This is a genomic window from Micromonospora echinospora, from assembly GCF_900091495.1.
In the GTDB taxonomy this organism is placed as follows: domain Bacteria; phylum Actinomycetota; class Actinomycetes; order Mycobacteriales; family Micromonosporaceae; genus Micromonospora; species Micromonospora echinospora.
The window spans coordinates 3,589,054-3,644,005 of the sequence record NZ_LT607413.1 but is presented as its reverse complement, the minus strand read 5'-3'; the positions used below and the strand labels follow the sequence as shown (position 1 = coordinate 3,644,005).

57 protein-coding genes (2 of these 57 running past the window's edge) are annotated in these 54,952 nt (G+C 72.9%); 25 read left to right on the top strand and 32 right to left on the bottom strand.

The features are described 5' to 3' along the window. The 3 genes from GA0070618_RS16580 to GA0070618_RS16570 all read left to right on the top strand — a co-directional run. Positions 1-288, top strand: partial view of a hypothetical protein gene (locus GA0070618_RS16580; protein WP_088982453.1) — the 3' portion only. It extends 939 nt beyond the left edge of the window; only the last 288 of its 1,227 coding nucleotides appear in the window; the start codon falls outside the window, past its left edge; the stop codon is at positions 286-288. Next, entirely contained in the window at positions 258-968 is a 711-nt protein-coding gene (locus GA0070618_RS16575) for a response regulator transcription factor (protein ID WP_088982452.1), read from the top strand. Before GA0070618_RS16580 ends, GA0070618_RS16575 begins: the two co-directional genes overlap by 31 nt. An 81-nt stretch (positions 969-1,049) precedes the next feature. Beyond that, complete coding sequence (locus GA0070618_RS16570) at positions 1,050-1,778, top strand: hypothetical protein (protein WP_231931760.1); 729 nt, start codon at positions 1,050-1,052, stop codon at positions 1,776-1,778. Positions 1,779-1,788: 10 nt separating this feature from the next. Here GA0070618_RS16570 and GA0070618_RS16565 read toward each other — a convergent pair whose 3' ends face one another. The 9 genes from GA0070618_RS16565 to GA0070618_RS16525 form a co-directional block, all read right to left on the bottom strand. Continuing rightward, on the bottom strand, positions 1,789-2,541 hold the full coding sequence (locus tag GA0070618_RS16565; RefSeq protein WP_088982451.1) for a lysophospholipid acyltransferase family protein: 753 nt from the start codon (positions 2,539-2,541) through the stop codon (positions 1,789-1,791). Between the two features lie 60 nt (positions 2,542-2,601). Continuing rightward, complete coding sequence (locus tag GA0070618_RS16560) at positions 2,602-4,659, bottom strand: amylo-alpha-1,6-glucosidase (protein ID WP_088982450.1); 2,058 nt, start codon at positions 4,657-4,659, stop codon at positions 2,602-2,604. Beyond that, complete coding sequence (locus tag GA0070618_RS16555; RefSeq protein ID WP_088982449.1) at positions 4,659-5,030, bottom strand: SCP2 sterol-binding domain-containing protein; 372 nt, start codon at positions 5,028-5,030, stop codon at positions 4,659-4,661. The genes GA0070618_RS16560 and GA0070618_RS16555 overlap by 1 nt, the downstream gene beginning before the upstream one ends. Positions 5,031-5,241: 211 nt before the next feature. Beyond that, a complete protein-coding gene (locus GA0070618_RS16550) occupies positions 5,242-5,658 on the bottom strand; it encodes a CBS domain-containing protein (protein ID WP_088982448.1) in 417 nt (138 codons plus the stop codon). Positions 5,659-5,748: 90 nt separating this feature from the next. Further along, complete coding sequence (locus GA0070618_RS16545) at positions 5,749-6,189, bottom strand: PPOX class F420-dependent oxidoreductase (RefSeq protein WP_088982447.1); 441 nt, start codon at positions 6,187-6,189, stop codon at positions 5,749-5,751. A 280-nt stretch (positions 6,190-6,469) separates the two neighbouring features. Then, positions 6,470-7,495, bottom strand: a complete 1,026-nt coding sequence (locus GA0070618_RS16540; RefSeq protein WP_088982446.1) for an aspartate-semialdehyde dehydrogenase — start codon at positions 7,493-7,495, stop codon at positions 6,470-6,472. 73 nt (positions 7,496-7,568) lie between these two features. Next, on the bottom strand, positions 7,569-8,915 hold the full coding sequence (locus GA0070618_RS16535; protein WP_088982445.1) for a M16 family metallopeptidase: 1,347 nt from the start codon (positions 8,913-8,915) through the stop codon (positions 7,569-7,571). 49 nt (positions 8,916-8,964) lie between these two features. Then, a complete protein-coding gene (locus tag GA0070618_RS16530; RefSeq protein ID WP_088982444.1) occupies positions 8,965-10,257 on the bottom strand; it encodes a M16 family metallopeptidase in 1,293 nt (430 codons plus the stop codon). Between the two features lie 175 nt (positions 10,258-10,432). After that, positions 10,433-10,651, bottom strand: coding sequence for a hypothetical protein (locus tag GA0070618_RS16525; RefSeq protein ID WP_088982443.1), 219 nt, complete (start codon positions 10,649-10,651; stop codon positions 10,433-10,435). 591 nt (positions 10,652-11,242) lie between these two features. Here GA0070618_RS16525 and GA0070618_RS16520 point away from each other — a divergent pair. From GA0070618_RS16520 to GA0070618_RS16510, 3 genes are all read left to right on the top strand, one after another. Next, positions 11,243-12,355, top strand: a complete 1,113-nt coding sequence (locus GA0070618_RS16520; protein WP_088982442.1) for a 3-deoxy-7-phosphoheptulonate synthase — start codon at positions 11,243-11,245, stop codon at positions 12,353-12,355. 384 nt (positions 12,356-12,739) lie between these two features. Further along, entirely contained in the window at positions 12,740-12,922 is a 183-nt protein-coding gene (locus GA0070618_RS16515; RefSeq protein WP_088985577.1) for a hypothetical protein, read from the top strand. A 38-nt stretch (positions 12,923-12,960) separates the two neighbouring features. Next, positions 12,961-13,155, top strand: a complete 195-nt coding sequence (locus tag GA0070618_RS16510) for a hypothetical protein (protein WP_088982441.1) — start codon at positions 12,961-12,963, stop codon at positions 13,153-13,155. Positions 13,156-13,241: 86 nt separating this feature from the next. On the opposite strand, the gene GA0070618_RS16505 is transcribed toward GA0070618_RS16510, so the two are convergent. The 3 genes from GA0070618_RS16505 to GA0070618_RS16495 all read right to left on the bottom strand — a co-directional run bounded on the left by GA0070618_RS16505 (position 13,242) and on the right by GA0070618_RS16495 (position 14,523). After that, a complete protein-coding gene (locus tag GA0070618_RS16505; RefSeq protein WP_088985576.1) occupies positions 13,242-13,781 on the bottom strand; it encodes a DUF1360 domain-containing protein in 540 nt (179 codons plus the stop codon). 65 nt (positions 13,782-13,846) lie between these two features. Then, complete coding sequence (locus GA0070618_RS16500; RefSeq protein WP_170107874.1) at positions 13,847-14,182, bottom strand: SRPBCC family protein; 336 nt, start codon at positions 14,180-14,182, stop codon at positions 13,847-13,849. Continuing rightward, positions 14,182-14,523, bottom strand: a complete 342-nt coding sequence (locus tag GA0070618_RS16495) for a DUF6158 family protein (protein ID WP_088982439.1) — start codon at positions 14,521-14,523, stop codon at positions 14,182-14,184. The genes GA0070618_RS16500 and GA0070618_RS16495 overlap by 1 nt, the downstream gene beginning before the upstream one ends. Before the next feature lie 132 nt (positions 14,524-14,655). Here GA0070618_RS16495 and GA0070618_RS16490 point away from each other — a divergent pair, with 132 nt between their 5' ends. From GA0070618_RS16490 to GA0070618_RS16480, 3 genes are all read left to right on the top strand, one after another. After that, positions 14,656-15,147, top strand: coding sequence for a hypothetical protein (locus GA0070618_RS16490; RefSeq protein ID WP_088982438.1), 492 nt, complete (start codon positions 14,656-14,658; stop codon positions 15,145-15,147). Positions 15,148-15,172: 25 nt separating this feature from the next. After that, positions 15,173-15,496 (top strand): DUF3817 domain-containing protein, encoded by a 324-nt coding sequence (locus GA0070618_RS16485; protein ID WP_088982437.1) that lies wholly within the window; start codon positions 15,173-15,175, stop codon positions 15,494-15,496. Between the two features lie 112 nt (positions 15,497-15,608). Next, positions 15,609-16,580, top strand: a complete 972-nt coding sequence (locus tag GA0070618_RS16480) for a C40 family peptidase (protein WP_231931759.1) — start codon at positions 15,609-15,611, stop codon at positions 16,578-16,580. An 86-nt stretch (positions 16,581-16,666) separates the two neighbouring features. Here the strand turns inward: GA0070618_RS16480 and GA0070618_RS16475 are convergent, their stop codons facing one another. The 4 genes from GA0070618_RS16475 to GA0070618_RS16460 all read right to left on the bottom strand — a co-directional run bounded on the left by GA0070618_RS16475 (position 16,667) and on the right by GA0070618_RS16460 (position 21,099). Beyond that, complete coding sequence (locus tag GA0070618_RS16475) at positions 16,667-17,656, bottom strand: sigma-70 family RNA polymerase sigma factor (protein ID WP_172900391.1); 990 nt, start codon at positions 17,654-17,656, stop codon at positions 16,667-16,669. Positions 17,657-18,117: 461 nt separating this feature from the next. Continuing rightward, positions 18,118-19,053, bottom strand: coding sequence for an N-acetylmuramic acid 6-phosphate etherase (murQ, locus tag GA0070618_RS16470; protein ID WP_088982434.1), 936 nt, complete (start codon positions 19,051-19,053; stop codon positions 18,118-18,120). Further along, on the bottom strand, positions 19,050-19,919 hold the full coding sequence (locus GA0070618_RS16465) for a MurR/RpiR family transcriptional regulator (RefSeq protein WP_088985575.1): 870 nt from the start codon (positions 19,917-19,919) through the stop codon (positions 19,050-19,052). The genes murQ and GA0070618_RS16465 overlap by 4 nt, the downstream gene beginning before the upstream one ends. 172 nt (positions 19,920-20,091) lie before the next feature. Then, positions 20,092-21,099 carry an NAD-dependent epimerase/dehydratase family protein gene (locus GA0070618_RS16460; RefSeq protein WP_088982433.1) on the bottom strand — a complete coding sequence of 336 codons (1,008 nt, stop codon included), beginning with the start codon at positions 21,097-21,099 and terminating at the stop codon, positions 20,092-20,094. A 252-nt stretch (positions 21,100-21,351) separates the two neighbouring features. Between GA0070618_RS16460 and GA0070618_RS16455 the strand changes: the two genes are divergently transcribed. After that, a complete protein-coding gene (locus GA0070618_RS16455) occupies positions 21,352-22,029 on the top strand; it encodes an SDR family oxidoreductase (protein WP_088982432.1) in 678 nt (225 codons plus the stop codon). A 16-nt stretch (positions 22,030-22,045) separates the two neighbouring features. Here GA0070618_RS16455 and GA0070618_RS16450 read toward each other — a convergent pair whose 3' ends face one another. Further along, positions 22,046-22,771, bottom strand: a complete 726-nt coding sequence (locus GA0070618_RS16450; RefSeq protein WP_088982431.1) for a dTMP kinase — start codon at positions 22,769-22,771, stop codon at positions 22,046-22,048. 151 nt (positions 22,772-22,922) lie between these two features. Here GA0070618_RS16450 and GA0070618_RS16445 point away from each other — a divergent pair, with 151 nt between their 5' ends. The 5 genes from GA0070618_RS16445 (at position 22,923) to GA0070618_RS16430 (ending at position 25,346) form a co-directional block, all read left to right on the top strand. Continuing rightward, positions 22,923-23,504: a nucleotidyltransferase gene (locus tag GA0070618_RS16445; protein ID WP_088982430.1), complete on the top strand. Its 582-nt coding sequence runs from the start codon at positions 22,923-22,925 to the stop codon at positions 23,502-23,504. Continuing rightward, a complete protein-coding gene (locus tag GA0070618_RS16440; RefSeq protein WP_088982429.1) occupies positions 23,501-23,776 on the top strand; it encodes a hypothetical protein in 276 nt (91 codons plus the stop codon). The genes GA0070618_RS16445 and GA0070618_RS16440 overlap by 4 nt, the downstream gene beginning before the upstream one ends. Positions 23,777-23,789: 13 nt before the next feature. Continuing rightward, positions 23,790-24,512: a metallophosphoesterase family protein gene (locus GA0070618_RS16435; RefSeq protein ID WP_088982428.1), complete on the top strand. Its 723-nt coding sequence runs from the start codon at positions 23,790-23,792 to the stop codon at positions 24,510-24,512. A gap of 41 nt (positions 24,513-24,553) precedes the next feature. Beyond that, a complete protein-coding gene (locus GA0070618_RS34040) occupies positions 24,554-24,697 on the top strand; it encodes a GPGG-motif small membrane protein (protein ID WP_170107875.1) in 144 nt (47 codons plus the stop codon). 160 nt (positions 24,698-24,857) lie between these two features. Then, entirely contained in the window at positions 24,858-25,346 is a 489-nt protein-coding gene (locus GA0070618_RS16430; protein ID WP_088982427.1) for a TspO/MBR family protein, read from the top strand. Between the two features lie 212 nt (positions 25,347-25,558). On the opposite strand, the gene GA0070618_RS16425 is transcribed toward GA0070618_RS16430, so the two are convergent. Continuing rightward, on the bottom strand, positions 25,559-26,335 hold the full coding sequence (locus GA0070618_RS16425) for a M23 family metallopeptidase (RefSeq protein WP_088982426.1): 777 nt from the start codon (positions 26,333-26,335) through the stop codon (positions 25,559-25,561). A 259-nt stretch (positions 26,336-26,594) separates the two neighbouring features. On the opposite strand from GA0070618_RS16425, the gene GA0070618_RS16420 reads away from it, so the two are divergent. From GA0070618_RS16420 to GA0070618_RS16400, 5 genes are all read left to right on the top strand, one after another. Next, complete coding sequence (locus GA0070618_RS16420; RefSeq protein WP_088982425.1) at positions 26,595-27,941, top strand: ABC transporter substrate-binding protein; 1,347 nt, start codon at positions 26,595-26,597, stop codon at positions 27,939-27,941. A 72-nt stretch (positions 27,942-28,013) separates the two neighbouring features. Continuing rightward, positions 28,014-29,066: a carbohydrate ABC transporter permease gene (locus GA0070618_RS16415; RefSeq protein WP_088985574.1), complete on the top strand. Its 1,053-nt coding sequence runs from the start codon at positions 28,014-28,016 to the stop codon at positions 29,064-29,066. A gap of 1 nt (position 29,067) precedes the next feature. Further along, positions 29,068-30,036 carry a carbohydrate ABC transporter permease gene (locus GA0070618_RS16410; RefSeq protein WP_088982424.1) on the top strand — a complete coding sequence of 323 codons (969 nt, stop codon included), beginning with the start codon at positions 29,068-29,070 and terminating at the stop codon, positions 30,034-30,036. A gap of 64 nt (positions 30,037-30,100) precedes the next feature. Continuing rightward, positions 30,101-31,126 carry a LacI family DNA-binding transcriptional regulator gene (locus tag GA0070618_RS16405; protein WP_088982423.1) on the top strand — a complete coding sequence of 342 codons (1,026 nt, stop codon included), beginning with the start codon at positions 30,101-30,103 and terminating at the stop codon, positions 31,124-31,126. Positions 31,127-31,204: 78 nt separating this feature from the next. After that, the gene (locus tag GA0070618_RS16400; RefSeq protein WP_088982422.1) at positions 31,205-32,860 is read left to right on the top strand and encodes a glycoside hydrolase family 13 protein; all 1,656 of its coding nucleotides are present in this window, start codon (positions 31,205-31,207) and stop codon (positions 32,858-32,860) included. Positions 32,861-32,978: 118 nt separating this feature from the next. Here GA0070618_RS16400 and GA0070618_RS16395 read toward each other — a convergent pair whose 3' ends face one another. The 4 genes from GA0070618_RS16395 to xylA are packed head-to-tail and all read right to left on the bottom strand — an operon-like array spanning position 32,979 to position 38,327. Further along, positions 32,979-34,382, bottom strand: coding sequence for an MFS transporter (locus GA0070618_RS16395; RefSeq protein ID WP_088982421.1), 1,404 nt, complete (start codon positions 34,380-34,382; stop codon positions 32,979-32,981). Between the two features lie 54 nt (positions 34,383-34,436). Beyond that, positions 34,437-35,636 (bottom strand): DUF5925 domain-containing protein, encoded by a 1,200-nt coding sequence (locus GA0070618_RS16390; RefSeq protein WP_088982420.1) that lies wholly within the window; start codon positions 35,634-35,636, stop codon positions 34,437-34,439. 40 nt (positions 35,637-35,676) lie between these two features. Further along, positions 35,677-37,128 (bottom strand): xylulokinase, encoded by a 1,452-nt coding sequence (gene xylB / locus GA0070618_RS16385; protein ID WP_088982419.1) that lies wholly within the window; start codon positions 37,126-37,128, stop codon positions 35,677-35,679. A gap of 11 nt (positions 37,129-37,139) precedes the next feature. Next, entirely contained in the window at positions 37,140-38,327 is a 1,188-nt protein-coding gene (xylA, locus tag GA0070618_RS16380; protein ID WP_088982418.1) for a xylose isomerase, read from the bottom strand. A gap of 79 nt (positions 38,328-38,406) precedes the next feature. Here xylA and GA0070618_RS16375 point away from each other — a divergent pair, with 79 nt between their 5' ends. From GA0070618_RS16375 to GA0070618_RS16365, 3 genes are all read left to right on the top strand, one after another. Next, positions 38,407-39,645, top strand: coding sequence for an ROK family transcriptional regulator (locus GA0070618_RS16375; RefSeq protein ID WP_088982417.1), 1,239 nt, complete (start codon positions 38,407-38,409; stop codon positions 39,643-39,645). 127 nt (positions 39,646-39,772) lie between these two features. After that, the gene (locus GA0070618_RS16370; RefSeq protein WP_172900299.1) at positions 39,773-41,449 is read left to right on the top strand and encodes a PP2C family protein-serine/threonine phosphatase; all 1,677 of its coding nucleotides are present in this window, start codon (positions 39,773-39,775) and stop codon (positions 41,447-41,449) included. Then, complete coding sequence (locus GA0070618_RS16365) at positions 41,446-42,447, top strand: cobalamin B12-binding domain-containing protein (RefSeq protein WP_088982416.1); 1,002 nt, start codon at positions 41,446-41,448, stop codon at positions 42,445-42,447. The genes GA0070618_RS16370 and GA0070618_RS16365 overlap by 4 nt, the downstream gene beginning before the upstream one ends. A gap of 73 nt (positions 42,448-42,520) precedes the next feature. Here GA0070618_RS16365 and GA0070618_RS16360 read toward each other — a convergent pair whose 3' ends face one another. Beyond that, positions 42,521-43,111, bottom strand: coding sequence for a MarR family winged helix-turn-helix transcriptional regulator (locus GA0070618_RS16360; RefSeq protein WP_088982415.1), 591 nt, complete (start codon positions 43,109-43,111; stop codon positions 42,521-42,523). 96 nt (positions 43,112-43,207) lie between these two features. Here GA0070618_RS16360 and GA0070618_RS16355 point away from each other — a divergent pair, with 96 nt between their 5' ends. After that, positions 43,208-44,338 carry a PP2C family protein-serine/threonine phosphatase gene (locus GA0070618_RS16355; protein WP_088982414.1) on the top strand — a complete coding sequence of 377 codons (1,131 nt, stop codon included), beginning with the start codon at positions 43,208-43,210 and terminating at the stop codon, positions 44,336-44,338. 84 nt (positions 44,339-44,422) lie between these two features. On the opposite strand, the gene GA0070618_RS16350 is transcribed toward GA0070618_RS16355, so the two are convergent. The 9 genes from GA0070618_RS16350 to GA0070618_RS16310 form a co-directional block, all read right to left on the bottom strand. Continuing rightward, on the bottom strand, positions 44,423-45,904 hold the full coding sequence (locus tag GA0070618_RS16350) for a sugar transferase (RefSeq protein ID WP_414467585.1): 1,482 nt from the start codon (positions 45,902-45,904) through the stop codon (positions 44,423-44,425). Between the two features lie 203 nt (positions 45,905-46,107). Continuing rightward, complete coding sequence (locus GA0070618_RS16345) at positions 46,108-47,841, bottom strand: substrate-binding domain-containing protein (RefSeq protein WP_088982412.1); 1,734 nt, start codon at positions 47,839-47,841, stop codon at positions 46,108-46,110. A 145-nt stretch (positions 47,842-47,986) separates the two neighbouring features. Next, on the bottom strand, positions 47,987-49,024 hold the full coding sequence (locus GA0070618_RS16340) for a lactonase family protein (protein ID WP_088982411.1): 1,038 nt from the start codon (positions 49,022-49,024) through the stop codon (positions 47,987-47,989). Between the two features lie 107 nt (positions 49,025-49,131). Beyond that, a complete protein-coding gene (locus tag GA0070618_RS16335) occupies positions 49,132-49,728 on the bottom strand; it encodes a GTP-binding protein (RefSeq protein WP_088982410.1) in 597 nt (198 codons plus the stop codon). Beyond that, on the bottom strand, positions 49,709-50,098 hold the full coding sequence (locus tag GA0070618_RS16330) for a DUF742 domain-containing protein (protein WP_088982409.1): 390 nt from the start codon (positions 50,096-50,098) through the stop codon (positions 49,709-49,711). Before GA0070618_RS16330 ends, GA0070618_RS16335 begins: the two co-directional genes overlap by 20 nt. Further along, positions 50,088-50,510 (bottom strand): roadblock/LC7 domain-containing protein, encoded by a 423-nt coding sequence (locus GA0070618_RS16325; RefSeq protein WP_088982408.1) that lies wholly within the window; start codon positions 50,508-50,510, stop codon positions 50,088-50,090. Before GA0070618_RS16325 ends, GA0070618_RS16330 begins: the two co-directional genes overlap by 11 nt. Further along, positions 50,510-52,930, bottom strand: coding sequence for a sensor histidine kinase (locus tag GA0070618_RS16320; RefSeq protein ID WP_088985572.1), 2,421 nt, complete (start codon positions 52,928-52,930; stop codon positions 50,510-50,512). The genes GA0070618_RS16325 and GA0070618_RS16320 overlap by 1 nt, the downstream gene beginning before the upstream one ends. Positions 52,931-53,179: 249 nt before the next feature. Next, positions 53,180-54,196 carry a cupin-like domain-containing protein gene (locus tag GA0070618_RS16315; protein WP_088982407.1) on the bottom strand — a complete coding sequence of 339 codons (1,017 nt, stop codon included), beginning with the start codon at positions 54,194-54,196 and terminating at the stop codon, positions 53,180-53,182. Beyond that, positions 54,193-54,474, bottom strand: coding sequence for a hypothetical protein (locus GA0070618_RS16310; protein ID WP_088982406.1), 282 nt, complete (start codon positions 54,472-54,474; stop codon positions 54,193-54,195). The genes GA0070618_RS16315 and GA0070618_RS16310 overlap by 4 nt, the downstream gene beginning before the upstream one ends. A 207-nt stretch (positions 54,475-54,681) precedes the next feature. Between GA0070618_RS16310 and GA0070618_RS16305 the strand changes: the two genes are divergently transcribed. After that, on the top strand, positions 54,682-54,952 hold the 5' end (the start) of the coding sequence (locus GA0070618_RS16305; protein ID WP_143740359.1) for a hypothetical protein. The gene runs 2,891 nt beyond the window's last position; only the first 271 of its 3,162 coding nucleotides appear in the window; its start codon is at positions 54,682-54,684; the stop codon falls past the right edge of the window.

Genomic DNA, 54,952 nt, shown 5'->3' with positions numbered 1-54,952 from the left:
CGGCGGGGGGTCGTGGTGGACCTGGTCGTCGTGGGCTCCCCGCCGCCGTTGCCGGTCCCGGTGCGCCGCCGGCTGGTCGAGCCGCTCGCCGCCGGCCTGGCCGGTGCCCGGGAGCGGGCCCGGCTCACCGTCGTGGCCGGACCGGACAGCGTGGAGATCGGCTTGATCGCACCGGCACGGGGCATCCTGGAGGACGTCACGTCCGCCTGGACGGACGACACGGTCGGGTACGAACACGAACGCGACGGGGAGGTCGGATGGACACGGACCCGGTGGCCGGCCCGGTGAACAGGCCGGTGCGCGTGGCGATCGTCGACGACCACCCCGTGGTGGTCGAGGGGATCCGGTCGTGGCTCGCCGTCGAGCCACGACTCACCGTGGTGGCCACCGGGGACGATCCCGACGCCGTGCTGCGCGACGCCCCGGACGCCGACGTGGTCCTGCTCGACCTGCGGCTGCACGGCCGGATGGCGGTGGACGGCGTCGCCGGGCTGAGCGCGGCGGGACGGCGGGTGGTGGTCTACTCCGAGCACACCGACCCGGCGACGATCCTCGCCGTGCTGGACGCCGGGGCGGTGGCGTTCCTCGCCAAACACGAGGGACGGGAGCACTGCGTGGCCACGTTGCTGGCGGCGGCGGACGACCGGCCGTACGTGCCGCCGGCGCTGGCCGGCGCGATGGTCGGCGACGCCCGCCCGGACCGGCCGGCCCTGTCCGACAAGGAACGGGAGGCGCTGCTGCTCTGGTTCCAGTCGATGTCGAAGGCGTCGGTGGCCCGCCGGATGCGGATCAGCGAACACACCGTCAAGCAGTACGTCGACCGGGCACGGATCAAGTACACCCGGGCCGGACGCCCGGCCGCCACCAAGTCGGCGCTGCTCGCTCGGGCCATAGAGGACGGCCTGATCCGTCCGGAGGAGATCGGCGTCTACCGGTCGTACGCGTCGTCCGACCGGCCGACCCCCTAACGGGTGTCATGACACCGGTCCGCCCGGCCGGGAAGGCTCGACGGCAGACCGCGCGCATGCCGTCGCCGCCGGGAGGCCGAGATGACATCCGACGACGCTTCCCCGTTCTTCATCGCACCGCACCGGTTCGACGCCGACGGGACAGCCGACCAACCGGTGCTGGACCGGCACCACGAACCGGTCCCCGAGCCGGGTGAGCGGGTGCTCGCACGGCACCGGCTGACCGTCGCGGGCCATCTGCTCGGCCCGGCCCTCGACCGGCGGCAGTGGTCGCTCGCTCCGACCGCCACGGTGACCGTCACCGACCGGCGGATCGTGCACGTCTGCGGTGACCTGGCCCTCGCCCCGGTCGACGCGGGCCCCCGGCACCGGCGGCGGACGGCCCGCCCGGCCAGCGGGCAGATCCGCTGGCAGTGGCCGTCCCGGCTGGAGTTGCGCCCGACCGCCCCGGACGGCACCGCCGACCTGCTGGTCGTCTGCGACGCGCTGCGGACCATCGCGCAGCCCGCGCTCGCCCTCGGCGGCCCGGCCCGGGAGATCGCCACGCTGGCCCGGCTGCTCCGGCGGGCGGTGGCCGCGTTCCGGCTGGCCAACCCGACACTGGTGGAACTGTCGGCGGCCGAGCGGGACGTCCTGCTGCGCCGGGCCGGCACCGGCTCGGTGGTACGCGGCACGCGGGTCACCCTGCCCGGGTCGCTGCCGGTCGAGTTCCTCAGCCGGGACGACTACTACCACCCCGGGTCGGCCCGGCTCCGCCGGTCCCGTCCCGCAGGGCGGCCGGCGGCGGGGTACCGGGGGCCCGCCTGTTGAACGGTGGAGGTCAGGCGGTCGGGGCGGGGCGCGGTGACTTGCCGTCCAGGATGTCGGCCTCCTCCGGGGTGGGCGCGGTGCCGCCGAGGTGCGCCGGCAGCCACCAGGCGTCGTCCGGGCCGGACGGTTGCTCCGGGTACTCCCGCTGGGCCCGGTCGACCAGGGCGACGAGCCGGGCCTTCAGTTCGGCGTTCATCTTCCCCGCGTACTGGTAGGCGGCCGGGTCGATCGGCTCGCCGATCAGGATGGTGATCGGCACGTGCCGGCGGGTGAGCGTGCGCGGGCGGCCCTTGGTCCAGAGCCGCTGCCCGCCCCAGAGCGCGACCGGCAGGACGGGCACCCCGGCGTCCTTGGCCATCCGGACGGTGCCGGTCTTCAGGCTCTTCACGGTGAACGAGCGGCTGATCGTCGCTTCGGGGAAGACGCCGACCACCTCGCCGCGCCGCAGCGCGTCGACGGCCTGGTTGTACGAGCCGGTCCCGGCGTCCCGGTTCACCGAGATGTGCCGCATGCCCCGCATCAGCGGGCCGGAGACCTTGTGCGTGAAGACCGACTCCTTGGCCATGAAACGGACCAGCCGCTTCGACTCCTGCGCGCCGAGGCCGCAGAAGATGAAGTCGAGGTAGCTGACGTGGTTGGCGGCCAGCACCGCCCCGCCGGCACGTGGCACGTGGTGCACGCCCTCCATGGTGATGCGCAGGTCGAGGACCCGGAACATCGTCTTGGCGGCGGCGATCACGGGCGGGTACACGAGTTCCGGCATGTCGTGACATTACCCTGCCGGCCGTGTGCCGAAGCCCGCCCGGACCGCGCTCGCCCCGGCTCACTCCGGGTGGTGCTCCACCCTCAGCCGGCCCCGGGCGAAGGCGTCCACCTTGCCCCACCGACCGGGAATGTCCAGTACCTCGATGCGGCCCATGCCGACCGGCAGCCGGGGATCCACCGCGAGGTGCCCCTCGTGCGGCTCGATGCCGAGCATGGTGCGGATCAGCAGCAACGGGGTCCCCGTCGACCAGGCCTGCGGGGAGCACGCCGTCGGGTACTCCACCGGGAACTTCGTCAGGTCCCGGTGGTAGCCGCCGAACGCCTCCGGCAGTCGCCCGTCGAAGTAGCCGGACGCGGCGATGATGCCGTCGGCGACCTGGGCCGCCTCCTCGGCGAAGCCGTACCGGCGCAGGCCCCAGGCGATAAACGAGTTGTCGAACGGCCAGATCGTGCCGTTGTGGTAGCCGATCGGGTTGTACCGGGCCTCCCCCTCGGCGAGGGTGCGCACGCCCCAGCCGGAGAAGAGCCGGGGGCCGACCAGGTGCTCCGCGACCTTCGCGGCGCGGTCGGTGTCGACGATGCCGCTCCACAGCAGGTGCCCGATGTTGGAGCTGAGCGTGTCGACCTGCCGACCCTCGACGTCCAGGGCGATGGCGTAGTACTCGCCGTCCTCGACCCACCACTCGCGGTTGAAGCGTTCCTTCAGGTCGGCGGCTTCCCGCTCCAGCTGGTCGGCGTACCCGGGATCGTTCCAGAACTCCCGCGCCAGCCGGGCGGCACGCATCTTCGCGTCGTACGCGTAGCCCTGCACCTCGCAGGTCGCCCGGGGGAAGCCGGGCAGCCGGCCGTCGCGGTAGGAGATGGAGTCCCAGGAGTCCTTCCAGCACTGGTTCTCCAGGCCTGTGTCGGTGTTGCGGCGTTCGTACCAGATGTAGCCGTTGCCGACCAGGTCGGCGTAGTCGTCGATCCAGCGCAGCGCGGCGCGGCTCTCCCGCTCCAGTTCCCGGACCAGGTCGGCGTCCCCGGTCCACTGCTCGTACTCGTCGAGCAGCACCACGAACAGCGGGGTGGCGTCCACCGAGCCGTAGTAGGGCGAGTGCGGCTGCTCCTCGAACGCGGCCGTCTCGCCGTACCGCATCTCGTGCATGATCCGACCGGGGTCCTCGTCCCGGAAGTCGTCGAACCGGCTGCCCTGCAACGTGGCGAGGACCCGCAGCGTGGTCCGGGACAGCTCCGGGGTGAAGGGCAACGTCTGGAGGCAGGTCAGGATGCTGTCCCGGCCGAACATGGTCATGAACCAGGGCAGACCGGCGGCGGGGAGCGCCCCGGGAACGGAGGTCGGCACGAACCGCAACGCCGCCAGGTCGACGAGGCTCCGCTGGTACGTCCGGGCGAGCGTCTCCCACTCGCAGTTCACCTTGGGTGCCCGGGCGATCCACTCCTGGAGGTCGTGCTGGAGCGCGAGCCGGTCGTCGCCGTGTGCCCGCGCGCCGAACCGTATGTCCCGGCCGCCCGGACCCAGGATGCGCGTGTGCACCTCGATCCGGGTGTGCCACTGCTCGTTGGGTTCCAACCGCACCGAGTACGTCAGACCCCGCGCGTCGAACCGGGCGGTCTCGGACGACGTGATCGCCGTCTCCCGGTTGAAGTTGCCGCGCCGGTAGCCCAGCCGGAGCTGGTCGGGCTGCACGTCGGTGTAGAGTTCGCCCTTCTTGTTCAGGATCTCGTCCTTGACCTGGAACAGGTCGGCGAAGTCCGAGGCCGCCTCGATGCGGATCTCCAGTTCCACCGGCTGCTCGTCGTGGTTGAGGACGGTCAGTTCCTCACGGAAGCTGCCGCCGACCGCCCGCTCCCGGATGATCGACAGCTTCGCGTCGGTGTAGTGGGTGGCCGTCCCCGGCACCAGGAAGAACCGGGCCTCGTAGTACTGGAGGTCGTCGTAGGAGAGCGCGTTGAGCCGTTCCCCGTTGAGCGTCAGGACCCAGGTGGAGAGGTAACGCGTGTCACTGAAGAAGAGACCGGTCGGCTCGGTCGGCGTCGCCTCGATGTCGCCGGTGTCCTCGCAGACCACGAAGGTGTTTCCGTCGAGGATCCGGATCATGTTGCTCTGTCCCATCAGGACGCCTCCCTCGCGCCGACCCGCTGCGGCCCCCGGCTGCCCGGCGGGCTCGGAAAGATCCGCTCCACCTGCACCAGCAGCCGGCGGTCACCGGAGACGGTCAGGTCGCCGCGCAACAGCGCCGCGATCCCGTCCTCCCGCCCGGTGACGATCTGCTCGAACAGGAGCGGGCTGGTCCCGATGACCGTGTCCGCCTCCCGGTCCTCCTGGTCGACCCGCAGCCGCCCCCGCTCGATGGCGAGCAGCCAGTGCGTCGTCCGTGCTCCTTCGCTCAGGTCGAAACGGACCGTCCCGGACGCCTTCTCCAGCAGCGGCTCGAATCCCCGCCGATCCAGGTCCTCGAAGAATCGAGTGATCGCGTCCGCCATCGGCGTCTCCTCCCCGTCGTTCCCGTCCGGTCTCGGGCGGCGACGCTCCGCCGCCCGAGCAGGGTCCCCACCGGGAAGCGGGGCAATCTCACCCGGATCAGGTGAACGTCGTGCCGGACGGCACCGCCGGGTCCACGCGGTCCCGGCACGCGAACGTGCCGGTCCCCTCACCGGGAACCGGCACGCCGTGGCACGCGACCGCCGTCGGCGGTCAGTTGTTCGGGTCGTCCGCGCTGATGTTGGCCAGTACGGACTGCGGCTCGCGCTCGACCGCGAGGTCACCGATGGAGACCAGGCCGATCAGCCGCCCGCCGTCCATCACCGGCAGCCGACGTACGGCGTACGTCCGCATCAGGTCGGCGGCGGCCACCGCGTCGTCGTACTGGCTGACCGTGACCAGGTCGGTGCTGGTGATCTGGCGCAGCGTGGTGCGGTCCGGGTCCCGCTGTGCGGCCACCCCGCGTACCGTGATGTCCCGGTCTGTAACGATGCCGACCACGTCGTCGCCGTCGGTCACCACCACGTCCCCGATGGCGCTGTCCCGCATCTCCTGGGCCGCCGCGGTGAGCGTGTCGTTCGCGTCCATGGTCACCAGACGGGTCGTCATGAATTCTCCGACGGTAGTCATGGTGCTCCCCTCTCGGTGTCGGCCCGCCGTCTACCCGCCCCGCCCCGCGGGTAACACCGGCCGGTTCCCCGGCTTCCCCGGTCGCTGCGGTCAGTCCCCGGCGGGGATGCCGACGACCCGCTCGACGCGCAGCCGCAGCACCATCCGGCCCTGCTGCACCATCGCCCGCCGGTAGTCGTCCCAGTCCGGGTGTTCGCCGCGCACCGCGCGGTAGAGCCCGACCAGTTCCTCGACCACCTCGTCGTACGGATCGGTGGCCACCGGCGTCAACTCGCCCCGGACCTGGGCCGCCGTGTACGTCCACCCGTCTCCGCTGCTGACGTGGAAGCTGGCCCGGGGGTCGCGACGCAGGTTCGCCGTCTTGGCCCGGGTGCCGGTCACCGAGACGCGGATCAGCCGCTCCGCCCGGTCGAAGCTGTAGACCACGGTGGACTGCTGGGGACTACCGTCCCGCCGGATCGTGGCCAGCACCCCCAGCGAGTGGGCGGCGATGGTGTCGATCAGCTTGTCCTCGCGTTCGGCGTCCGTCACGGATTCCTCCAAAATCGGGTCGGCCCGTCTGCCGTCTAGATCCCGCCTTTGCCGGTAGCAGGGGTCCCCTGTTACCGCTTTTTGCGTAGGAGGGGACCCCTGCAACCGACGAGGCGTGGTCACCGCACCCCATCCAACACGATCGACCTCGTGTGCCGCCGGAGTTGGACCGTGCCGGGTACGCGCGTGGCCACCCACCGACGACGGTGGGTGGCCACGTGAGAGGCGGACCGGTGCGCGCCGGTCGGCCCGACCGGCGGGACGGGTGACGGCGGACGGGTCAGTGGCTTTCGGCGGCGATCAGCTCGGCGATCTGGACCGTGTTCAGTGCCGCGCCCTTGCGCAGGTTGTCGTTCGAGCAGAAGAACGACAGCCCGTGCTCGACGGTCTCGTCGGCCCGGATCCGGCCCACGTACGTCGGGTCCTGACCGGCGGCCCGCAGCGGGGTCGGCACGTCGGCGAGCGCCACCCCCGGGGCATCGGCGAGCAGCTCACGGGCCCGCTGCGGGGTGATCGGCCGGGCGAAGCGCGCGTGGACCTGCAACGAGTGGCCGGTGAAGACGGGCACCCGGACGCAGGTGCCGGCGACCTTCAGACCCGGGATCTCAAGGATCTTGCGGCTCTCGTTGCGCAGCTTCTGCTCCTCGTCGGTTTCGCCGGACCCGTCGTCGACGAGCGACCCGGCGAGCGGGAGCACGTTGAAGGCGATCGTGTCGGCGAAGACGCGCGGCGCGGGGAAGTCCACGGCGCTGCCGTCGTAGGCCAGCCCGGTCGCCTCGCCGGCCACCTTGCGGACCTGCTCGTCCAGCTCTGCCACGCCGGCCAGGCCCGCGCCGGAGACCGCCTGGTAGGTGGCGACGACCAGGCTGACCAGTTCGGCCTCGGCGTGCAGCGGACGCAGCACCGGCATCGCGGCCATCGTGGTGCAGTTGGGGTTGGCGATGATGCCCTTCGGGCGGACGGCGGCGGCGTGCGGGTTGACCTCGGCCACGACCAGCGGGACGTCCGGGTCCATCCGGTACGCCGAGGAGTTGTCGATCACCACGGCACCGGCCTCGGCGACCCGGGGGGCGAGTTCCTTCGAGGTGCCCTTGCCGGCCGAGAAGAGCGCGACGTCCAGTCCCCGGTAGTCGGCGGTGGTCGCGTCCTCCACGGTGATCTCGCCGTCGCCCCACGGCAGGGTCCGCCCCGCCGACCGGGCCGAGGCGAAGAGCCGCAGCTCGTCCACCGGGAAACGCCGCTCCGCCAACACCTGCCGCATGACGCCACCGACCTGGCCGGTGGCCCCCACAATGCCGATCCTCATGTCCGCGAGGCTACCCAGGCCGGGGCCCGGACCGGGAACGCTTTCCCACCGCCCGGACCCCGGACGACGCACGTCACACCGTGGCGTCCACCACCTCGCCGAGACCGGTGGCCACCAGCTCGTCCCGGATGACCGCCGCGTCGCCCTCGACGACGAGGGTCAACGCCTCCGGGCGCAGGTGCGCGGCGGCCGCCGCGGAGACCTGCTCGACGTCGGCGGAGAGCAACGACTCCCGCAGCCGGGCGTGGTAGTCGTCGGGAAGCCCGTGCACCACCAGGGTGGTCAGCGCCGAGGCGATCGCCCGGGGGGACTGCAACTCGACCGAGAGCTGCCCGGCCCGCCAGGAGCGCGCCACCGCCAGCTCCTCCTCGGTCACCCCGGTCACCTGGGTACGGGCGATCTCCCCCACCGCCTCGACCAGCGCCGGGGCGGTGACCGCGGTCTGCACCCCGGAGGCGACCGCGAACCGGCCGAACCGGCGGGACGCGCCGAAGTCGCCCCGGATGCCGTACGTGTAGCCGTGCACCTCGCGGATCAGGTGGTTGAGCCGGGAGGTGAAGGCCCCGCCGAGGACCGTCCCGGCGAGGCTGGTCGGCACGTGGTCCGGATGTGCCCGGTGCGGGGCGGGATGGCCGAGGCGCAGCGTCGACTGCACCGACCCGGGGCGGTCGACGAGCAGGATCCGCCGCCCCTCGCGCAGCGTCACCGGGACCGGTCCCTCCTGCAGGGCCGGGCCGCCGCCGGCACCGGCGAAGGCCGCCGCGCCGAGCGCGTCCAGGTCGATCCGCTCCAGGTCACCGGCGACGACCAGGGTGCCCGGCCGGAGGAACCACTCGGAGTGGAAGACCCGGACGTCGTCGACCTCCAGCCCGGCCACCGAGTCCGGGTCGCCGTACATCGGGCGGCCGTGCCGGACGTCCGCGCCGTACAGGTCGGCGCGGAGCACCGCGTCCGCGCGCGGGCCCGGGTTCGCCCAGTCCATCCGCAGCGCGGTGGCCTCGTCGTCGCGGACCCGCAGGATGTCGGCCGGGTCGAGGCGCGGCGTACGGACCGCCTCGGCGAGCAGCTCCACGGCGGCGCTCAGCCGGTCCACCGGCACCTGCACGCTGACCTGGAAGGAGTCCCAGTCCAGCCCGGTCACCAGCTCGGTGCCGAGCGCCTCGATGGCCAGCGCGTACGCGGTCGCGTCCCGCTGCGCCGTACCCTCCTCGACCGCCTTCGCGATGACCCCGCCGAGCCCTTCCCGGCCGAGCGGTTCCCGCCCGGCCCCGGCGTCGAGCAGCAGCAGCGCCACCGCCAGGTTCTGTCCGGGCAGGTGGGCGGCGACGACCTCGCCGCCGGCCACCGTCCGGCGGGTCACCGTCGGGAACCGGTACGGGCGGGCTACGCCCGGACCGGGACGTTCGGCGATCAGGCTCATCGGGGCTTCCTTCCGTTCACGACTGCGGGCCCGTGGGTGGCGGCGGCGCTCACGCGTCCTCCTTGGGCAGGTAGCGCAGGACCGCCCGGTCCCGTGGGGCGAGCACCTCGGCGGCGACCTCGGCGATCTGCTCCGCGGTGACCGCGAGCCAGGCCGGCAGCCGTTCGGCGGCACGCGCCGGGTCGCCGAACTGGGTGGCGTACCGGCTGAGCGTGTCGGCGCGGCCGTCCACGGTGGACATCTGCCGCCACCAGGCGGTGGTGAGCAGCGCCCGGGCCCGGTCCAGCTCGGTGGCGGTGACCGGCACGCTGGCCAGCTCGTCGACCACCTCGGCCAGGCCGGCCTCCAGCCGTTCGGCGGTCACGCCGGGGCGGGCGGTGGCGGTGGCGATCAACGGGGCCGGAGCGTGGGCCAGGTCCACCCCGTACGCGCCCACCAGGTCGGGCTGGGCGATCCGCTCCCCGTCGGCGAGCCGCTGGTAGAGGCGGCTGCCCCGGCCGCTGCCGAGCACGGTGGCGAGGACGGTCACCACGTCGTACCCGGGGCTACCGAAGGGGTGGGTGCGGTGGGCGAGGTACACGCGGGGGGCGGGCACGTCGGCGGTGACCACCTCCCGGACCGGCTCCCCGGCGGCGGCGACGGTGTGACCGTCCGGCGCGGCGGGGATGTCGGCGCGCGGCGGGATCGCCCCGAAGTACCGCTCGGCCAGCGCGACGACCTCCTCGGCGCGGGCGTCGCCGACCACCGTGAGCACCGCGTTGTTCGGCGCGTAGTAGGTGCGGTGGAAGTCCTGGAAGGTGGCCAGGTCGGCGGCGTTCAGGTCGGCCATCGACCCGATCGTGGCGTGGTGGTACGGATGCCCCGGCGGATAGAGCATCGGCAACAGCCGCAGCCATGCGTCGCCGTACGGGACGTTCTCGTAGCGCTGCCGACGCTCGTTCTTGACCACCTCGCGCTGGTTGTCCAGCGTCTCCTGGGTCAGCGCCGGCACCAGGCCGCCCATCCGGTCGGCCTCCAGCCAGAACGCCAGTTCCAGATGTTCGGCGGGGACGGTCTCGAAATAGTTGGTCCGGTCCGGGTTGGTGGTGGCGTTGAGCGAACCACCGGCACCCTGGACAAGCTTCATGTGCTCGGTCTTGGCGACGTTCACCGACCCCTCGAACATCAGGTGCTCGAAGAGGTGGGCGAAACCGGTCTGGCCCGCCGGCTCGTGCCGGGAGCCGACGTCGTACCAGAGGTTCACCGCGACCGCCGGGGCGGTGCGGTCCTCGCTCACCACCACACGCAGGCCGTTGTCCAGTCGGGTCGTCTCGATCGGCCAGGGGTAACCGCTGTCGGGCATGGCACGACGCTATCCGATCGCCCCTGCCCGGGAGTGCCGACCGGCTCCGGGCGGGCCGGCGGTTCGCCCCGGACACCACGACCCCCGTGTCGTCGTACGCCGGTACCCCCGTGTGCCGGCGCGGTCCGGTGCCGCCGTGGTGGTGGTCGTCCCCCGCGCTGGACCGGCCCGCCGGTCAGTCCGGCGGCTCGATCGGGGTCACCGTCTCCTCCGAGGTACGCCTCTCCAGCACGGTGTCCGGGGCGGCGTTCCGGTCCGCCTCCCGCCGGTCCGACTCGGCGAGGATGGCCTGCGCCTGCGCCCTCGGGTCGTCACTGCCCGCCGCCCGTTCCTCGGGCAGCAGGTGTACGGCGCGGGACGCCACCCGGTCCTGGTCGCTCCACTCGTCAGTCATGGCGGCCCTGATACCCCGCCGCTCCGTCCGCTAAGCCGCGTCCGGGCGTCCGCGCCCGCCGCAGATCCCACGATCCGGTACGACCGGAGGACACTTCCGACGCCATCGCGACGCGGGACCGGAGCACCGAATCCCATCATTCGAGAGGTCGGTGCGACCGGATGTCGCGCCTTTCGGGCGTCACCATCCCGCTCCTCGCCGCCGGCTCCCGGCCGCGCCGTCCCTCCGCCCCGACCCCTCGACCGCCTGCGTGGACAGGGTTGTCCGGTCGGCGCGGCACGTCCCGGACGCCCCTCCCGGCGACGACCCGGACCACTCCACGTCATCGACATGTGCGAAAACGTCGGCCCGCTCCGTCCATGATCGGCCGGGCTTGCGGCGAATCCGTCGGGTAGTCTGGTCGGCGTGACGCGCTCGTATCGATGGTTTAGGCAGCCGGCTTCGGAGCCGGTGACTCGATCATGAGCTGACGTCACCACTCTCCGAGCCGGCCAGGCGGGGGATCAGGCGATCCTCTTGCCCTCTTGCCTACGAGCAGCCGGCTCGGTCCCGGGCGCCGGCCCCGGGAGTGGTCGGCGGAAGGAACCCACCGTGACGACCCCGGACACCGATCGCGTCATCGATCAGCGGATCGAACGGATCGTGCCGTTGACCACCCCCGCGCTGCTCCACCACGAACTGCCCCTGGACGCCACGCTCACCTCGGCCGTGCTCACCGGCCGCCGGGCGGTCAGCCGGGTGCTCGACCGCACCGACGACCGACTGCTGGTCGTGGTCGGCCCCTGCTCGGTGCACGACCCGGTCGCCGCCCTCGACTACGCCCACCGGCTTCGCGAGGCGGCCGAGCAGCACGCCGACGACCTGCTGGTGGTCATGCGCGTCTACTTCGAGAAGCCGCGCTCCACGGTCGGCTGGAAGGGCCTGATCAACGACCCGGGCCTGGACGGTTCCGGCGACGTCAACAAGGGGCTGCGGCTCGCCCGCGCGCTCCTGCTCGACGTCCTCCGACTCGGCCTGCCGGTGGGTTGCGAGTTCCTCGACCCGATCACCCCGCAGTACATCGCCGACACGGTGGCCTGGGGCGCCATCGGCGCCCGCACCGTGGAGAGCCAGGTGCACCGGCAGCTCGCCTCCGGCCTCTCCATGCCGATCGGCATGAAGAACCGGCCGGACGGCAGCATCGGCACCGCCGTGGACGCGATCCGCGCCGCCGGGGTGCCGCACGTCTTCCCGGGCATCGACGTCTCCGGCACGCCGGCCATCCTGCACACCCGGGGCAACGCCGACGGGCACCTGGTGCTTCGCGGCGGCCGGGGTGTGCCCAACTACGACGCCGACTCGGTGGCCGGCGCGCTGGCCCAGCTCCAGGCGGCCAACCTGCCGGAGCGGGTGGTGATCGACGCCAGCCACGACAACAGCGGCAAGGACCACCGCCGCCAGCCGGTGGTCGCGGCGGACGTGGCCGAGCAGCTCGCCGCCGGCCAGCACGGCATCGTCGGGATCATGCTGGAGTCGTTCCTGGAGGCGGGACGGCAGGATCTCCACCCGACCCGGGACCTGACCTACGGCCAGTCGATCACCGATGCCTGCCTCGGCTGGCAGGACACCGCCGAGGTGCTGGAGACCCTGGCCGGTGCCGTCCGGGCCCGGCGGACCCGCGCCCCGCAGGCCCCCACCACCCCACGCCTCCCCACCCCCGCCTGATCCCCACCCGGCGGGGTGGGGCCGGGCCGGACGAGAAAGTACAGCGCCGCCCCGGGCGAGCCCGGGGCGGCGCTGGTGTCGGTGTGCAGGTCGCCTCTCGGCGAGTGGCGCGACGCGGCTCCAGCCGGACGGTATTCCGCGAAGGCTGTTAGGTGAGGCCCGGGGACACTGGACACACCGACACCTGAGTCAACGGGTCGGGCACCCCCCGTGTTCCGGGCCGGAGTGTGGCCTGTGTCACACGTCGCCCGCCGGGCATCGACGGTCGCACCCGGACCGTCGGACCCCCGCGCGGTCAACCCCCGGCGGCGAACGGAGCGTCGTGACGTTTGACCGATTCCGGCACGGGTAGGTGATCACGTGACCGACGAACCCGCCAGCCGGATGATCGACGACCTGCTCGACGACATCTACCACGGGCAGGAACGAATCAGCCAGGCCGAGATCCAACGCCGGGCGGTCGCCGCCGAACTCCCCGCGGACCTGCTGACCCGCATCTCGGCCCTGCCCCAGGGCGAGTACGCCATGGACGAGGTGGCCGACCTGCTCGGCGGCTCGGCGGTCTGAGGCACGACCGCCGACCGACCACGGAGAGGACAGCGACCATGACGGACCGGGACGACGAACAGGAGCGGGTGCCCGCTCTCGGCCAGCCCTCCGAGGGTCTGGACACCACCCCGGAGCCCGACTTCGCCAACGAGCACGACCGTACGGCCGTCGACCGGGACATCGTCACCGGCGAGGACGAGGACGAGCGGGAACCGGAGTCGCCGAGCGGCTGGTCCGGCATGCAGCGTTGACCCTCCTCGGAGGGAGACCGACTGGACGGTGACGGGGGCGGTCCCCGGCACCGTCCAGTCGTCGTTTCCGGGCCGGGCCGCCCCGCTCAGTCCTCCTGCCGGCCGCCCTCGGCCGCCTGCTGGGAGACGGCGTACGCCATCTGGAGGAAGTCGGAAGCGGCGACCGCCGTCAGCGCGGTGGCGACCAGCCGGGTCGTCCGGGGCGCGAGGACGAGCCCGCCGGTGAGTCCGGTGGCCACCCAGACCGCCAGGCAGAACGGACAGCTCAGCAGCTCGCCGATCGCGTGCCGGGTCGAACTGCCGGAATCACGGACCTGCTCCATCACCTCACCGCTGCCGCTCGGCCGGTCGTAGCGGGTGAACGGGGCCCGCAGCGGGCTGGTCACCGCGTCCTTGGAGAGCAGGCGGCTCAGCTTGTGGGTGGCGATGCCCAGCAGCACCACGTCGGCCGGCGCGGGCCGGTCCGGCACCGGTCGGCCGGTGGCCCGCACCAGCGCGGCGAGCGCCGCGGTGACCCCGGCGTAGGTGCCCATCGCCACCAGGTAGCCGCCGAGCGGCCGATGCTCGTGCGGCGCGTACGCCCGGCGTAGCCGCGCCACCCTGTCCCTGAGGCCGCTCTGCGTCACCACGTCTCTCCTCGCCTTGCTACGAACGGTGCCAACGGACGGGCGACGGCCCGCACCCGGACGGGTCAGCCGGCGGTCAGGTTCTCGGCCACCTCGCGGGCAAGGTTGGTCAGGGTCTCGTCGGCCAGTGCGCCGACGTCCTGTTCCTCGGACCCACCGGCCAGGTCGAGCCGGACCCGGGCGCCACCGGCGTCCGCCGGCTCGACCTGGATCTCGGCCGACCATCCCGGGGCGGAGCTGCTGCTCCACCGGGCGCGCAGTCCGTCCGGCACGACCTGTGGTCGCTCGTCGCCGTCGGTGCGCAACGGTTCCGGAAGCCAGGCCGACGCCCGGTCCGGGTCCGTGGCGGTGCTGAACACCACCTCGGGCGGAGCGGACATACCCCGCTCTCGTGTCGTCATCAGACGTCCCGCAGCCGGCTCGGATCCACCTCGCGGCCGGGGTGGCGCGCCAGGTACTCCGTCTCCAGCTCGGCGGTACGCCGCAGGTGGGTGGCGAGCGCGGAGTCCGCCGCGTGCCGCAGCGTGTCCAGCCGGGTGCGGTGCAGGCTGTGCATCTCGCGGATCAGGTCCTCGTCACCCAGCTCGGCGGGATCGATCCCGAGCAGCTCGGGGTCGGCTGTCGCGTCGGTGACGGCCATGTCGTGCAGGTGGTCGCCGTCCCACTCCGGGAGCCGCTGCTCCGGGCTGGCGTCGCCCGCCGCGCCCCGTGGGAACCCGTCCTGTCGTACCGATCCGGTCATCGTCGCCCCCCTGATCTCGTTTGGGCTGGCATCTAGACGGATGCCCACACCGCAGGGCACCAAACCACCCCACCGACGCAGGACTACGACGTCGTGTCGGAGTCGCCAGGTCGGCCCGGTACCCTCGTTGCCATGAAGCGGCTCTGGACACCGGCGTGGATCTTCCGCCACGTGGCCATGGTCGTGCTGGTCGTCGGGTTCTGCGCGCTGGGCTGGTGGCAGATCAGCCGGGCCGCCGCCGGTAACACCCTGAGCTGGGCGTACGCGGTGGAGTGGCCGATCTTCGCGGCTTTCGTGGTCTTCGTGTGGTGGCGGGAGCTCCGGCACACGCTGCGCGGAGAGCCGACCCCGGACGAGCCGGCCGGCGGAACGGCTCCGTCCGACCAGCCGGCGGCCGTCCCCGCGACGGCCCCGCTCCCGGCGGCTCCCGGCACCGGCCCGACGGCAACCGCCGGGACGTCGTCCACGGCACCCACCACCCCGGTGGTACGCCGCCCGGTGCGGGTCGCCCGGGCGACCGTCCCGGCCGGCGACGGCGAGGACGCCGACCTGACCGAGTACAACCGCTACCTGACATGGTTGAACGCCAACCCGGGCGCGCGACCCGGTGACTACCCCGGCTGAGCCGGGGCGGAAGGACGGAAGGACCGTGGGCGCAGCCCTTACCCGGTACCGCGTGATCGCCTGGATCGTGGGCGTGGTGCTGATCCTGCTCGTGGTGATCGGTATGCCGCTGAAGTACGGGTTCGACGACCCGATCGTGGTCGAGACGATCGGTCCGGCGCACGGCTTCCTCTACATGGTCTACCTGGTCGCCGCCTTCGACCTGTCCCGTCGGGCCGACTGGCCGCTGAAGCGAATGGCGCTGGTGATGCTCGCCGGCACGGTGCCGTTCGTCTCGTTCTACGCCGAACGCCGGGTCAGCCGCTGGGTCACCACGGACACGCGCACCCCCCAGCCCGTGGCCAGCTGACCTCCACCTGTGTTTTGTGGTAGCAGGGGTCCCTTGTTACTCATTAATGCCTAACAAGGGACCCCTGCTACCAACGCAGCACAATCGTCCTCGGGATAGGAGTTCGCCCCTCGTGTCGTCGTCGCTCAGGATCCTGTTGCGCTCCCTGGTGATCGGTGGTCTGGTCACCGTCCTGCTCGCCCCGGCCTCGGTGGTCCGGGCGGAGCCGACACCAGCCGAGCTGACCCGGCGAATCGACCGCGCCTCGACCGAGCTGGAACGGGTCGTCGAGTCCTGGAACAAGCTCAACGAGGACATCAAGGCCAACCAGGCGGCGGTGGCGAAGCTGACCACCCGGATCGGGCCGCTGGAGCGGCAGGTGGCACAGGGCCGCGCCGACGTGGACCGGTACGCGGTGACCGCGTACAAGACCGGCGGGTTGGGCACCACCGAGGTGCTGCTGCGCACCGGCGACCGGTCCGCCCTGCTCGCCCGGCTGGGCACCCTCGACCAGGTCACCCGGCGTCGGGAGCAGCAGGTCGCCGGGTTCGGCGCGGACCGCCGCAAGCTGGTCGACACCAAGGCGCGGCTGGAGGCCACCCTCACCCGGCAGGCCGCCCAGTCACGGGAGCTGGCCGCCGGCAAGAAGCGGATCGAGCGTGACCTGAGCCGCCTCTACGAACTGCGCCGGCAGGCGTACGGCGCGGCCACGGAGAAGCCCGCCCGCCCGGCCACCCGGCCGAAGACGCCGGCCGTCTCCGGGCAGGCCGGGGTCGCCGTCCGCTACGCCTACGGGGTGCTCGGCAAGCCGTACCAGTGGGGCGCCGCGGGCCCGAACGGGTACGACTGTTCCGGGCTGACCCTGGCCGCCTGGCGGGCAGCCGGGAAGTCGCTGCCGCACAACGCGGCGAGGCAGTGGAACGCCACCACCCGGATCAGCCGCGGCGATCTGCGCCCCGGCGACCTGGTCTTCTACCGCGCTCTCGGACACGTGGCGCTCTACGTCGGCGGCGGGAAGGTGATCCACGCCCCGACCTTCGGCCGCAACGTCGAACTCCGGGACGTCGACCTGATGTCCCCGTACGGCTACGGCCGGGTGCGCTGAGCGCGCCCGCACCCCTGGCACGGTGAACGGCCGGCGTCCGCTTCCGGACGCCGGCCGTTCGTCGTCGTTGCCCGCCGCTCGGGCGGTCAGGCCGCCCGGAGCCCCTCCGCCCGGGCCAGCTCACGCAGCCGGCCGAGCGCCTGGATCTCCAGCTGACGAATCCGCTCCCGGGAGAGCGAGAAGCGCGACGCGACCTCGGTCAGCGAGTGCTCCCGCCCGTCCTCCAGGCCGTACCGCGCCCGCATGATGCCGGCGGACCGGTCGTCGAGGTGGTTGAGCAGGCCCTCGATGCGCTGCCGCTCCAGGCCGGTGAGGACGATCTCCTCCGGCGAGGGGGCGTCGCTGTCGGCCACCAGGTCACCCAGGTTGGTGTCGCCGTCGTCGCCCACCGGGGTGTCCAGCGAAACGGTGTCCTGCGACCAGCGGATCAGCTCGTTGACCCGCTCGACGGTGACGCCGAGCGCGGCTGCGACCTGCTCCGGCTCCGGGTCGCTGCCCAGCTCACGGGTGAGCTGACGGGCCACGTTGCGCATCCGGTTGACGTCCTCGACCAGGTGCACCGGCAGGCGCACGGTGCGCTCCTGCTGGGCGATCGCCCGGCTGATCGCCTGACGGATCCACCAGGTCGCGTAGGTGGAGAACTTGTAGCCCCGTTCGTAGTCGAACTTCTCGACCGCGCGGACCAGGCCGGTGTTGCCCTCCTGGATCAGGTCCAGCATGGGCATCCCGGAGCGGACGTAGCGGCGGGCGATCGACACGACCAGCCGCAGGTTCGCCCGGATGAACAGGTCCTTGGCCCGTTCCCCCTCGACGACGAGGCGCTCTAGGTCGTCCCGGTCGACGCCGTCGGGGATGCGATCCTCACCGAGCAGGTGCTCGGCGTAGAGGCCCGCCTCGATTGCCTTGGAGAGGTCGACCTCCCGGGCGGCGTCCAGCAGCGGCGTCCGGGAGATCTCGTGCAGGTAGACTCCGACCAGGTCGCGCTCCTCGGCAACCTCGTCGGTTCGCATGCCGATGTTCTTGTCCACTTTGCCCACGGTCCCCTCGCTCGCGCCGGTTGCCCGGTTCCTTGCCATCCCCACGTCCATCAGCCCTCCCCCGTAATCTCCGCTGTGCCCACCGGTGCTGACACCTACACAACAGATGGGACGCGTCGGGGATTCCATGTCATGAGTCGAAACTGTCACGAATGCCTGAGTGCTAGCTGAAAGCACGGTTGACGTTTGCTGTCAACATCCCGCCGGATGGTCGTCAGCGGGCACGGTGCGGGGCGGCGCGACGGTCGGGCGCTCCCTGTCATGGGATCATCGGGTACCCATCCCGCACAGCGACGCACGTCACCGCCGAACTGCGATTCCGGTCACTGTGACAGACGCACGGGCGGAGCGGTCGGTTCATCCACACCCGGATGAATACCCCGGCGTCCGGTGAAGTATCCCGCCGTCGGAGTGGAGCCGGCGGATCGGGTGGTCCATGTGACGCGAGCCGGAGCGGACGCGCCCGATCCGGGCCAGGAGGGCGGACGCGCCGGTCGGGGTTAGGTGGCGAGCAGGGCGAGCGCGCCGCGTACCTGGTCGGCGGAGCTGGCCAACGCGGCCCGCGCCCGGGTCACGTCGGCTCCGGAGACCAGCGAGACCAGGGCGGTCTTCAGGTCGCCGTCGGACGCGTTCAGGGCCTGCCGGCAGAGTTCCTCGCTGCACCCGGTCGCCTCGACCAGGATTGTGATCATCCGTCCCCGGAGCTTGGCGTTGGTCGCCACCACGTCGATCATGAGGTTCGAGTAGACCCGGCCCAGGCGGACCATCACGGCGGTGGAGAACGCGTTCAGCACCAGCTTCTGCGCGGTGCCCGCCTTCATCCGGGTCGACCCGGTCACCACCTCGGGGCCGGTGTCCACCCCGATGAAGACGTCCACGTCCCGGGCGGCCTCCGCCTCCGGGTTGGCGCAGAGCAGCACCGTCGCGGCCTGCCGGGCCCGAGACGCGGCCAGCGCCCCGAGAACGTACGGGGTGCGTCCGCTGGCGGCCAGGCCGACCACGACGTCACCGGGGGCCACGCACTCGTTCGCCTCGGCCGCCCCGGTGGCGTGGTTGTCCTCGGCGTCCTCGACCGCCCGCCACATCGCCCCCTGACCGCCGGCCAGGTGGGCGCAGAACCAGTGCCGGGGAATGTTGAAGGTGGGGATGAGCTCGACCGCGTCGAGCACGCCGAGCCGGCCCGACGTGCCCGCGCCGAAGTAGTGCACCCGGTGTCCGTCGCGCAGCGCGGGCACCGCAAGGTCGACGGCGGCGGCGATCTCGTCGAGCACCTCCGCGACGGCCGCCGGCGCCCGCCGGTCCGCCTCGTTGATCACCGCGAGCATGTCCCGGGTGGACATCAGGTCGAGGTCGGCGCTGAGCGGGTTACGCCGTTCGGTCGGCGCGCCCACCCGGACCACCGGACGGACCTCGGACGGCACCTGGTCGGTGGTCATGCCTTCCTCCGGGTGGAGCCGACACGGTGGGAGCGGACCGCCTCGGCGGTGACCTCCAGGGCCTTCCGGGCCTTGGCACGGTTGCGGGCGGCGACCCCGACGAAGAGGCAGTCGACCACGGTGAGCTGGGCGAGTCGGCTGGCCATCGCCCCGGAGCGGTACGTCGTCTCGCGGGCCGCCGTGGTGAGGACGAAGTCCGCGCCCTCGGTGATCGGCGACCGGGGGTAGTTGGTCAGCGCGACGGTGGCCGCCCCCTGGGCGCGCGCCTGCTCCAGCACCTCGATGACGTCCGAGGTCGTCCCGGTGTGCGAGATGCCCAGCGCCACGTCACCCCGGCCGAGCAGGGCGGCCGAGGTGAGCGCGGTGTGCACGTCGGGGAAGTAGAAGGCGGTGCGGCCGATCCGGTGCAGCTTCTGCTGGAAGTCCGAGGCGACGAACCCGCTGGCTCCGGCGCCGTAGATGTCGATCCGGCCGGCCTGGGAGATCGCCTCTACCACCTGCTCGCACACGGCCGGGTCGAGCTGCTCGGCCGTCTCCTCGACCGCACGGGCGTCGTTGAACGCGATGGTGGCGATGATCTGGGCGAGGTCGGCGCCGGGTGGGATGTCACCCCCGACGACCCGGGCGTCCGGCGGCTCGATCCGGCGCGCCGCCTCGGCGGCGAGCCGGATCCGCAGCTGCGGGTAACCGTCCATGCCGACGGAGCGGCAGAAGCGGATGACCGTCGCCTCCGACGTCTCGGCGGCGGTGGCGAGGTCGGTGATGGTCCGGCGGGCGGCATCGGCCGGGTCGGCGACGACCAGGCGGGCGACCCGCTGTTCGGCCGGGGAGAGCGAGGGCAGCAGGCCGCTGATGTGGACGATCAGGCCCCCGGTCTCGTGGCTCCGGCTCGCGGACCCGCCCGGCCCGCTTCGCGCTGGATCACCGGGCTCGTTCCTCGCGGAAATCTTCGGACTCTTCGCCACGGATGAAACTTACTTTCATCAGGCGTAGGCGTCAACCACGATCCGGCTTATCGGGAAAACTCGTTCCGAGTGGTCACCGCCCACCGTCAGCGTGCCATTCCCGCAGGACGGCCGCCTCGTCCACCGGGTCGAGTCCACCCTGCCGGACGGCCCCGGGATCGGCGTCCATCCAGGTCAGGGTCCTCCGGGCGGTCTCCGACACCGGCCGGGTGACCAGTCCGGCCGCGAGCGCGGGGCGGGCGTCCCGGGCGAGGAAGCCGGCCCACTCGGCACCGGGCACCCACAACGGCAGGGAACGCTCCCCCGACCAGGGGCGGATCTCCCGGGACTGGAGGAAGGCGCCATTCACCCAGGTCAATCGCGGTTCGGGTGAGCCGACACCGGCCGCGATCCCGTGCAGGGCCTCCACCCGGGGCACCGGCGCGCCGATGCCGTCGTAGGTGCCGGTGAGGTCGGTCACGGCGGCGTGCAGGAGCCAGGCGGCCAGGTCGTCGACGTCGACGTACTGCACCGGGTCGTCCGGCGCCCCGGGGGCGAGCACCTCGCCGCCGGCCGCGAGCCGCCGCACCCAGTACGGGAACCGGTCGCTCGGGTCCTCGGGCCCGATGATCAGGCCGGCCCGGCAGACGAAGAGCCGCTCGACCGCCTCGGCGTACAGGTTCTCGATGCTGACCTTGCACTCGCCGTACCACTGGAAGTCGGGTCCGGGGCCGGTCACGCCCTCCGGGGCCGGCGGCAGCAGCGGGGTGTCCGCCACGCCTCCGCCCGGGGCCGCGAAGCCGGCGTAGACGGAGATGCTGGAGACGAAGGACCAGTGGCCGACCCGACCGGCGAGGGCGGCGACGGTGTGGTGGGCCTGGTCCAGCCACCGGGTCACGTCGATCGCCGCGTCGAACCGCTCGCCGTCGAGCGGGGCGAGCCCGGCCGGGTCGGACCGGTCCGCCGCGACGAAGCGCACGCCCGCCACAGGTGTGCCCGAGGTGCCCCGGGCGACGCACGTGACGTCGTGCCCCTGCGCTACGGCGAGCCGCGCCGTCGCCCGACCGAGGAACTGGGTGCCACCGAGGATGAGGAGTCGCATGGCGACGATGCTGCGCCCCGGGCAGGGCGAACCACCAGGCCGGTTAGCCCTGGGCAGAAGGGTTACGCCCTGGGCGCAACCGGGTCGCGGCGCGGATCCGCCACCACGCACGTCCCCGCCGCCGGCACCCGGTGGCACCCGCACAACTACGCCCCGCACCCGTAACGATCCCCGGTCTACCGGTCGCACGGAACCTCCGTCGACAGCACGGATGGCCGCCGGCACCCGCACGGAACCGCTAGCGTGTGCCGCATGGCGGAGCGGAGCGTACTGGTCACGGGTGGCACGGGCGGGCTGGGCGGCGCGGTGACCGCCGCCTTCACGGCGGCGGGCTGGCGGGTGGTCGTCGCCGACCTGCGTCCGGGCGACGGTGGCGGGTCGCTCACCGTCGCCGCCGACCTCACCGATCCGGCCGGGGCGGCCCGGGCGGTGGAGGTGGCCGCGGGCGAACCGTCGGCCCCGCTGCGCGCGGTGGTCAACCTGGTCGGCGGGTACGCCAGCGGCGGGCTGGTGCACGAGACACCGGTCGACGAGTTCGAGCGGATGCTCACCCTGAACCTGCGCCCGACGTACCTGGTCACCCGGGCGGCGCTGCCCCGGTTGACGGCGGCCGGGGGTGGCGCGGTGGTCTGCGTGTCGGCGCGCGCCGCGCTCGCGCCCTTCCCCGGTGCGGCGGGTTACGTGACCGCCAAGGCGGCGGTGCTGGCGTTCGCCAACGCGGTCGCGGTGGAGTACCGCGCCAGCGGGGTGCGCTGCAACACCGTCCTGCCGAGCGTGATCGACACCCCGGCCAACCGGGCCGCCCAGCCCGACGCCGACCACAGCCGGTGGGTCGACCCGGCGGAGATCGCCCCGGTGGTGCGCTTCCTGGCCAGCGACGAGTCCGCGCCGACCAGCGGCGCGGCCGTCCCGGTGCACGGTCGCGCCTGACCGCTCCCCTCCGGGGTCACGAGCGGGCGGGGGCCGCCAGTGGGGCGAGCAGGGGTGGCCGGGACACCGGCGAACCGGTGGCCGGCAACCAGGCCGCCAGGTGGTCGCGGATCTGCCGGGTCACCTCGTCCGGGGTCCGGTTGGCGTCGATCACCACGAACGTCGGGAACTCCGGCAGCGAGCGGTACGCCGCGTCGGCTGCCACGAGGTATTCGATCGGCTCGTGGTCGGTGCCGCGCCGTTCGATCCGCTGGTACGCCTCGGCCGGCTCGACCGCGAGCAGGAAGGTGACCTGCGGGGCCGGGAAGAGCCGGTAGGTGATCCGGGCCAGCCGCTCGCCCCGCCGGCCGTCATGGGCGCGGATGCTGGCGTACTGGCAGACGGCGTACCGGTCCATCACCGCCGTCCGGCCGGTGAGCAGGGTGCCGAGCAGCGCCCGCGCGATGGCGAGCCAGCGCAGTGTCGACTCGACGGCGAGCATGCCCCGGTTACCCAGCAGTCCCTGGGCGTCGCGGCGGCCGAGCCGCTGGGCGAGCCGGCCGAGCCAGGCGCGTCCGCCCGCGTTGCGGTGGTAGGTGGCCGGCAGTCCGGCCTGGGTGAGGGCGTCGGCGAGCCGGTGCGCCTGGGTCGTCTTGCCCGAGCCGTCGATGCCGATCAGGGCGACGGCGCGCAGTCGGGCCGTGCCGCGCCGCGCCCCCAGTGATCTGGCCACCCTCCCGAGGATATCCGACGCCTGCTTCATAGATAGCCAACCTACGGTCATACCTACCCGGATCGGACTTACCTCGCTTTCTGTCCAGGCTCCGCCCTGGTGACAGGTGTGGCCGATCGGAATGCCGGGTACGCAACTTCACTGCGAGCACCTGTTCCGCCCACCGACCAGGGAGACTTCGATGGCACAAAACGGGGACGCCAGTCTGTTGCACACCCTCAAGCGGGTCGCCGCTGTGCTGAAGCAGTCCGACATCCCCTTCGCCCTGGGCGGCAGCTTCGCCGTCTACGCGCACGGCGGACACTCCAGCGAGCACGACGTGGACTTCCTGATCCGCCACCAGGACGTCGAGTCGGCCCTGGAGGCGCTCGTGGCGGACGGCTTCACCGCCGAGCGTCCGCCGGAGGACTGGCTGGTCAAGGTCTACGACGACGGCCGCATGGTGGACCTGATCCACCGGCCGATCGAGACGCCGGTGACCGAGGAGACCTTCTCCGACACCGTGGTCCGGCCGGTCGACGCGATCCACATGCCGGTGCTGTCGGCCAGCCAACTCATGGTGCACAAACTGCTCAGCTTCTCCCAGCACTACTGCGACTTCGCCCGTGGCCTCCCCCTCGCCCGTTCCCTGCGGGAGCAGATCGACTGGGAACGGGTACGGAAGGAGACCCAGCACTCCCCGTACGCCGAGGCGTTCCTGGTGCTGCTGGACCGACTCGACGTGGTGCCGTACTCCGGCCCGGAAGGAAGGGAGCAACCGTGACCCATCACCTCAGCGCCGCCACCGGACCGCCCGACGAGTACGTCGAGGCCGAGATCCAGCGACTGCTGACCGAGGACCCGGACATCGCCGAGCAGGGCATCACCGTGGCCCGGCGGGAACACGGGCTGGTGCTCTCCGGCGAAGTGGAGAGCGAGCACCGCTGCGACGAGATCCTGCGCCGGGTGAACGAGCGCTTTCCGGACGTACCGGTCACCAGCGACATCGGGGTGATCCGGGCCCAGGCTCCCACCGAGGTCGAGGAGCTGCCGTGAGGAGGAGTACAGCATGATCCGGATCGCCGCAGTCGGCGACGTACACCTGGACGAGGACGTGGTGGGCCGTTTCCGGCCGGCCCTGGAGGAACTGCCGGACTGCGCCGACGTCCTGCTGCTCGCCGGTGACCTCACCCGGCACGGCACCGAGAACGAGGCGCGCTGCGTGGCCGAGGAGTTCGGCGGGCTCGGCGTGCCGGTGCTGACCGTGCTCGGCAACCACGACCACCAGTGCGACCAGGTGCCGCAGGTGGTGAAGGTGCTGGAGGACGCGGGCATCACCGTGCTGGAGGGCAACGGCGTGGTGCTGGACTTCGGCGGCCACCGGCTCGGGGTCGCCGGGGTGAAGGGCTTCGGCGGCGGGTTCGCCGGGCGCTGCGCCAGCGACTTCGGCGAGCCGGAGATGAAGGCGTTCGTCCGGACCACCACCGACAGCGCCGACCGGCTGGGCGAGGCGCTGCGCGGGTTGGAGTGCGACGTGCTGGTGGCGTTGACGCACTACGCGCCGGTGCCGGACACCCTCGCCGGGGAACCTCTGGAGATCTACCCGTTCCTCGGCTCGTACCAGCTCGGTCAGGCGATCGACTCGGCGCCCACCGCACTGGCCCTGCACGGCCACGCGCACGCCGGCAGCGAGCGCGGCACCACGCCCGGCGGGGTCCGGGTCCGCAACGTCGCGCACCCCGTGATCAAGCAGGCCTACAGCATCTTCCATCTGGGCAACCACACCGACTGAGCGCAGGTTTCCCGAATCAGACGGTCGGGTACTCAGCGGTCATGGAGCTGATTCTCTGGATTCTCGCAGTCGTACTCGTGGTCGCCGGCATCATGGCGCTGTTCCGCCGGCAGATCCTGTGGGGCGTCGTCCTCATCGTGGTGGGCCTGCTGGTCGGCCCAGGTGGCGTCAGCATCTTCAGTTGACGTCCGTAGTCCGTATCCCCCCGAAGACCCGCCGGGGTCGTCGTACCGGGATCTCCGTCCTCCCGACAGGAGAACCCGGACCGACGGCCCCGGCGCTTCGTGTCGGCGGCCCTCCGGCTGACGGGTTTGCCGTACGGCCCGTCCGGGGACCTCTGCGGACATGACGACGACCCACAGCGCCACCCGGACGCACGGCCGGCGGTGGCTCGCCCTGCTCGGCTTCGGTGCGGCGGTGGTCGTCGCCGCCGGCATCGGGGTACTGGGTGTCTCGGACACCTCCGGCGAGTACGCCAGTCTGCGCCAGCCCGCCTGGGCACCCCCGTCGTGGCTGTTCGGTCCGGTCTGGTCCCTGCTCTACGCCATGATCGCCGTGTCCGGATGGCTGGTGTGGCGCAGGGTCGGCTTCGGTCCCGCACTCGGAGCCTGGACGGCGCAGCTCGTGCTGAACGCGGCCTGGACCCCGATCTTCTTCGGCGCGGGCCGGTACGGCCTGGCCTTCCTCGACATCGTCGTGCTCTGGCTGCTGATCGGGCTCACCGTCGCCCTCTTCCGGCGGGTGTCCCGACCGGCCACCTTGCTGATGCTGCCCTACTGGGCCTGGGTGACCTTCGCCGCGTGCCTCAACCTCGCCATCTGGCAGCTGAACTGACCGGGCGGCGCTGGTAGGGGGCAGGGGTTGGCGCCTGGTTGGTAGCAGGGGTCCCCTGTTACCGCTTTCTGCGTAGCAGGGGTCCCCTGCAACCACCTGGGCAGCAACCACCCCGGTCCCGCAGCGGTCGGCGCCGCTGCGGGACGTACCGCCTTGGCCCGGGCTGTCGGCTCAGCTCTGCCGGCAGCCCGGGAAGAAGGCGGCGGGCGGGGTCAGCAGCGTGGCACGCCGGGGATGAAGCCGTCGTAGCCGGTGTGGACGTAGGCGTCGGCGATGAAGCGACCGGAGCCGATCCGGTCCCAGATGTTGCTGGTGCCGTAGGTGCCGGTGACGGTGGTACCGGTGGTCTGGCACTGGATGGTGACCCGGGTGCCGTCGGCGACCGTGCCCACCGAGCTGTAGCCGGTGCCCGGCCCGGAGCGCACGGTCAGCGGGGTGCCGCTGGTGTTCACCGTGCCGGATCCACTCGAACCGGAGCAGCCGTTGTCGCTGGTGTAGGTCTTGGTGCCCCAGTACAGCGCGAGGGCGCCGTTGAACCGGATCTGGATGTCGCTGCCGTTGAGCCGCTGCTCGTAGTGCAGGTGCGGGCCGGTCGACCCGCCGGTGCTGCCGACGTAGCCGATCACCGAGCCGTAGCCGACGGACTGGCCCACCGAGACGTTGAAGCCGTTGAGGTGCGCGTAGTAGGTGTGGTAGCCACCGCTGTGGCTGATCCGGACGTACTTGCCGTAGCTGGTGCCACCGAGGTCCGTCACCCGGTCCACCGTGCCGGGGGCGCTGGCCACCACCGGGTCGCCGAGGTCGTCGGTGCGGTTGAAGTCGATGGAGTACGCCGGGCTGTGGTTGGTGCGGGTCTGGCCGGACCAGGCCTGTCCGCACTTGAAGGGCACCTTGAAGGTGGGTGCCGCCATCGCCGGGGCCGCCGGCGCCACGACCGTCGCGGCCAGCAACCCGGCCGCCGCGGCCAGAGTGAGCAAGCGCTTACGCATCCAGAGCCTCCTATGTCGAAAGCTTTCCATTGCTGGATGACAGAGTGACAGAAAACTCCAGCCGTCGAAAGGGATCAATCAAAGGTTCCTCGGCTGGTAGGGGGCGCGGTCCGAACCGACGTCAGGGTTTCGGGATTGTTACCTGCTCGTGTCCAACAGGGGGTGGACCGATGCGAATGCAAGCGCTTACATATGGAGACGCCCAATCGGATCGGCGAGGTCACCGCTACGACCGCGCCGCCTACTGAAGGAGGACGGCATGGCGGTCTCTGCCAGACCACGCCAGGCCATCGCGATCATCGGTGCGCTGGGGCTGGTGCTCGCCGCCACCGCTTGCGGCAGCGACGACGACAGCAGCGGCAGCAACGCCAACTCGGCGGAGTGCTCGGCATACGAGAAGTACAAGGGCAACGACGGCAAGAAGGTCTCGATCTACGCGTCCATCCGGGACGCCGAGGCCGACCTGCTCGAGCAGTCCTGGGAGCAGTTCGTGGACTGCACCGGCATCGAGATCGACTACGAGGGCAGCGGCGAGTTCGAGGCGCAGCTCCAGGTGCGCGTCGACGGCGGCAACGCCCCGGACATCGCGTTCATCCCGCAGCCCGGCCTGCTGGCCCGGTTCGCCCAGGCCGGCAAGCTCAAGGAGGCCTCGGCCGACACCAAGTCGATGGCCGAGCAGAACTACTCGGCCGACTGGCTGAAGTACAGCACCGTCGACGGCAAGTTCTACGGCGCCCCGCTGGGCTCGAACGTGAAGTCGTTCGTCTGGTACTCGCCGAAGACCTTCAAGGAGAAGGGCTGGGAGGTTCCGACCACCTGGGACCAGCTCATCGCCCTGAGCGACAAGATCGCCGCGGACGGCACCAAGCCGTGGTGCGTCGGCATCGAGTCGGGTGACGCGACCGGCTGGCCGGCCACCGACTGGATCGAAGACCTGATGCTGCGCACGCAGACCCCCGAGGTCTACGACCAGTGGACCACGCACGGCATCCCGTTCAACGACCCGAAGGTCGCCGAGGCGCTCGACCGGGCCGGCACCATCCTCAAGAACGAGAAGTACGTCAACGGCGGCTTCGGCGGCGTCAAGAGCATCACCACCACCTCCTTCCAGGAGGCCGGCACGCCGATCCTGCAGAACAAGTGCGCCCTGCACCGGCAGGCGTCCTTCTACGCCAACCAGTGGCCGGAGAACACCAAGGTGGCCGAGGACGGCGACGTCTTCGCGTTCTACTTCCCGGCCATCGACGAGTCCAAGGGCAAGCCGGTGCTCGGTGGCGGCGAGTTCACCGTCGCCTTCGCCGACCGCCCGGAGGTCCAGGCGGTGCAGACGTACCTCGCCTCCGGTGAGCACGCCAACGCCCGCGCCAAGCTCGGCAACTGGGTCTCGGCGAACAACAAGCTCGACACGGCGAACGTGGCCAACCCGATCGACAAGCTCTCCGTCCAGATCCTCCAGGACAAGGGGACGGTCTTCCGGTTCGACGGCTCCGACCTGATGCCCGGCGCCGTCGGCGCGGGGACCTTCTGGAAGGGCATGATCGAGTGGATCAACGGTAAGGACACCGCCACCGTGCTCTCCACCATCGAGAGCAGCTGGCCCAAGTAAGTCGCCCGGGGTCCGGTCCGCGCCACGCGGACCGGGCCCCCGGCGCCGGGCCGCGATTCCCTGGGAGTGCGGATGAACTTCGACTTCGCCGACGAGTCACCGAAGCTCGTCATGTTGCTGTACGGCCTGGTGGCCTTCGTCGTGGTGGTGGGTGGTCTGCTCCTGCTGCTGGACGCGGTCCCGGCCTGGTTCGCCCGTCGTCGGGAGGCCCAACTGGTCGCCGCGGCGGCCAGCGGCGCGCCGCTGTCCCGTCGACGCGCCAAGCCACGGGAGGGCGTCTTCGCGCTCTTCTTCCTGCTGCCCGCCGTGCTGTTGCTCACCATCGGCCTGGTCGTGCCGGCGGTCCGCACCACGCTCCTGTCGTTCATGGATGGCGGCAGCGAGAACTGGGTGGGGCTGCGCAACTACGGGTGGCTCTTCGCTCAGGACGAGATCCTGCGCGTGATCCTCAACACCATGGTCTGGGTGCTCCTGGTACCGCTGATCGCCACCACCATCGGCCTGCTCTACGCGGTCATGGTCGACAAGGCGCGGCTGGAGGCGGTCGCCAAGTCGCTGATCTTCATGCCGATGGCGATCTCCTTCGTCGGCGCCAGCATCATCTGGAAGTTCGTCTACGCCTACCGCAGCGAGGACCAGGAGCAGATCGGTCTGCTCAACCAGATCGTGGTGAGTCTCGGCGGGGAACCAAAGCAGTGGCTGCTCGAGTCGCCGCTGAACACCCTCCTGCTCATCGTGATCATGGTGTGGATCCAGGCCGGTTTCGCCATGGTGGTGCTCTCCGCGGCGATCAAGGCCATCCCCGCCGAGATCGTCGAGGCGGCCCGGCTGGACGGCGTCAACCCGTGGCAGATGTTCTGGCAGGTCACCCTGCCGAGCATCCGACCGGCCCTGATCGTGGTCGTGGTGACCATCTCGATCGCCACGCTGAAGGTCTTCGACATCGTCCGGACCAGCACCAACGGCAACTACGACACCAGCGTGGTCGCCAACGAGATGTACAACCAGGCATTCCGGTACGGCCAGAACGGGCAGGGCGCCGCGCTGGCGGTCTTCCTCTTCATCCTGGTCATCCCGATCGTGATCTACCAGATCCGCAACCTGCGGCAACAGCGGGAGGGCTGAGATGACCACCACCACTCCCCCGGTCGCCGCCGGCGCCCAGAAGACTGGCGGAGGCGCGACGACCGCCGCCGCCCGGGTCCGCAAGCGGCTGAACAGCCGGACCGCGACGCTGGTCTCCATCGTCATCGCGGTCGTCTGGACCATCCCCACCTTCGGTCTGTTCATCTCGTCCTTCCGTCCGGAGGACCAGATCAAGTCCACCGGCTGGTGGACGTTCTTCACCGACCCACAGGTCACCCTGGAGAACTACCAGCAGGTCCTCTTCGGGCGGTCGTCCTCCTCCGGCCAGTTGGCGAGCTACTTCATCAACTCGCTGGTGATCACGCTGCCGTCGGTGCTCTTCCCGCTGGCCTTCGCGGCGCTCGCCGCGTACGCCCTGGCCTGGATCAACTTCCGGGGCCGGGACTGGGTCTACATCGCCATCTTCGCGTTGCAGATCGTGCCGCTCCAGATGGCCCTGGTGCCGCTGCTGAGCTTCTTCTCCAACGGGGTCAGCGTCGGCGGCATCACCCTGATGCCGGCGTGGGACCTCGCCGACGAGCAGAAGTTCGTGCAGGTCTGGTTCGCGCACACCTGCTTCGCGCTGCCGCTGGCGGTGTTCCTGCTGCACAACTTCATCTCGCAGCTACCGAAGGACCTGATGGAGGCGGCACGGGTCGACGGGGCCACCCACCCGAAGATCTTCCGCACCGTCGTACTGCCGCTGATCACCCCTGCGCTGGCGGCCTTCGGCATCTTCCAGTTCCTCTGGGTCTGGAACGACCTGCTCGTCGCGCTGATCTTCGCCGGTGGTGGCGACGAGACGGCGCCACTCACCGTCCGGCTGGCCGAGATGGCCGGCACCCGGGGCAACGAGTGGCAGCGGCTCACCGCCGGTGCGTTCGTCTCCATCGTCGTACCGCTGATCGTGTTCCTGTCCCTGCAGCGTTACTTCGTGCGGGGCCTGCTCGCGGGTAGCGTCAAGGGCTGATTCCGGCGTCGGCCGCCGCCCGTGGCATGCGGGCGGCGGCCGACGTAAGCGGATCGGGGAGACCGTGACCAGGATTGATGACGTTGCCAGGCTCGCGGGGGTCTCCACGGCCACCGTGTCCCGGGCGCTGCGCGGCCTTCCCACCGTGTCGGCGGCGACCCGAAGACGGGTGCTCGCCGCCGCCGAGCAACTCGACTACACCATCTCACCGAGCGCCTCCCGCCTGGCCGGTGGCCGCACCGGCACGGTCGCGGTGGTCGTACCCCGGATCACCCGGTGGTTCTTCGGCACCGTGGTCGAGGCGGTCGAGGAGGTCCTCCACTCCGCCGGGTACGACCTGCTCCTCTACAACCTCGGCGGCCAGCCGCAGGCCCGGCAGCGGGTGCTGCGCACCGCCAACCTGCACAAACGGGCCGACGGGGTCCTGTTGGTCGCCACCCCCCTGCGGTCGGCGGACCTGACCGTGCTCACCACGCTCGACCTGCCCGGCGTCATCGTCAGCTCCGGCACCGTCGTCCCCGGCTGGCCGAGCGTACGGATCGACGACGTGGCCGCCGCCCGGACCGCCACGAGTCACCTGCTCGACCTCGGCCACCGCCGGATCGCGCACCTCTCCGGCGACCCCGAGGACGAGCTGGCGTTCACCACCCACATCGACCGGCGGCGCGGCTACCAGGAGGCGCTGCGGGCGGCCGGGGTGCAGCCGGACCCGCGCCTGGACGTGGAGTCCCAGTTCACCATCGACGGCGGCAACCAGGCCACGGTCGAGCTGCTCCGCCGGGGCGACCCGCCGACGGCGATCTTCGCCGCCTGCGACGAGATGGCGATGGGCGCGATCGCCGCGCTCCGCGAGGCCGGGCTGCGGGTGCCGCAGGACGTCAGCGTCATCGGCATCGACGACCACGACCTCTCGGTCGTGCTCGGCCTCAGCACGGTGGCGCAACCCGCCGCCGAGCAGGGTCAGCTCGCCGCCCGGATCGTGCTCGACCCGCTCGTCGGCGACGCCGGGACCGGTCGGCCCGCCTCGTCGGTGATTCTCCCCACTCGTCTGGTGGTGCGTGATTCCACCGCCCCTCCGAGGGCACACTGAACGGATTCGACCGCCCCGGCCGGCCAGCGTGGCGACGGCCGGTGGGAACCCGTCCGGCTCGACACTCGGGAGAAGGCCCTGAACACCCACGACCCGCAGGAACCCGCCGGTGGCCCGGCCACCGGCTGGTGGACCGAAGCCGTCATCTACCAGATCTACCCGCGTTCCTTCGCCGACTCCGACGGCGACGGCATCGGTGACCTGCCGGGCATCACCGCCCGGCTCGGGCACCTCGCCGACCTCGGGGTGGACGCGGTCTGGCTGTCCCCGTTCTACCCGTCGCCGCAGGCCGACGCCGGCTACGACGTGGCCGACTACCGGGACGTCGAACCGCTCTTCGGCACGCTCGCCGACGCGGACCGGTTGATCGCCGACGCGCACGCCCGCGGGATGCGGGTGATCGTCGACCTGGTTCCCAACCACACCTCGTCGGCGCACGCCTGGTTCCGGGCGGCGCTGGCCGCCGCGCCGGGCAGCCCGGAACGGCAGCGGTACGTCTTCCGGGACGGCCTCGGCCCGGACGGCGCGCAGCCGCCGAACGACTGGCAGAGCACCTTCGGCGGTCCGGCCTGGACCCGGGTGGACGACGGACAGTGGTACCTCCACCTGTTCGACACCGCCCAGCCCGACCTGAACTGGGACAACCCCGAGGTCCGGGCGGAGTTCCTGGACGTGCTCCGGTTCTGGCTGGACCGGGGCGTCGACGGTTTCCGGGTCGACGTCGCGCACGGCCTGGTCAAGCAGGCCGACCTGGCGAACTGGCAGGAGCCGCAGGAGATCCTCTCCTCGGGCCAGGAGGTCGACAAGCCCCGCCCGCCGATGTGGGACCAGGAGGGGGTGCACGACATCTACCGCGACTGGCGTCGCCTGCTGGACGGCTACGACGGCGAACGGATCCTGGTCGCCGAGGCGTGGGTGGAGCCGGCCGAGCGCCTGGCCCGCTACGTCCGGCCCGACGAGATGCACCAGGCGTTCAACTTCGAGTACCTGCTCGCCGCCTGGACCGCCCCGGCCCAGTACGCGGTGATCACCCGCTCGCTGGAGGCCACCGACGCGGTCGGCGCGCCGACCACCTGGGTGCTCTCCAACCACGACGTGGTCCGGCACGCCTCCCGGCTCGGACTGCCGGTCGGCACGCCCCGCCCCAACGGCATCGGCGTGGACGACCCGCAGCCGGACGCCGCGCTCGGCCTGCGCCGGGCCCGGGCGGCCACCCTGCTGATGCTCGCCCTGCCCGGCTCGGCCTACCTCTATCAGGGCGAGGAGCTGGGGCTGCCGGAGCACACCTCGCTGCCCGACGAGGTCCGGCAGGACCCCACCTGGGAACGCAGCGGGCACACCGAGCGGGGTCGGGACGGCTGCCGGGTGCCGATCCCGTGGGAGGCCGACGCCCCGTCGTACGGCTTCGGGCCGACCGACGCGAGCTGGCTGCCGCAGCCGCCGCTCTGGGCCGAGTACGCGCTGGACCGGCAGCGCGACGTGCCCGGTTCGACGTACGAGCTGTACCGCACCGCGCTGCGCCTGCGCCGGGAGCACGGGCTCGGCCGGGGCACCCTGCGCTGGCTGGCCTCCGGCGACGAGGTGCTGCACTTCGGCAACGGTCCGCTGGGCGTGCTGACCAACTTCGGCACGGCGTCGGTGCCGCTGCCGGAGGGCGTGGAGCCGCTGCACGCCAGCGGTCCGCTCGACGACGGGCTGGTGCCGACCGACGTCACCGTCTGGTACCGCGCCTGAGGTGGGTTCGGTGGTAGCAGGGGCCCCCTGTTACCGCTTTTTGACGTGCAGGGGTCCCCTGCTACCACCCGACGGGTGGCAGGGGGCCCTGCTACCCCGTGGGCGGGTGCGGGGAGGGTCAGAGGCGTTCGGCGCGGGTGTGCAGGAGGGTGTGCACGTCGGCGATGTCCCGGGGTGAGGTCCGGGACGCGAGCCAGTACATGATCCCGGTGGGAATGAAGAAGAGCTGGAACGCGGCCAGCCCGACGGCGAAGTTCAACGGCGGCGGGAACGCCCCCCGCAGGGCGTGGAAGGCCACCCCGACCAGGCCGTTCCCGGCCGCCCGACCGACCCCGTTGACGAGGTTGCCGAGGCTGTAGACGGTGCCCCGGTGCTCGGGCGGGTTGACGTCGGCGATCAGGGCGAACCAGTTCGGCGAGTTCGCCGAGGTCAGGGCGAGCGCCAGGACGGCGGTGAGCAGGCTCAGCCCGACCGTCGGTTCGGTCAGCACGCTGGTCAGCACCGCGACGGTCACCGGGCCGGCGCCCGCGCCGTCCGGCACGTCGATCCGGATCGGCACGAAGAAGAGCACCAGGTACAGCGGGACGGCCGCGAGGATGCCGACCGAGGCGACCAGCGCCCGGCCCCGTGGGGTACGCCGTTGCAGCGCGTCGCCGACCAGCCCGCCGATGATGGAGAAGACCCCGCCGAGCTGGAACAGGGTGGCGAAGACGCTGCCCACGACGATCGCGGTGGCCGCCGAGTATCCCTGGTCCTCGGCGCGCTCGGTGAACAGCACCGGCAGCCAGACCAACGAGCCGAAGGCGGCCTGCGCGGTGAGTCCCTGGAGGACCAGCCAGCGGTTGGTCCGCCGGTCCAGGATCCGGGGCAGGTCGGACCGGCTGATCCGGTAGTCGTACTCAGCGCCGTGGGCGAGCGCGCCGGCCAGTTCCGGTTCGCTCTGCCCACGTCGGACGTCGTAGGTGAACAGGTAGGCCGCCGTGGCGGCCAGGCCGACCAGGCTGAGCAGCAGGAACGGCCGACGCCAGTCCGCCGCGCCGAGGATCCCGCCGACCAGGGTGCCGGCGAGTGTGCCGACGCCCTGGGAGAGTCCCCAGAAGCTCATCACCAGACCCCGGCGGCGGGGCGAGATCAGGTCGGTGACCACCGAGAAGCCGACCGAGCCGACCGCGCCGAGCCCGACCGCCGCGACCAGCTGGGCCAGCAGGAAGACCGCGTAGCCGGGGGCGAACGCGCTGCCGGCCGTGCCGGCCGCCCAGAGCAGTGTGCCGGCCACGAGCAGTGGCTTGCGGTTGGTCCGGTCGCCGACGTACGCCCAGCCGACCGCGGCCACCGCGCTGACCAGGAAGGTCACCGCGGTGACCAGCCCGACCATGCGCTGCGGCACGTCCAGCGAGTCGGCGATCGGACCGTACAGCGGCGGAACCAGTCCGATCGCGACGTTGTCCAGCGAGGCGAGGAGCACGAAGACGACGACGCTGTAGAGCCGGTGTGCCCGCGTACCGCCGCTGGTGGTGGTCATGCCCGGCACTGAACCAGGGCCAGATAACGACCGGGTGACGACGCGCGGACGCCCTCAGAGGTATCCGCCCGGTTCGTGCCGGTCGGCCGGCGGGGTCGTGGCCCCGGCGCGCAGCGCGTACAGCTCGGCGAGGGTGGCCCCGCCGGGCGGCACCACCGTGGCCCCGCCGGACGACGCCCCGGTGCTCCCGCCGGGCGACGCCGTGTCGCCGGCGGTGGCGTCGGCGAGCCAGTCGGTCGCCTCCCGGTGGGACAGCGGGCCCACCTCGATCCGGGCCAGGCACCGGCCGGGACGGGTGACCGCCGGGTGCAGCCGGGACAGGTCCTCGTTGGTGGTGATCGCGACGAGGACGTCCCGTCCCTGGCCGAGCAGCCCGTCGGTGAGGTTCAGCAGCCGGGACAGGGCCTGGCCGGAGGTCTGCCGGGCCTCGCCCCGGATCAGCTCGTCGCAGTCCTCGACGATCAGCAGCCGCCAGCGCGGGCCGCCCTCCGGTTCGTCCTCGTTGCCGACCGCCACCTCGGAGAGGTACCCGGCGTCGGCGAAGAGGACGTCCGGGTCGAGGACGCAGTCGACCTGGCACCACTGCCGCCAGGCGTGCGCGAGGGCACGCAACGCGGTGGTCTTGCCGGTGCCGGGCGCGCCGTGCAGGAGCACCAGTCGCCCCACCACGCTCTCCGGGGTGATGGTCATCAGCCGGTCGAGCTCACGGCGGGCGGTGGCGGTGTAGTTGCCCCGGATGGTGGCCCAGTCGGGGGTGGCCACGGTCCGCACGTCCCGCTGCGCGCCCCGGCGCGGGTTCTGGTGCCAGAACCCGATCCGGCCCGATCCGGCGTCCTCCGGGGCGGTCGTCCCGGCCACGATCCGGTCGAGCGCGGCCTGGCCGATCTCGCCGCTGACCGCGGTCACGGTCACCTCCGCGCCGTAGCCCTTCCAGGTGACCACCCGCGCGGTCCAGCCGTCGCCGCCGAGCAGTTGGGACCGTTGCCGGGCCTCGATGGCGGTGCGCAGCAGCCGCCCGTCGGCGGGGACGAGCTGCGCGTCGGGGCGGGCGCGGGGCAGGCGGACGGTGTGTGACCAGGGATGTCGCCCGGTGATGAAGTCGGCGAGCGCCAGCGCGTCGATGACGTCGCACGGGGTGTCCGTGTCGTCGTGGCGCAGGACGGACGGCAGGGCCGGGACGGGCTCCGCCGCCGGGGCGGGGGCGGGCACGTGGGGAAGGTCGAGCGGCGGGGTGGGGAGGTCGAGCGACGACATCTGTCGATAATCGCGAGCCCGGCCTCCCCCGTACAGTCGATTACCCGTCAGCGGGGCGGGCGAGGAACCGTTCCCGCGCCTCGGCGTACCGCTCGCGGATCGCCGGGACCGGTTCGGCGGCGTACTCCCCGGTGTCGCCGACCGACCACCGGGGTGGCTCCGCGCCACCGAGGGCGACCCAGGCGGCCTGGCGGGCCGCGCCGTCGGCGACGTACTCGCCGGGTGGCGGGACGAGCACCGGGCAGCCGAAGACCTGCGGCGCGATCCGGCGGACGGCCTCCGACCGCGCGCCCCCGCCGACCAGGACGACCCGCTCGACCCGGGCACCCTGGGCGAGCAGGGCGTCGAGCCCGTCGGCGAGCGCGCAGAGCATCCCCTCGACGGCGGCGCGGGCCAGGTGCGCGGGGGTGGAGGTGCGCAGCGTCAGCCCGTGCACCGCCCCGCTGGCGTCCGGCCGGTTCGGGGTCCGCTCGCCCTCCAGGTAGGGCACCAGGACCAGCCCGTCCGCGCCGGGTGGGGCGGCGAGCGCCAGGTCGGCCAGGCCGGCCAGGTCGACCCGGAGCAGCGCCGCGGCGGCGTCCAGCACCCGGGCGGCGTTGAGCGTGCAGACCAGGGGCAGGTAGTGGCCGGTGGCGTCGGCGAATCCGGCGACCGTGCCGCTGGCGTCGGCGGCCGGGGTGTCGGCGACGCTGAACACGGTGCCGGAGGTGCCGATGGAGACGACCACGTCACCGGGGCGGGCCCCGACGCCGAGCGCCGCACCGGCGTTGTCGCCGGCGCCGGGGCCGAGCAGCGCCCCGCCGGGCAGCCCGCCGAGGGTGCCGGCGGATTCGGCGGGGCCGAGCACGGCGGGCACCTCCGGTCGCCGGCCGAGGGCCTGTTCGAGCAGGTCGAGCCGGTATTCACCGGTGGCCGGGGACCAGTATCCGGTGCCGCTGGCGTCGCTGCGGTCGGTGCGCAGGGCGGACAGGTCGCGGGTGCCGGTCGGCCCCTGGGCCGCGCCACCGCCGAGCCGCCAGGTCAGCCAGTCGTGCGGGAGGCAGACCGCCGCGACCCGGTCGGCGTTGGCCGGTTCGTGCCGGGCCAGCCAGCGCAGCTTGGCGACGGTCAGGCTGGCCACCGGCACGGTGCCGACCGCGTCGGCCCAGAACCGCCGGCCGGTCTCCCCCGCGCCGGCCTCGGCGACCAGCTCGGCGGCGGCGTGAGCGGAACGGGTGTCGTTCCAGAGCAGCGCGGGCCGGACCACCCGGCCGGCGTCGTCCAGGCAGACCATGCCGTGCTGCTGCCCGGCGACCGAGACGGCGGCCACGTCGGCCAGGCCGCCGGCGGTGGCGACGGCCGTGGTCAGCGCGTGCCACCAGGCCTCCGGGTCGACCTCGGTGCCGTCCGGGTGCGGGGCCCGGGCCTGCCGGACCGGTGCGCCGGTCTCCGCGTCCCGGACGACGATCTTGCACGACTGCGTCGACGAGTCGACGCCCGCGACGAGCGGCATCGGCGGCCTCCTCAGCGGGCGCCGAGCAGGTGCTCGACGGCGAGCTGGTTGAGCCGGACGAAGCCGAAGCCCTTCGCGGCCACCGCGTCGACGTCCAGGTCCTCGAAGGCGGAACGGTCGGCGAGCAGGTCGGCGGTGGTCTCGCCGGGGGCGAGGGTGGGCTCGGCCAACTCGGCGACCCGGCTGGCGGCGAGCGCCGCGGCTACCTCGGGGTCCGCCCGGAAGGCCGCCGCACGTTCCTTGAGCAGCAGGTACGTCCGCATGTTCGCCTCCGCCGACGCCCACACCCCGGTGACGTCCTCGGTGCGGGAGGGCTTGTAGTCGAAGTGCCGGGGACCGTCGTAGCCGGGTGCGCCGGTGACGCCGCCGTGTTCGAGGAGGTCGACCAGGGCGAACGCGTTGAGCAGGTCGCCGTGGCCGAAGACGAGGTCCTGGTCGTACTTGACGCCACGCTGTCCGTTGAGGTCGATGTGGAACAGCTTGTCCTGCCAGAGCGCCTGGGCGATGCCGTGCACGAAGTTCAGCCCGGCCATCTGCTCGTGCCCGACCTCGGGGTTGAGGCCGACCAGCTCGGGGTGGGCCAGGGTGGAGATGAACGCCAGCGCGTGCCCGACGGTGGGGAGCAGGATGTCGCCGCGCGGCTCGTTCGGCTTGGGTTCGAGGGCGAAGCGCAGGTCGTAACCCGAGTCGACGACGTACTGGGTGAGCAGGTCGACGGCCTCCCGGTAGCGGTCCAGCGCGGCCCGGACGTCCTTGGCGACGTCGTACTCGCCGCCCTCCCGGCCACCCCACATGACGAAGGTCTTCGCGCCCAGTTCGGCGGCGAGGTCGACGTTGCGCAGCACCTTGCGCAACGCGTACCGCCGGACCTGCCGGTCGTTGCTGGTGAAGCCGCCGTCCTTGAAGACCGGGTGGGTGAAGAGGTTGGTGGTGACCATGGGCACGACCAGGCCGGTGTCGGCCAGGGCCTTGCGGAACCGGGCGATCCCCCGGTCCCGGGTGGTCGCGTCCGCGCCGAAGGGCACCAGGTCGTCGTCGTGGAAGGTGATCCCGTACGCGCCGAGTTCGGCGAGGCGGTGCACCGCCTCGACCGGGTCCAGCTCGGGTCGGGTGGCGTCGCCGAACGGGTCGCGGCCCTGCCAGCCGACCGTCCAGAGCCCGAAGGAGAACTTGTCGGCGGGGGTGGGGCGGGGTGCCATGGCGGACCTCCGGGGTGGGGGCGGGGGCTATTTGTTCACCGGTTGAATTATTTGGTCGCGGTGTGGCAGTGTCAAGGCCGTGAGCAGTCCCGCCGACACCGCGCCGGGCGGGGCGGTCCGCCAGGCCAGCCTCCGCGAGATCAACCTCGCCCTGCTGCTCGGGCGGATCGCCGCCGCGCCCCGACCGCCGTCCCGCGCCGAGCTGGCCACCGCGACCGGGCTCACCCGGGCGACCGTCTCGGCCGTCGTCGACGACCTGATCGGCGGTGGGCTGGTCACCGAGGCCGAGCCGGCGCCGCGTACCGGGGCGGGCCGGCCGGCCCGGGGGCTGCTGCTCGCCGGCCACGGCCCGGCCGGTCTCGGCCTGGAGATCAACGTCGACTACCTGGCGGTGTGCGTGCTCGACCTGGCCGGCGCGGTCCGCCACCGCACCGTGCACCGGGCCGACCTGCGCCCGCTCTCCCCCGCCGAGACCCTCGCCCGTGTCGCCGAGCTGGCCCGGCGGGCCCGGGTCGACGCCGAGGCGCAAGGCCTCACGCTGGCCGGTGCGGCGCTCGCCGTGCCCGGTCTGGTGGGCGCCGACGGCGTGGTCCGGCTCGCCCCCAACCTCGGCTGGCGGGAGGTGGACGTGCCCGCGCTGCTCGCCACCCGTCCCCCGCTCACCGGGGCGGTGCCCGGCCTGCCCGCGCTGGTGGTGGAGAACGAGGCCAACCTGGCCGCCCTGGGCGAACTGCACGCCGGACAGCCCGGCGTGACCGACTTCCTCTACGTGTCCGGCGAGGTGGGCATCGGGGCCGGGATCGTGCTGGACGGGGCGCTGTACCGGGGCGCGCGCGGGTTCAGCGGCGAGATCGGCCATCTCCCGGTCCACCCGGAAGGCCGCCCCTGCCGCTGTGGCGGGCGCGGCTGCCTGGAGCCGTACGCCGGCCAGGAGGCGATCCTCACCGCCGCCGGCCTGACCGGGACGGACGTGGCCGGCGACGCCGTACGGCTGGCCCGGCTCGCCACCGGTGGCGACGCGGCGACCCTCGCCGCGCTGGCCGGGGCGGGGACGGCGCTCGGCGTGGCGGTCGCCGGGGTGGTGAACCTGCTCGACCTGGACACCGTGGTCCTCGGCGGCTGTTACGCCCCGCTCGCCCGGTGGCTGATCCCGCCGGTGACCGCCGAGCTGTCCCGACGGGTGCTCGCCGCCCCCTGGTCCCCGGTCACCGTCCGCCCGGCGCTGCTCGGCGGGGACGCCGCCGTGGTCGGCGCGGCGGGGTCGGTGGTTCGCCGGGTCGTCGCCCGGCCCACCGCCTGGCTGGCCCGTGCCGGCTGACTCACGTCGGCCGGCGGGCGTTCGGCCGGCGGGCTCGGTACGCTTGCCGCCGAGCAACTTTCCGGACCAAGGAGTTTCTCCCCAGCATGTGCACAGGCCAGCCGACCAGGGCGTCCGGCGACCGACGGTGACCACCACCCGCCGCGGAGGACCGGCCGGCCCGGTCAGCGACGCCGGACGGGTCCCGCGATCCGCCGCCGACCGGAGCGTTCCCGGCGACACGCTCGCCCGTGAGCTGCTCGACGGGCTGGCCGAGGCGGTCGTCACCGCCGACACGCGGGGCGTGGTGAGCCTGGCCAACGCGATGGCCGCCGAACTGCTGCCCGAGGTCACCCCGGGCAGCACGCTGGCGGGGGTCGCCGTGCCGCCGCTGGCCGAGGCGACCCGGGACGGCGCGACCAGTTTCGAGGCCGAGCACCGGGGGCGGCAGCTACGCGGCGTCCGCCGCGCCCTGCGGGGCGGTGGCTGCGCCTGGTACGTCCGGGACGTCACCGAGGAGCGGGCCCGCACCGACGCGCTGCTGGCCGAACGCTCCCGCACCGCGTTCCTCGCCCGGGCCGGCAGCCGGCTCGGGCTCTCCCTGCACCGGGAGCAGACGCTGCGGACGACGGTCACGCTGGCCGTGCCCTACCTCGCCGACGCCGCCGTGGTCGTCCACCGTCCCCCGCCGCCCGCCCCGGCCGACGCCAGGCCGGTCTGGGTACGGTTCGCCGACGGTGATCCCGCGCCGGTCGGCGGGAGCGGCCCGGCCGGGCTTCCCGGGTCGGTGCCCGGACTCGCCGAGGCGCTCGACGGGGAGCGGACCGACGCCAGCCCGTACCTCGACGCCGAACTGTCCGACCTCGGTCACGTGCTGCCGGAGGGCTTCGGTCGTCCCGGCAGCACCCTGGTCACCCCGATGCTCGTGGCCGGCGGCGCGTCCGCCGCACTGGTCGTGGTGCGCCGACCGGGCCGGGCCGGCTTCGACCGGCGCGACGTCGAGGTGGTCCGGGAGTTCGCCGCGCGGGCCGGGGCGGCCCTGGCCACCGCTGACCTCTACGGCGAGCAGACCCACCTGGCCCGGGTGCTCCAGACCAGCCTGCTCCCGCCCGAACTGCCCGAGATCCCCGGTGTGTCGCTGGCTGGCGGCTACCGGGCGGCCGGCGACAGCCTGCGCATCGGGGGCGACTTCTACGACGTCTCGGTCACCCCCGACGGTGGCACGTTCGCCCTCGGTGACGTCTGCGGCAAGGGTGTCGGCGCGGCCGTGCTCACCGGCCGGGTGCGCCAGTCCCTCCAGACCCTGCGCCTGGTCGAGCCGCGTCCGCTGGAGCTGATGGCCCTGCTCAACCGGGCCCTGTTCGACGCGCCCGAGGCGACCCGGCGCAGCCAGTTCACCACGCTGCTGCTCGGCACCTTCACCGTGGAGCCGGACGGCGCGCTGTGCCTGCGGGTCGCCGGGGGCGGACACCCGTCACCGCTGGTCGTCGGAGTCGACGGCGACGTCCGTCCGGCCACCGTCGGCGGGATGCCGGTCGGGGCGCTCGGCTCCGCGCGGTTCGTCGAGACGCGGATCCGGCTCGCCCCCGGGGAACTGCTGCTGGCGTACACCGACGGGGTGACCGAGGCGCGCGGTGGTCCGGGGGTGCTGGAGATGTTCGGCGAGGCCCGGTTGTGCCAGGCGCTCGCCTCGGGGGCCGGACTGCCGCCCCGGGCCATGATCGATCGGGTGCTGCAACTGGTCGACGAGTGGCTCGACGGGCAGAGCCAGGACGACATCGCCATGCTCGCCATCGCCCCGACGTCGACCCGCCCCGGGCCGTGACCGGCGACGGCGCGACGGCGCTCGGGGAGGCCGCGTCCGACCCGGGGACCGTCGCGGCGTACCTGGACCACCTGGACCGGGTGGACCCGGAGGGCGCCGTCCGGCTCGCGCTCGACCTGCTGGACCGGGGCTGGTCGGTCGCGGACGTCCTGGTCGACGTGGTGGCCGTGGCGCAGCGGGAGATCGGCCGGCGCTGGCTGGCCGGACGGTGGAGCGTGGTCCAGGAGCACGCCGCGACCCACGTGAGCGAGCAGGTGGTCGCCGCCGTCGGCCGCCGGACCGGCCGGCCGACCGGCGCCGGGCACGTGGTGATGGCCTGTGTCGAGGGTGAGTGGCACGCGCTGGCCGCGCGGATCGTCGCCGAGGTGGTCCGGGCCAGCGGCCGGCGGGTCACCTTCCTCGGTGCCAGCGTGCCGCCCCGCCACCTGGTCAGCTACCTGCACCAGACCGGTCCGGACGCGGTGCTGCTGAGCTGCGTGCAGTCGACCCGGCTGATCCGGGCCGCCCGGATGATCGCGGCGTGCCGGGCGGCGGACGTCCCGGTCGTGGCCGGTGGGCCCGGTTTCGGGGCGGACGGCCGCTGGGCCACGGCGGTGGGCGCCGCCGCGTGGGGCGCCTCCGCGCGGGACGCGGTGCGGCTGCTGGACCGCCACGACCACCGGGACCCCACGGGTGAGCCGCCGGCACCGGCCGACGACGAGCACGTCGCGGTGCTGCGCCGCCGACGCGACGTGGTGCAGGGTGTCACCGGGGCGCTGGGCCTGGCCGGGGGCGACGCGGAGCCGGTGGCACATGCCGCCGCCCAGATGCTGGACGCGCTCGCCGCCGCGCTCCTGGTCGGCGACCCCGAACTGCTCACCGGTTTCGTCCGGTGGCAACGTGAGGCGCTGGGCGACCGTGGTGGCCTGGTCGAGCCGCTCCTGACGGGCTACGCCACCGCGCTCACCGACCACCCCCGCGCGCTCCACTACCTGCGCCTCGCCCGATCCGGCGGGTGACCGGCACCGGCGCCCGGTCCGGCCGACGGGTGGCGGGGCCGTGGTGCCGTCCGCGTCCGCCCGCCGGTGGTGCTCAGGCGGTACGGGCGGTGGAGGTCGGCGGCTCGTACGTCCGGCGCCGGTCGACCGGCACGACCGTGGACCGTTGCTCGGGCAGTCCGGCCGGGGGCCGGTGCGGCTCCGGCGGCGTCTCCGAGGAACGGAGCGGCTCGCCACCGGATCCGTGGGGACCGGGTGGCGAGTGGCGCGGCCCGGACCGGCGGGCCGCCTCCCGGAACTCGCCGAGCCCGCTCCGCAGCGCCTCCCGCCCGGCCGGGCTCATGCCGGCGATCACCTCGGCCAGTCGCGCCTGCCGGTCGGCCCGCAGGGTGGCGAGGAGTCGCGCGGCCTCCGGGGTGAGGTGCAGGGAGATCTCCCGGCGGTCGGACCGGCCGGGCTCGCGTTCGAGCATGCCGGCGGCGACCAGCCGGTCGCACAACCGGCTGGCCGAGGAGAGCAGCATCCCGCAGGTGGTGGCCAACCGCCGGAGGTTGATGCCGTCGTGCTGCTCCACCACCATGACGACCCGGAGCTGCGCGGTGGAGAGCCGGTTCGTCGTCCGTTCCCGTGCTTCCTCCCACACGGACAACAGGGTGGCCACCGCGTCGTCGAGTGCGGCGGCCATACTCGCTTCTGGTTCCGGCGGACGGTGTTCTTCGGCCATCGTGTGCCTGAGACTACCCCTGAACCGCTGGTGAGCGGACCTTCCGAAGGAGCGACCATGAGCGAACCGGTCAACCGGGCACGGACCGTCCTGACCGACGCGCCAGCGGATCTCCTGCTGGACCGGGTCGCCGCCGAACTGGCCCGGTCGTACGCGATCACCAGCGCCGAGTTGTTCCAGGTCGACTACCGGATGTCGGTGCTGCTGCCGCTGGGCGACGGCAAGCCGCTCTCCGAGCCCGGCCACCCCGGCTGGCGCTGCTTCGACCACCAGGAGCCGGTCCTGGCCGCCGGAACGGGCTACTTCCCGGTGGGCATGCGGGGCGAGCGGCGTGGCGTGCTCCAGGTGGCCCCGGTGCCGGACGACCCGGTGGTCGTCGCCGAACTGGCCGAGATCGCCACCGTGCTCGGGCACGAGCTGTCCGCCGTGTCGGCCGGCACCGACGTCTACCGCACGGCACGGCGTAGCCGGCGACTCACTCTCGCCGCCGAGATGCAGTGGGAGCTGCTGCCCGGACGCAGCCGGGTCCGGCCCTCGTTCAGTCTGGCCGGGCAGCTCGAACCGGCGTACGCGGTGCGCGGCGACAGCTTCGACTGGTCCGACGACGGGACCCGGCTCTGGTTATCGGTGATCAACGGGATGGGCGAGGGTGTCGCCGCCTCGATGCTGACCTCGCTCGTCGTGCACGCGCTGCGCAACGCCCGGCGGGCCGGGCTGTGCCTGGCCGACCAGGCCGCGCTGGCCGACCAGGCGGTCTACGCGCTGCACCACGGCGACCAGCACCTCTCGGCGCTGCTGCTGGAGCTGGACCTGCGGGAGGGGACGGTGACCGTGGTCGACGCGGGCTCGCCCCGGCTGGTGCTGCTGCGCGGCGGCGAGGTGCACGAACAGCCGCTGGAGGCGCAGTTCCCGCTCGGCATGTTCGACGGGACCGACTACGACTCCCAGCAGTTCCGGCTGGAGCGCGACGACCGGCTCTTCGTGGTCAGCGACGGGGTGGTCGAAGCCGCCGGGCAGGACGTCCGGTACGGCGACACGGCGCTGACCCGGTTCCTGCGCCGGACCGGCCCGATGGCGCCGCTGGACGCCGTCCGGTCGCTCATCGGCGACCTGCGTGCCTTCGTCGCCGGGGACCTGGTCGACGACGCGGTCGTGGTGTGTCTGGACTGGATCGGCCCCCAGCCCTGACCGCCGGGCTCTCCCGATCGTCGACCGGGTCGGCGGGTGACGGAGGGCACCGCCCGCCGGCCACGCGGGACGGCGGTCGACCGGTCAGTAGGCGCCTCGGCTGTTGATCACCGCGCCGAACGTCTTCCACAGGATGGTCAGGTCGGCCGCCAGGGACCAGTTCTCCACGTAGTAGAGGTCGAGCCGGATGCCGTCCTCCCAGCTCAGGTCCGATCGGCCGCTGACCTGCCAGAGCCCGGTCATGCCCGGCTTGACCAGCAACCGCCGGGCGACGTCGCCGTCGTAGCGGGCCACCTCGGAGGGGAGCGGCGGACGTGGGCCGACCAGGCTCATGTGCCCGATCAGCACGTTGGCGAGCTGGGGCAACTCGTCGAGGGACCACTTGCGCAGCAACCGGCCGACCCGGGTCACCCGGGGGTCGTCGCGCATCTTGAACAGCAGCCCGTCGGTCTCGTTCCGGGCGGTCAGCCCGGCGAGCATCGCGTCGGCGTTCACCACCATCGTGCGGAACTTGAAGACGCCGAACTCGCGTCCGCCCTGCCCGACCCGGACCTGCCGGAACAGCACCGGGCCCCGACTGTCCAGCCGGATCGCCAGGGCGATCAACGCCAGCAGCGGCCCCAGCAGGGCCAACGCGAACAGGGAGATCGACCGGTCGACGAGCCCCTTGACCAGCTTGCGGGCACCGCGGAACTCGGGGGCCTCCACATGGATCAGCGGCAGACCGGCGACCGGCCGGGTGTGGATACGCGGGCCGGCCACGTCGGTCAACGCCGGGGCCAGCACCATGTCGATCCCGGTGCCCTCCAATTGCCAGCCGAGCCGGCGGAGCCGGGCCGCGGTCAGCTCGGCCGAGGCGGTGATCGCGACGGTGTCCGCCCCGATGGCCTCGGCCGCCTCCACGATGCCCCGGAACGACCCGACCACCGGCACGTCACCCAGGCGCTGCGGGACCGGGGCGAGCAGGGCGTCCGGGATGCAGGCGCCGGCCACGTGATAGCCGGCGTACGGCTCGCGGCGCAGGGTGTGCACGAGTTCGAGCACGTGCGGGGTGTCCCCCACCGCCAGCACGCGCCGGGACCAACCGGCCCCCCGACACCGGTCGAGGTGCAGCCGCTTACGGGCGGCGAACCGGGCCACCAGCAGTCCGACGGTGCCGACCGCCAGGGTGATCGCGAGGAAACCACGCGAGACGCCCACGTCGGCGATGTAACCGGTGATGGCGATCGTCGCGGCCAGCCGGAGGCTCGCCGAGGTGATCCGGCGGTACTCGTCGGCGCCGTAGCCGAGGAGTCGGTCGTCGTAGCAGCGCAGGACCTTCAGGGAGAGCAGCCAGGCGATCATCAGGCCGGGTGCCACCAGGACGTACGGGATCTCGGAGCCACGCGGCTCGTAGTCGCCGAACCGGGTCACGTAGCCCACCAGGACGGCCACGGCGATGATGGCGGTGTCGAGCACCACCAACGTCCGGATGTAGGCCCGTTCGTCGGCTCGGGCCGCCCGCGTCGACCGCTTACCGGCGGACGCGGACGACATCGAGGCGGGGGTCAACAGCGCCGAGGTCAACGACCCTCCCCACTAGCGTCGATGGCACCCCGCCCGGACCGGCCACCGGTGGCCGGTGCCGCGGAGCACCGGGACATCTTCCCTCAACAGCCGTCGGTGAGGGTAGCCACGGACGGAATGCCGTCAGTAACAGTGTCCGATGTGGACCTTGGCGCGCTTTCCGCGCCTGACGCCTCGAAGCCGCCCGTCACCTGTCCGGCCGGTCAGCGCGGTGCGTTCGGCCGGAGCGCGACCGCCCGGAGGAAGATCTCGCCGATCCTGTTCGGATCCTCGGTGACGAAGACCCCGCCACCGGTGACCTTGGTGATCGCCTCCAACTCGGCACGGCTGACGTCCCCGCCGATCCCGATGATCACGACCTGGACGGGTCGTTCCGGGTCGGCGATCCGGGTCAGCTCGGTGAGCAGTTCCCGCTGGCTGATCCCGTCGGCGTCCTCGTTCTTGCCATCGGTGAAGAGCACCAGCGAGTTGACCCGGCCGGGCTCCCAGTCGTCCTGGACCGTCCGGTAGGCGGCGAGCACCGTGTCGTAGAGGCCGGTGTCCCCGTCCGGCGTGGGGCGGATCGCCTCGAGCGCGGTCCTCAGCTGGCTCCGCTGGTTGGAGAGCGGCCCGATCGGCACCAACTCCCGGTAGTCGCGGCGGCCGACCATCTCGGTGGAGAAGGTCCACAGCCCGACCGCCCACGAGTCGTCGACGAGCTCCATCCCCCGGAGGGCGGCGGCGACGGTGACCTGCTCGCGGGTGGCGTTGCCGGCGGTCGGGACCGGCTGTTTCATCGAGCCGGAGACGTCGATGACGCAGAGCATCCGACCGGACTGGGTGGCGATCGACCACCCCGACACGGCGGCGTCGAGCGCCGAGGGATCCGGCCCACCGGCCGCTGTGCCGCCGCTGCCCTGTGGGACGACGCCCCCGGCCGGCGCCCCCGCCGGGGCGTCGAAGCCGGCCCCACCGACCCCGTCCGGCCCGCGCAGCGCCGCTCCGGCCAACCGGTCCCGGAACGCCGGGGCGGTGAGCGCCCCGAACAGCACCTCCGCGGCGGACGCCTTGGCCGGCTCGATCCCGGGCAGCACCGCGTACGGGTAGTCCAGTGGCGGCGGCGAGGGGTCCAGGTAGAGCGCGGCGAGCGGCACCGGCGGCTGGGTCCGGTTGTAGGCGATCACGTCCTCTTCGGAGAGGGCGGCGGCACCGAGACCGGCGGCGAGGGCGGCCGGATCGGTGGAGCGGGGGAACCGGGCGAGCAGGTCCTGCCGCAGCGCGGACCGGCCGGTGGCCAGGGCCCGCAGGGCCGCCGTCTTGGCCTGCTGGCTGTCTCCCCCGCCCGCGCCCGCCGCCGCGGTGAGGGCGAGCAGCCCGGCGAGTCCGGCGGCGTCCCGGGTCGGTTCGACGATCCCGGTCCGCAGCTTCGTGTCGGTGGTCATCTGCCGGACCAGGTCGGCCCAGGTCAGCTTCTGCTGCGGCCAGCCCAGCCGGTTGGCGACCGGCTCCGGCATGGCGACCACGACGGGGCTACGGGCGATCGACCCGCCGTTGCCGGGGGCGAAGGCGGTGGCCCCGCTGTTCCTGATCCGCAGCAGCCAGGTCGACGAGTCCGGCACCCAGACGTCGGGGGTGATCGCCGTACCGCTGGCCTGACCCACGCCGGGCAGGGTGACGCCGTGCTTGCCGGCGACCGCCGCCGCGACCTCGACCGGCTCCTGCGCCGAGACCTGGACGGTGATGCAGGTGCCCCCGGACGTCGCGCCCTCGTCCGCCCACTGCGCGGCCGCCGCCTGCACCGCGGGGGCGATCTCGGGGGCCGCCGCGACGGTCAGCTCGACCTGTCCGGAGCAGCCCGGTCGGGCCAGTTGCCGGTAGCCGAACCACGACCCGGCGACGACGACAACAAGCGCCGTCGCTGAGGCGACGGCGCCTGCTCCGCGAAAACCCGAACGCATGCGATGGCGGCCCGACACCCTGACCATGTTGCGGAACGATGAACGACGCGGCTACCACCGTTCGGACGAACGTTACACAGGATGAACAGTTGACCTGCGGTTATTCACAATCCTTCACGCAGGGTCACGAACAGATGGTGACGGGTCACAGCAGGACGCAGCTCGGGCTCGGCACCGGCACCGGTTCGCCGGCCGGCTCGGGCACGCCGGTGGCCGGGTCGACGCGGAAGGCCCGGACCATGTCGGCCCGCTGGTCGGCCAGGTAGAGGTCCCGCCCGGACCAGGCGAAGTGCCGGGGCCACTCCCCGCCGGTGTCCACCTCGGCGACGAGTTCCGGAAGCTCGCCGTCGATGGCGAAGACCGCCAGCGTGCCGACGCCCCGGTTGGCGACGTAGAGGAACCGGCCCTGCGGACCCACCGCGATCTCCGACGGCTGGACGTGCCCGGTCCGGCCGCTCGCCGGCACCCGCCCCTGTTGGCGCAGCGCCCCCTCGGCGTCCCGCGCCAGGGCGGTCACCGCACCGTCCAGCTCGCCGACCAGGTAGACCCGACGGCCGTCAGGGTGGCGGGCCAGGTGCCGGGGGCCGGTTCCGGGCTGGGTCCGCATCTCGGGCGTGCGCGGCGTCAGCCGGCCGGTGACGGCGTCCAGGTCGTACCCGTACACCGCGTCGGCGCCCAGGTCGACGACGTAGAGCGGCCCGCCGTCGGGGTCCGGCGAGACCATGTGCGCGTGGGCCTTCTCCTGCCGTTCCGGGTCCGGGCCGTGCCCGGAGTGCACCACCAGGTCGCTGCGCCCGGCCGGCGCCCCCGCCCCGTCGAGCGGGAAGACCGCCACGCTCCCCCCGCCGTAGTTGGCGGCGACCAGGTGACGGCCGTCCGGCGTGACCGCCAGGTGGCAGGGCTCCGCCCCGCCCGTGTCGCCGGTGCCCAGCGGGGTCAGGTCGCCGTCCGGTCCGATCCGCCAGGCGCTGACCTGCCCCTCGGGAAGTTCGTTCACCGCGTAGAGCACCGGCAGGGTCGGATGCCGGACCAGGAACGACGGCGACGCGGTGACCGCCACCGTGCCGAGCGGCGTCAGCGCTCCCGTCTCCGGGTCGCGGCGGGCCGCGACGATGCCGTCGCCCGTCCCGTCGCTCTCCCTGGTGTAGCCGCCGATGTGGACGACGTCCCCCTGGTCGGTCACGGCGTCGCCTCTCCTCTCGTCCGGGTCGATCCCACCAGCCTTCCCGCGATCACCCGCCGGTGAACCCGCTTCGCCGGACTTTTCCGTCCGCCCCGGGCGGAGCGAGGTCAGGCGGCCGGCTCGCCGCGCTGCGCGGCGACGTGCTCCACCAGGGCGACCAGCACCAGCTTGCCGGACTGGCGGTCGCGGGCGTCGCAGAGCACCAGCGGCACGTCCGGGTCGAGGTCCAGCGCGTGCCGCACCGAGTTGAGGCTGAACCGGCGGGAGCCGTCGAAGCAGTTCACCCCGACCACGAACGGGATGCCGCGCTGCTCGAAGTAGTCCACCGAGGGGAAGCAGTCGGCCAGCCGACGGGTGTCGGCGAGCACCACCGCGCCCAGCGCGCCGAAGGCCAGCTCGTCCCAGAGGAACCAGAACCGGTCCTGCCCCGGCGTGCCGAAGAGGTAGACCTGGAGGTCCTCGTTGATGGTGATCCGACCGAAGTCCATGGCAACCGTGGTGGTGGACTTGCCCTCCACGCCGAAGGTGTCGTCGGTGCCGACGCCGGCACTGGTGAGCACTTCCTCGGTCTGCAACGGACGGACCTCGCTCAGCGCACTCACCAGGGTCGTCTTGCCGGCCCCGAAGCCCCCGGCGATCAGGATCTTCAGTGCCAGCGGAACCCGCTGGCCGGATCCGTCACGGTCAGAGTGCACGGAGTCCATTCGCCACCGCCTTGAGGATGTTGTCGTCGGGAAGGTACGCAGTGGACGGCGGCTCGTGCACGGTGACGAGTCCGCCGGTGAGCAGGTCACCGAGGAGCACCCGGACCACGCCGATGGCAAGGTCGAGGTGGGCGGCGAGTTCCGCCACCGACACCGGCTCGACGGCCAGCTCGACCAGGTGCCGGTGCTCCGGGTGCAGGTGGGGGTGGTCGTCCGGGTCGGTGTCCCGGGTGGCCAGCACGAACGCGACCAGGTCGAAGTCACCGGCGGCCGGGCTCACCCGTCCACCGGTGACGGCGTACGGGCGGACGACCGGGCCGGCCTCGTCGTCCAGCCACTCGTGCCGGGGCCCCGGCGGCTCAGCCTGCATCGGCCACGCCCGTCGAGGCCCGGGACGGGGCGCTGAGTGTCTCGCCGACCCGGGTCACCAGCATGGCCATCTCGTACGCCACCAGGCCGATGTCCGAGTCGGCGTCGCTGAGCACGGCCAGGCAAGCGCCCTGGCCGGCGGAGGTGACGAAGAGGTACGCCGACTCCATCTCGACCACCGTCTGACGCACCGGTCCGGCGGCGAAGTGCCGGCTGGCCCCCTTCGCCAGGCTGGCGAAGCCGGACGCCATGGCGCAGAAGTGCTCGGCCGCGTCCCGTTCCAGCCCGGCGGAGGCTCCCATGAGCAACCCGTCCGCGGAGAGGACCACCGCCTGCTGGGCGGCCGGCACCCGGTCCACCAGTTCGTCGAGCAGCCAGTCGAGATCGGTGGCCTGCCTCGTGGGTTGCACCACTACCCGTCCCTTCCACGTCCGGTGACAGTTTCGACGGACGCTCCACCGGGCCGCACCCGGGGTAGCTCCGTGGTCGGTTGGTCCGCCGTCGCCTCGGCCGGCACGGCCGGGGCGGCCGGCACCGTGGGGGCGTCGACCGGCCCGGCGCCGGTGGCGGACGGCCCGGCGGCAGGCCCGTCCACCGCCGACGGCGCGGGGGTGGACTCGGCCGGGTATGCGCCCGCGCGCCGGCCCCGGGCGGTGCCCGACTGGAGCGCCGCCATCGCCGCCCGCACCTGCTCGGGCGTGCGCGGCGACGGTTCGACGGGAACCGGACGGCGGGACTGCCGGGCCGGGCCCCGCTGCCGGACCCGCCGGGGCAGCCCGTCCGGGCCGACCGGGATCTCGGCCGGCCCCGACCGCGCCGCGGTCAGCGGCACCACCGAGGGCGGCTCCGGCCGCCGGCGCGCCGAGCGGATCGAGCGGGGACGGGGCAGCGTGCTCAGCTTCGTCACCTTGGCCATCCGGTCGCCGGACCGGTCGACGGTCGGTCGCGGCGGCTCGGTGGTCATCAGGTCGGGCGGTAGGAGCACCACGGCGGTCGTCCCGCCCTGCGCGCCGGCGGTCAGCCGGACCCGGACACCGTGTCGGGCCGCGAGCCGGGCCACCACGAAGTGACCCAGGCGGGCGCTGGTCGCCGGGTCGAACTCCGGGGACCGGGCGAGTCGGCGGTTGGCCTCCTCGATCGCGTCGGCGGTCATCCCGAGGCCCCGGTCGGAGATCTCCACGGCGTACCCGTTGGGCAGCATCTCGCCGTGGACCCGCACCCGGCTCTCCGGAGAGGAGAAGGCGGTGGCGTTCTCGATCAGCTCGGCCAGCAGGTGGATCACGTCGCCGACGGCCCGGCCGACCACCGCCGCCGGCCGCACCGGGGCGATGTCCACCCGGTCGTACGCCTCGACCTCCGAGATCGCCCCCCGGACGACGTCGAGCACGGCGACCGGGTTGCGCCAGCCCCGCCCGGGCGCCGCCCCGGCGAGGATGACCAGGGCCTCGGCGTGCCGACGCATCCGGGTGGCGAGGTGGTCGACGCCGAACAGCTCGGCCAGCTCCTCCGGGTCCTCGGTACGACGTTCCATCCGGTCGAGCAGGGCGAGCTGCCGGTGCACCAGCCCCTGGGTGCGCCGGGCGATGTTGAGGAAGACCTGGTTGAGCCCGTGCCGCAGGGCCGCCTCGTCCACGGCCGACTGGACCGCGGTCCGCTGGACGGCGGCGAACGCCTGCCCGACCTGACCGATCTCGTCGGTGCCGAACTCCAGGAGCGGGGCCTCCCGGGCGACGTCGACCTCCGCGCCCCGACGCAGTCGGGCCACCACGTCGGGCAGTCGCCGTTCGGCCAGTTCGGTCGCGGCCGTCCGGACCCCGGTCAGCCGCCGCACCAGGGAACGGCCGACCCGCAACGCCACCACCAGGGAGACCACCACGGCCACCAGGCCGAGCAGTCCGGCGGCGGCGAGCCGACCGAGGATGCCGAGGGCCGCCGGCACCGACCGCTCGGTCAGCGCCTCCGCCTCGGCCAGCTCGAAGTCCCGCAGCTGGCGCTGCACGACGTCGTGGGTGGTCTGCCAGGTCCGGGCGTCCACCGACGGCGGGTCGCCGGGATCGGCGGCGACCAGCTCGTCCTGCATGCGCCGCAGCCGGAGGAAGTCCGCCCCCTCGGTCAGCCGCTGGAAGGCGGTGTGGGTGGCCGCCGGCAGGTCGTCGACGGCGACGGCGGTGACGTACCGCTGGTTGCCGATGGTCTGCACGAGGGCGGCGTGCTCGCCCCGGGCGAACCGGCCGGCGGTGAACGCCCCGGCGGCGAGCGAGTCGGCCTGGCCGAGCAGTTCCCGGGCCTGGCCGAGAGTGCTGATCGCCCGCGCCTGCCGGGTCAGGTCGACGTCCGGACCGGTGGCCATGGCGGAGTAGGTCTGGAACAGGGTGTCGAGCATGTCGGTGTAGAGACCGTGCGCGCCGGTCCGGTCCACCTGCCGCCGGTCGATGTACCTCCGCCCGGCGGGCAGCGCCTCCAGGGCGGTGAACAGCCGGTCGAGGCGGGCGTCGACCAGGTCGTCGGCGGCGTCCCGCAGGTCCCGGCCGCCGGCCCGGCTCCGCAGCTCGGCCACCGCCTCGTCGGTCCGCTGCCGCTGCTCGGACAGCCCGGTCACCTCGCCGGGGCCGGCGAGGTGCACCACCGAGAGCCGGCGCTCCCGTTGCAGCTCGACCACCACCCGGTCACCGGGCAGGCCCAGGTCCCGCAGCAGGGTGCGGGCGGCGAGCAGGTCGAGGGCCGGCCCGAGGGCCAGTGTGGTGGCGAAGATCCACAGTGCCAGGAGGGCGGCCACCGGGACGACGACCAGCGCGGTCAGCTTGGTGCGGATCGGCCAGTCGTGGGAGTTCATCAGCACCTCGCCCGGAAGGTGTGGCAGGAGTGGCGCCGGCAGCCGGCCGGGCAGCGACGCCCGGCGCACCGGGCACCGGTACGAGCGCCTTGGGCAGGATACGTAATCGTGCGCTGATGCACTACCGTCCGTTCCGTCCGCCGGGGTTCGGCGCGGTTCCATCCACGGTGGACGAACGTACGCGGACACCCCGTCGCGGGTGCGACGGGGTGTCCGGTGACACGTCACGGTCGGGCGTACGGGTGCTGGTCAGTCGTCCTGGCCCGCGGCGGGCGGCGTCGCCATCTTGTGGTTCTGCCCCGGCGTGCAGAAATGGTGGAACGTGACCGTGGCGCTGACGTCCAGGGCCTCCACCCAGTGCCACCAGCCCACCGGGACGAGCAGCATCTGACCGGGTTCCAGGACGGTTTCCAGCACGGTCGCCTCGGCGAACCGTGGATGCCGGACGGGGTCCGGGTCGGCCGCGTCGACCGCGCTGAACGTGCCGCCCCGGGGGTAGACGAGGTGTCGTTCGTACGACGGCACGAGCCGGACGTGTTTGCGGCCGAGCACCTGACAGAGCAGCACGCTGCTGTTGTCCACGTGCAGCGGCGTGACCGTGCCGGCCGGGCCGAGCAGCAGGTGCCCGACGGCCGACGGGTCCACGATCCCCGCCGGGGGCCGTACGTCGGCGGCGAGTGGCCGCAGCGGTCCGGACCAGTTCTCGTTGCGGGGGACCATGTAGTAGTCGTTGGTGCGGACGCCGGAACCGAGGGCCGTCAGGTAGTCGCGGAACGGCATGGTGGTGCGGTGCCGGTCGTACTGCCAGGCGTGGTCCGGGTTGGCGTCCCGACCGGTCATCACCTCGACCTGGGCGTCGCCGCACTTCGTGGCCAGGCTCTCCAGCGTCCACTCCAGGGCGGGCCAGTCCGTCATCAGGCCCTCGATCACGACCGGCCGGTTCCCGAAGTAGTACCGGGAGAAGAACTCCTCCGGCGTGAGGTCGGCGCGACGCTCCAGCGTGCCGCCCCCGTCGCTGTTGCGCAGCGCCCGGTAGGTGTCCAGCACGGACTCCATCCAGTCGTAGCGCAGCGCGAGCCGGCGGCACACGGCGAAGTACGGGTGGCCGGTGAGTTCGGCCAGTTCCGCGTCGACCGCGTCGGCGTCCCCGCACCCGGCGACGGCGGCCGCCCGCGCCTCGTCGACGGAGGCGCCCATGGCCAGGTTCTCGGCGAGCCACTCCCGCCAGGTGTCGCCGAGCCGGGTCGGGGCGTGCAGCGTCGTCATGCCGCTGCCGGCACGGCGGTGAGCTGGGCCGTCCGCACCCTTTCCTGGCAGGTCGGGTACGAGTTCTTGACGTGCGCCGGGAAGTGCTCGGCGGCCGGCGGCGGAGTGAGCCGCGCCTCGCGGGCGTACTCGGAGCAGTTGACGTACGAGTTCTTGACGTGCGCCGGGAAGTGGTCGGTGACCGGCGGCGGGGTGAGCCGCGCCTCGCGGGTGTACTGGTCGCAGTTGACGTAGGAACCCTTGACGTGGGCCGGGATGTGGTCCGGAGAAGAGGTCATGACCGACAGTCAACGGGCCGCGCCGTCCCGGTCGCCAGGGGCCGGTGTCCCGACCCGGCCGGGACACCCGGGATCACCCGAACGGCGGTACCACCGTGTCCCGGCCGTCCCGGGACTCCCGCCTCTGCTGGCCGGGACCGCGCCACCCGCACACTGCCGTCCGCGCCTGCCGACCGGTTGGCGCGGACGGATCAGGAGGATCCCGACGTGCGTGTGTTTCCCAGACGCGTCCGGCGTCGCCGGGCGTGGCTACGCCCGCTGATCGCCGCAGCCGTCGCGGCGGTCGTGGCGCTGGCACCCAGCCCGGCGGTCGCCACCGACCCGGTGGACTACCAGGCCGCGAAGTTCCACGACGGGGTGTTCGCGGCCTACATGCGGGCCCACAACGGTGGCGTAGCCGGGCTGAAGAACCTGGTCCTCACCGCGGAGCTGTTGGACTGGCGGACGGCCAACCGGGGCGCCTCCCGGGACGATGTGG

Bases quoted from the DNA above. Each gene is read 5' to 3' on its own strand.
- GA0070618_RS16575 (WP_088982452.1), top strand. From the start codon at position 258: ATGGACACGGACCCGGTGGCCGGCCCGGTGAACAGGCCGGTGCGCGTG.
- GA0070618_RS16570 (WP_231931760.1), top strand. From the start codon at position 1,050: ATGACATCCGACGACGCTTCCCCGTTCTTCATCGCACCGCACCGGTTC.
- GA0070618_RS16565 (WP_088982451.1), bottom strand. From the start codon at position 2,541: ATGCCGGAACTCGTGTACCCGCCCGTGATCGCCGCCGCCAAGACGATG.
- GA0070618_RS16560 (WP_088982450.1), bottom strand. From the start codon at position 4,659: ATGGGACAGAGCAACATGATCCGGATCCTCGACGGAAACACCTTCGTG.
- GA0070618_RS16555 (WP_088982449.1), bottom strand. From the start codon at position 5,030: ATGGCGGACGCGATCACTCGATTCTTCGAGGACCTGGATCGGCGGGGA.
- GA0070618_RS16550 (WP_088982448.1), bottom strand. From the start codon at position 5,658: ATGACTACCGTCGGAGAATTCATGACGACCCGTCTGGTGACCATGGAC.
- GA0070618_RS16540 (WP_088982446.1), bottom strand. From the start codon at position 7,495: ATGAGGATCGGCATTGTGGGGGCCACCGGCCAGGTCGGTGGCGTCATG.
- GA0070618_RS16535 (WP_088982445.1), bottom strand. From the start codon at position 8,915: ATGAGCCTGATCGCCGAACGTCCCGGTCCGGGCGTAGCCCGCCCGTAC.
- GA0070618_RS16530 (WP_088982444.1), bottom strand. From the start codon at position 10,257: ATGCCCGACAGCGGTTACCCCTGGCCGATCGAGACGACCCGACTGGAC.
- GA0070618_RS16525 (WP_088982443.1), bottom strand. From the start codon at position 10,651: ATGACTGACGAGTGGAGCGACCAGGACCGGGTGGCGTCCCGCGCCGTA.
- GA0070618_RS16515 (WP_088985577.1), top strand. From the start codon at position 12,740: ATGATCGACGACCTGCTCGACGACATCTACCACGGGCAGGAACGAATC.
- GA0070618_RS16510 (WP_088982441.1), top strand. From the start codon at position 12,961: ATGACGGACCGGGACGACGAACAGGAGCGGGTGCCCGCTCTCGGCCAG.
- GA0070618_RS16500 (WP_170107874.1), bottom strand. From the start codon at position 14,182: ATGACGACACGAGAGCGGGGTATGTCCGCTCCGCCCGAGGTGGTGTTC.
- GA0070618_RS16495 (WP_088982439.1), bottom strand. From the start codon at position 14,523: ATGACCGGATCGGTACGACAGGACGGGTTCCCACGGGGCGCGGCGGGC.
- GA0070618_RS16490 (WP_088982438.1), top strand. From the start codon at position 14,656: ATGAAGCGGCTCTGGACACCGGCGTGGATCTTCCGCCACGTGGCCATG.
- GA0070618_RS16475 (WP_172900391.1), bottom strand. From the start codon at position 17,656: ATGGCAAGGAACCGGGCAACCGGCGCGAGCGAGGGGACCGTGGGCAAA.
- murQ (WP_088982434.1), bottom strand. From the start codon at position 19,053: ATGACCACCGACCAGGTGCCGTCCGAGGTCCGTCCGGTGGTCCGGGTG.
- GA0070618_RS16460 (WP_088982433.1), bottom strand. From the start codon at position 21,099: ATGCGACTCCTCATCCTCGGTGGCACCCAGTTCCTCGGTCGGGCGACG.
- GA0070618_RS16455 (WP_088982432.1), top strand. From the start codon at position 21,352: ATGGCGGAGCGGAGCGTACTGGTCACGGGTGGCACGGGCGGGCTGGGC.
- GA0070618_RS16450 (WP_088982431.1), bottom strand. From the start codon at position 22,771: ATGAAGCAGGCGTCGGATATCCTCGGGAGGGTGGCCAGATCACTGGGG.
- GA0070618_RS16445 (WP_088982430.1), top strand. From the start codon at position 22,923: ATGGCACAAAACGGGGACGCCAGTCTGTTGCACACCCTCAAGCGGGTC.
- GA0070618_RS16435 (WP_088982428.1), top strand. From the start codon at position 23,790: ATGATCCGGATCGCCGCAGTCGGCGACGTACACCTGGACGAGGACGTG.
- GA0070618_RS34040 (WP_170107875.1), top strand. From the start codon at position 24,554: ATGGAGCTGATTCTCTGGATTCTCGCAGTCGTACTCGTGGTCGCCGGC.
- GA0070618_RS16430 (WP_088982427.1), top strand. From the start codon at position 24,858: ATGACGACGACCCACAGCGCCACCCGGACGCACGGCCGGCGGTGGCTC.
- GA0070618_RS16425 (WP_088982426.1), bottom strand. From the start codon at position 26,335: ATGCGTAAGCGCTTGCTCACTCTGGCCGCGGCGGCCGGGTTGCTGGCC.
- GA0070618_RS16420 (WP_088982425.1), top strand. From the start codon at position 26,595: ATGGCGGTCTCTGCCAGACCACGCCAGGCCATCGCGATCATCGGTGCG.
- GA0070618_RS16415 (WP_088985574.1), top strand. From the start codon at position 28,014: ATGAACTTCGACTTCGCCGACGAGTCACCGAAGCTCGTCATGTTGCTG.
- GA0070618_RS16410 (WP_088982424.1), top strand. From the start codon at position 29,068: ATGACCACCACCACTCCCCCGGTCGCCGCCGGCGCCCAGAAGACTGGC.
- GA0070618_RS16395 (WP_088982421.1), bottom strand. From the start codon at position 34,382: ATGACCACCACCAGCGGCGGTACGCGGGCACACCGGCTCTACAGCGTC.
- GA0070618_RS16390 (WP_088982420.1), bottom strand. From the start codon at position 35,636: ATGTCGTCGCTCGACCTCCCCACCCCGCCGCTCGACCTTCCCCACGTG.
- xylB (WP_088982419.1), bottom strand. From the start codon at position 37,128: ATGCCGCTCGTCGCGGGCGTCGACTCGTCGACGCAGTCGTGCAAGATC.
- xylA (WP_088982418.1), bottom strand. From the start codon at position 38,327: ATGGCACCCCGCCCCACCCCCGCCGACAAGTTCTCCTTCGGGCTCTGG.
- GA0070618_RS16360 (WP_088982415.1), bottom strand. From the start codon at position 43,111: ATGGCCGCCGCACTCGACGACGCGGTGGCCACCCTGTTGTCCGTGTGG.
- GA0070618_RS16355 (WP_088982414.1), top strand. From the start codon at position 43,208: ATGAGCGAACCGGTCAACCGGGCACGGACCGTCCTGACCGACGCGCCA.
- GA0070618_RS16345 (WP_088982412.1), bottom strand. From the start codon at position 47,841: ATGCGTTCGGGTTTTCGCGGAGCAGGCGCCGTCGCCTCAGCGACGGCG.
- GA0070618_RS16335 (WP_088982410.1), bottom strand. From the start codon at position 49,728: ATGGACTCCGTGCACTCTGACCGTGACGGATCCGGCCAGCGGGTTCCG.
- GA0070618_RS16330 (WP_088982409.1), bottom strand. From the start codon at position 50,098: ATGCAGGCTGAGCCGCCGGGGCCCCGGCACGAGTGGCTGGACGACGAG.
- GA0070618_RS16320 (WP_088985572.1), bottom strand. From the start codon at position 52,930: ATGAACTCCCACGACTGGCCGATCCGCACCAAGCTGACCGCGCTGGTC.
- GA0070618_RS16315 (WP_088982407.1), bottom strand. From the start codon at position 54,196: ATGACGACGCTGCACGCCCCGACCCGGCTCGGCGACACCTGGCGGGAG.
- GA0070618_RS16310 (WP_088982406.1), bottom strand. From the start codon at position 54,474: ATGACCTCTTCTCCGGACCACATCCCGGCCCACGTCAAGGGTTCCTAC.